The organism is Saccharopolyspora endophytica (assembly GCF_018070075.1).
GTDB classification, from domain to species: domain Bacteria; phylum Actinomycetota; class Actinomycetes; order Mycobacteriales; family Pseudonocardiaceae; genus Saccharopolyspora; species Saccharopolyspora endophytica.
In genome coordinates, this window is record NZ_JAGPXE010000006.1 from 57672 (window position 1) to 113706 (window position 56035).

Consider the following 56035-nt stretch of genomic DNA (forward strand, 5'->3'; position numbering starts at 1 on the left):
GATGCCGTTGGTCCCGATGGACTCCTCGGCGTAGCTGTACCCCGGGGCCAGCGAGATCCGGTCCAGCCCGGCGTGCAGCGCGCGATCCGCGCTCGACCGGCGCACGACCAGACCGTTGGCGTCGGTGAGCAGCACCGCGACCGGGTGGCCGACGAGTTCGGTGGACAGGTTCTCCAGGATCGGCGTCGCACTGCGGACCAGGAGGCTCTCCTCGTCGCGGTCGGCGACGAAGATCGGATCGGGTTCGTCGGTGGCGACGTCGTGCTCCAGCGCGCGCCGCCAGGACGCGGAGATGATCCCCCGAACCCCGGAGAACTCGGTCCGAGGACACGCCAGGAACTTCTCCCGCAAGGCGCTGAGCTGCGCATCTGATCTGTGTCCGTGCGTCGACATGAGCGTCTCCCTTGACGTCTGCGCGCTGGGCCACTGCGCTGTTCCACCCCACGCAGGCTCATCGTGGTGACTACTCACCGGAGCCTCGATCTCACATTGAGACAGATGTCGAGTGCGATCCGCAACACACTCTCCTCCGTCAGCGACGACTGCCCACGTTCGCACCACCGGCTTCGAGGAGGCTGAATTGAGCAGGCAGAGTCTCACCAAGGCGCACAACAAGATCACCGAGCTGTCGTGGGAACCGACGTTCGCCACGCCCGCGACCCGCTTCGGCACCGACTACACCTTCGACAAGGCGCCGAAGAAGGACCCGCTCAAGCAGATCATGCGGTCGTACTTCCCGATGGAGGAGGAGAAGGACAACCGCGTCTTCGGCGCGATGGACGGCGCCGTCCGGGGAAACATGTTCCGGCAGGTGCAGCAGCGCTGGTTGGAGTGGCAGAAGCTCTTCCTGTCCATCATCCCGTTCCCGGAGATCTCGGCCGCGCGAGCGATGCCGATGGCCATCGACGCCGTGCCGAACCCGGAGATCCACAACGGGCTCGCCGTGCAGATGATCGACGAGGTCCGGCACTCGACGATCCAGATGAACCTCAAGAAGTTGTACATGAACAACTACATCGATCCGGCCGGGTTCGACATCACCGAGAAGGCGTTCGCGAACAACTACGCGGGCACCATCGGCAGGCAGTTCGGCGAGGGGTTCATCACCGGTGACGCGATCACCGCGGCCAACATCTACCTGACGGTCGTGGCCGAAACCGCCTTCACCAACACGCTGTTCGTCGCGATGCCCGACGAGGCCGCCGCCAACGGCGACTACCTGCTGCCCACCGTCTTCCACTCGGTGCAGTCCGACGAGTCGCGGCACATCAGCAACGGCTACTCCATCCTGCTGATGGCCCTGGCCGACGAGCGCAACCGCCCGCTGCTGGAGCGCGACCTGCGCTACGCGTGGTGGAACAACCACTGCGTGGTCGACGCCGCCATCGGCACCTTCGTCGAGTACGGCACCAAGGACCGCCGCAAGGACCGCGAGTCCTACGCCGAGATGTGGCGCCGCTGGATCTACGACGACTACTACCGCAGCTACCTGCTGCCGCTGGAGAAGTACGGCCTGACCATCCCGCACGACCTGGTCGAGCAGGCGTGGAACCGCATCACCAACCAGTTCTACGTGCACCGGGTGGCGCAGTTCTTCGCCACCGGCTGGCCGGTGAACTACTGGCGCATCGACCCGATGACCGACACCGACTTCGAATGGTTCGAGCACAAGTACCCGGGTTGGTACAACCAGTTCGGCAAGTGGTGGGAGGCCTACAACCGGCTCCGCTACCCGGGCCGCAACAAGCCGATCGCCTTCGAGGACGTCGGCTACGAGTACCCGCACCGCTGCTGGACCTGCATGGTCCCCTGCCTGATCCGCGAGGACATGGTGGTCGACAAGGTCGACGGCCAGTGGCGGACCTACTGTTCGGAGCCTTGCGCCTGGACCGACACGGTCGCCTTCCGCGGCGAGTACGAGGGCCGGGAGACCCCGAACATGGGTCGTCTCACCGGGCACCGCGAGTGGGAGACGCTGCACCACGACCGGGACTTGGCCGACATCGTCTCCGACCTCGGCTACGTCCGGGACGACGGCAAGACCCTCATCCCGCAGCCGCACCTGGACCTGGACGACCCGAAGCGGATGTGGACGCTCGACGACCTGCGAGGGATCCAGTTCTCCAGCCCGAACGTGACCCTCAACCAGATGACCGATCAGGAGCGCGAGGAGTGGGCGGCGTCCTACCGCGCCAACCCCAACGTGACCTCGTCCTGACGGTCTGAGACCGCGGACGGCGGTGTTCCACCACCTCACCGCCGCCGTCCGCGGTCCCCTTCCCCTGAGCCGGGCCACCGGCGTCCACGTCGCGGACGCCGCGCTGAGAATCGAGATTCCGATGGCCGACAAGCACCGCATCTCCTTCGAACCCGTCGACATCGAGATGGAGGCGGGCGAGGACGAGAAGATCCTCGACGCCGCATTCCGCCAAGGCGTTCACCTCATGCACGGCTGCCGCGAGGGACAGTGCTCGGCGTGCAAGTCCTACGTCCTCGACGGCGAGATCCAGATGGAGCGCTACTCCACCTTCGCCTGCAACGATGCCGAGGTCGAGGAGGGCTACGTCCTGCTCTGCCGGGCGCACGCCTTCAGCGACTGCACGATCGAGCTGCTCAACTTCGACGAGGAGGAGCTGCTCAACTCGGCCCCGCTGCAGCAGGTCAGCACTGAGGTCCTGGAGATCGTCGAGCACACCCGCGACATCGTGGGCCTCAAGCTCAAACCGGTCGAACCGGCCGCGTACGAGTTCAAGGCCGGCCAGTACGCCGACCTGACCATCCCGGGCACCGACGAGCACCGGTCGTTCTCGATGGCCACGACGCCGTCGACCGCCGACCACGTCGAGTTCGTCATCAAGAAGTACCCGGGCGGCCGGTTCTCCTCGCTGCTGGAGGAGGGCATCGCGGTCGGCGACACGATCGAGCTGGCCGGGCCCTACGGCAACTTCACCCTGAAGAACGGGCACGTGCTGCCGCTGGTGCTGATGGCCGGTGGCGCGGGCATGGCGCCCGTGCTCGGGCTGCTGCGGCACCTCAGTGAAACCGGCGACACCCGCCGGATCCGCTTCTACTACGGCGCCCGCACGGCCGCCGACCTGTTCTACCTCGACGAGATCCGCGCGCTGGGTGAACAGCTGGCGGACTTCGGGTTCGTCGTCGCGCTGTCGGAATCCACCGACGGCGCAGGCGATCTCGACGTCGCGATAGAGACCGGCGTGGTCACCGACGTCGTCGAGGCGGCCGAGCCCGAGCTGCACAAGGCCGAGGTCTACCTGTGCGGGCCCCCGCCGATGGTGGACGCGGCGCTGGCGCTGGCCGAGCGCCGGGGAGTGCCCGAGGACCAGGTCTTCTACGACAAGTTCACCACCGCGGTCCAGCCCGACGAGTGATCCGGCCAGGCGGGGGAGCGGTCAACGCCCCCGATACCCAGGTGTCGCAGCGGAGATGTCAAAGGAGAGATCAGATGGCGAGCAGTTCCACGCCCGCGCCCAAGGAGCGCAGCTTCCCGAAGATCGAGTTCACCGATTCCGAGGCCGGCGCGCTGGAGTTCCCCAGTTCGAAGAGCCGGAGCTACAACTACTTCAAGCCCGCCAAGCTGCGGGCCACGGTGTACGAGGACGTCACCGTCGACGTGCAGCCCGACCCGGAGCGCCACCTCAGCCAGGGCTGGATCTACGGCTTCGGCGACGGACCCGGCGGATACCCGCAGGAGTGGACGGCGGCGAAGTCGTCCGACTGGCACGCGTTCCTGGACCCCAACGAGGAGTGGGAGCAGACGATCTACCGCAACAACGCGGCGGTGGTGCGTCAGGTCTCCCTGGGGCTGGAGAACGCCAAGCGCGCCGACGCCTACGGCGGCTGGAACACCGCCTGGCAGAAGTTCATCGCTCGCAACCTGGGTGCCTGGATGCACGCCGAGAACGGCATGGCGCTGCACGTGTTCACCTCCATCCAGCGCTCCGGGCCGACCAACATGATCAACACGGCGGTGGCGGTCAACGCGGCGCACAAGATGCGCTTCGCCCAGGACCTCGCCCTGTTCAACCTGGACGTCTCGGAGTCCCTGGAGTCCTTCGAAGGCACCGTGCACCACGAGGTCTGGCACTCGGCGCAGGAGTGGCAACCCACCCGCAAGGTCGTCGAGGAGCTCACCGCCGTCGGCGACTGGGCGGAGCTGCTGTTCGGCACGAACGTCATCTTCGAGCAGCTCGTGGGCCAGCTCGTCCGCTCTGAACTGGTCATGCAGATCTCGGCCAAGAACGGCGACTACATCACGCCGACCATCGTCGGAACCGGTGAGCACGACTACAACCGCGACCTCGGCTACACCCGCGCGCTGTTCCGGCTGCTCACCCGCGACGAGGAGCACGGCGCCGCCAACCGGGAGCTGTTCGGCCGGTGGCTGGCCAAGTGGGTCCCGCCGTGCCTGGCCGCCGCGCACGCGCTGCAGCCCATCTGGTCCCAGCCGGCGGAGAAGACGCGCACCTTCGACGACTCGTTGAGCGCGACCAAGGAGAAGTTCAGCCAGCTGCTCGAGGAAATCGGGCTCGACGTGCCGAAGGAGTTGGACCAGTGAGCAGCAGCATGCAGTTCGGTTCGCAGGCGGGGTCGTCGAACATGTGCGGCGTCACCCTGATGAACACCCCGATCGGGCGCGTGGTCGCCGAGGTGATGGCGGGCAAGGAGGGCATCGAGCTCGTGGAGTACCCGTCCATGATCCGCGTGGACGGCACCAAGCTCCTGGAGTTCGACTACGACGAGCTGACCGAGGCGCTCGGTGAGCCCTTCGACGGGTCGATCTTCGAGGAGATCAGCTCCACCCACTACGGCCGCATGGTGCACCTCGACGACCGCACCATCCTGTTCGCCAACCCCGAGGACGCGGCCGAGTACATCGGCTTCGACCTGCTCGCGCGGGACTGACCGATCCGAGCCCGCGGTGGCGGGGTGCTGCGCTCCAAGCCCCGCCACCGCGATTCCACAGCACGAAGGGTGGGACAGCTGCGATGTACGAGAAGGACGGCGAGAGATATTTCGTGGTCGACGGGCACGTCCACATCTGGGACGCCCGCGAGTCGAACCGCAAGAACATCCACGGCAAGCAGTTCATCGACTGCTTCTACGACTACCACCGCAACCTCAGCCCCGAGGAGCACGTGTGGGACTACGACACCTACACCTACTACGGCTCCGAGCGGTTCATGAAGGACGTCTTCGACGACGGCCACGTGGATCACGCCATCTTCCAGGCGACCTTGCTCAACGACTTCTACGAGACGGGCTTCGGTCAGACGGAGGAGGCGTTCGGTCTCACCCAGCGGCATCCGGACAAGCTGACCTACAACCACGCCTACGATCCCCGAAACGGTGAGGCCGGCCTGGAGCAGCTGCGCCGGGACGCCGAGCGGATGAACCTCCAGGGAGTCAAGCTCTACACCGCCGAGTGGAACGGCGACTCGCGCGGGTACCGGCTCGACGACCGGTGGTCGCGTCGCTACCTCGAAGAATGCCTCGAACTCGGCATCAAGAACATCCACGTCCACAAGGGACCCACGATCCGGCCGCTGGACCGGGACGCCTTCGACGTCGCCGACGTCGACAAGGTCGCCACCGACTACACCGACCTCAACTTCGTCGTCGAGCACGTCGGGCTGCCGCGGCTGGAGGACTTCTGCTGGATCGCCACGCAGGAGCCCAACGTCTACGGCGGGCTCGCGGTCGCGATGCCGTTCATCCACTCCCGTCCCCGGTACTTCGCGCAGATCATCGGCGAGCTCCTCTACTGGATCGGCGAGGACCGGATCCTCTTCGGCAGCGACTACGCCCTGTGGACACCGGGGTGGCTGGTGGAGAAGTTCGTCGACTTCCAGATCCCGGCGGACCTGACGGAGTACGCGCCGATCACGGCGGAGCAGAAGAGGAAGGTCCTCGGGCTCAACGCCGCCGCTCTGTACGACATCGACGTTCCCGGCGAGCTCCAGATCGCCGCGGTGGCGGGGGCGGAGGCGCGATGACCACCACCCTCCGCTCCGTGGAGACCGACGTCCTGGCGGCATTGGCGACGGTGACCGACCCCGAGCTGGACGAGCCCGTGACGGAGCTGGGGTTCGTGCGCTCGGTGGTCGTCGACGACGAAGGGGTCGAGGTGCACCTGCGCCTGCCGACCTCGTTCTGCGCCCCCAACTTCGCCTACCTGATGGTGGCCGACGCCCACGACGCGCTCGCCGAAGTGCCCGGGGTGGGACGTGTTCGGGTGCTGCTGGACGACCACCACGACTCCGCGAAGATCAACAACGGTATCGCCGCCGGACTCGGGTACGCCGGAACCTTCGGTTCCGAGGCCGAGGAGGGGCTCGACGAGCTGCGCCGCACCTTCCAGCGCAAGGCCCACCTGGCGGCGGTGGAGCGCTGCTGCCGGTCGGTGCTCGGCGGTGGTGCGTGGTCGCTCGACGAGCTGCCGCTGCTGGAGCTGTTCGACCTGCCCGAGGGGCGTCTCAAGGCCGCCCTGGTGCGGCGGCGGGAGGCGATCGGACTGCCCGGTCATGCGCATGCGCGCGTGCTCGTCGACCACGAGGGCGCACCGATCCCGAGCACCGATACCGCGCTGTGGCTGCGCTTCGCCGCCGCCACGAGGGTCTCGATCGAGGGCAACGCCCACTTCTGCCGGGGCCTGCTCGCGACCCGCTACGCCGAGAACGACGTCGTCATCACGAATTCGAGAACCACCTGAGCTGGGCCCGTGTCCGGGTGTTGGTAGATCTGCTGCGCAGAGAGGGAAGTGGGAATCATGGCCAAGGAGCTGCGGTTCAGCGTCGACGCACGACGCCAGTTGGAGCTGGGCGTCAACGCGCTGGCCGACGCGGTGAAGGTGACGCTGGGGCCCAAGGGGCGCAACGCGGTGCTGGAGAAGCTGACCGGCCCGCCGACCATCACCAACGACGGCGTGACGATCGCCAGGGAAGTGCAGCTGCGGGAGCCCTTCGCGAACATGGGTGCCCAGCTGGTCAAGGAAGTCGCGATGAAGACCAACGGTGCCGTGGGCGACGGCACCACCACCGCGACCGTGCTCGCCCAGGCCATGGTGCGCGAGGGGCTCGCGGCCCTGAGCGAGGGGGCGAACCCGATGCGGGTGCGTCGCGGCATCGAGGAGACCGTGGACGCCGTGGTCGAGTGGCTGCGGAAGTCCTCCACCCAGGTCTCCGGTGAGACCGAGCTGGAGCGGATCTCCACCCTGGCGGCAGGCGACGACGAGCGGATCGGCCGGGTGATCGCGCAGGCCCTGGCCGCGGTGGGCGGCGACGGAGTCGTCGAGGTGGAGGAGTCCGAGGGCACCGGCCTGAGCGTCGAGCTGGTCGACGGCATCGAGTTCGACCACGGCTACACCTCGCCCTACATGGTCACCGACCGGGAGCGCATGGAGGTCGGCTACGACGACCCGGTGATCCTGCTGACCAACAAGAAGATCAGCCAGGTCCAGGAGCTGATGCCCACGGTGGAGGCGGCTCGCAGGCTGGACCGCCCGCTGGTGGTCGTCGCGGAGAACGTCGACGGTGCCGCGCTGCAGATGATCCTCAGCGGCAACGTGCACGGCACGTGCCCCTCGGTCGTGGTGCGCGCTCCCGGCTTCGGCCACCGCAGGGTCGCGGAGCTGGAGGACCTGGCCTCGGCACTCGGCGGGCGCGTGGTCAGCGATGACTCGGGCATCGCGCTGGCCGATGTCACCGAGCGGGACCTCGGCAGCTGCGAGCACATCACGATCACCGAGGACACCACGACGATCATCGGTGGTGCGGGCGAGGAATCGGCCGTTCGGGGCCGGATCGGCCAGCTGGAGAACCTGCTGCAGCGGGCCAGGATCGAGCACGACCAGGACAGCCTGCGGCTGCGCATCGCGCGGCTGTCGGGCCGCATCGCCGTTGTCAGCGTCGGCGCGGCGACCAGCGTGGAGCTCAAGGAGCGGATGCTGCGGGTCGAGGATTCGCTGGCGGCGGCTCGGGCGGCCCTGGAGGAGGGCGTGGTGGCCGGTGGCGGCGCGTCGCTGGCCCAGGCGGGCCGGTGCGTCGACCTCGTCGGACTCGACGGTGATGCGGCCCAGGGGCGCGAGATCGTGCGCCGCGCGCTCGGCGAACCGCTGCGGTGGATCGCCGGGAACGCCGGCTACGACGGGGGAGAGGTCGTCACCCGCGTGGCCGCCATGGACGTGGGCAACGGGTTCGACGCGCTCACCGGCGAGTACGGCGACCTGTTCGCCGCCGGCGTCGTGGACCCGTTGAAGGTGACCCGTTCGGCGCTGGAGAGCGCGGCGTCCATCGCGGCGCTGCTGATCACCACGGAAACCGCCGTAGTCGAGGAGATCGTGGGGAATCCGGGGGCGATCATGGCCCCCGGCACCGGCGACCTGGCAGAAGGAATGGTGCGCCCCTCGAACATCTACTAGAGGGGCCAGGAGGTGCGCCCACGGTCGTCGTGGTGGGCGCACCTCGCCAGGTTCACCGGCGCGCGAACTCGCGGCCGGTGAACGCTTGGACCTGGCGCAACGCGAGCGAGAGGAGTTCCGCTGTGGTGCAGCGGAAGTCGACCAATCCGAGCGCGAGCGCCTCCGAAGTCCGATGTGGACCGAATTCGGGCGCGGGCTGCACGGTCCCGGTGGACATGATGCGGACGTCCGCGGCGGCGGCCAACGCGTAGCCCGCCCCGACGGCATCGCCGTTGAGGGCCGCGACGACCGGAAGCGGGTGAGCCCGAAGAGCACTCAGCGCCTCCGGCAGCGCGAGGCGGGCGTCGTCCCGCGCAGGCCCCTCGACCGGATCGAGATCGGGGGCGAACACCCCGCGCGCTCCCGTGAGGACGACGGCCCGGTCCGGCCCGATGTAGGCGAGGGCCTCGGTCAGGCTGTCGAGCAGCCCAGCGGTCAGAACGCGGCGATCCGCGGGGCGGATGCGCACCACCACCGCCACGCCCCGGTGTTCGAGGTCGAGCATCAGCGCCTCCAGCGATCGCGGAATCACCACCCACCACGGGAGACCCTAGGTTCAGCGGAAACCGCGCCATGTCTCACTTTGAGACCGCGCCGAGCCCGTCGGAGCGGTAGTCCTGTCCTGACCCGATCGGGGAGGTAGCGCAGTGCCGAACACGACGCACGACACACCGGAAACCCCGCACGCCCAGCACCGGGAGAGGCACCGGGACTGCCTCGCCAGGGCCCTGCCCGAGCTGATCGCCCAGGGCTGGCGGCTCGACCACATCAGCGAGACGACCGAGCCCGAGGACGACTGCTGAGCTCACCAGGTGATCGGGCCTGCTTCGATGAGTTGGGCCAGGTCGGGGCCGGGGACGGCCTTGGAGAACAGCCAGCCCTGGTAGGCGTCGACGTCCATGGACCGCAGGACCTCGAACTGCTCGGGGGTTTCGACGCCTTCGGCGACCGTGACGCAGTCCAGCGCGCCCGCGAGGTCGGTGACCGTGCTGACCAGCATCCGGTCGACGCGGCTGGTGGTGATGTCCTGGACGAACGTCCGGTCGATCTTGATGGACTGCGCCGGGAAGTCCCGGATGCGCGTCAGCGAGGAGTACCCGGTGCCGAAGTCGTCCACGGAGAACCGCACGCCGAGGGCCCGGAGGTCGTTCATGCTGTCGTGCATCCGGGACGGCACGTCGACGATCGCGGTCTCGACCAGCTCGATGACGATGCGGTCCCACGCGATGCCGGTCTCGGAGACGAGCCGTTCCAGCAGGTCGTTGAAGGTCGGGTAGCCGGGCATCAGCTCGGCGACGTTCACCGCCACCGACACCGGCTTCCCGCCCGGCGGGACCGGCCAGTCCGCCGCGTCGCGCAGCGCCCTGCCCAGCACCCACGCGTCGAGGTCGGCCAGCATCCCCGCCCGCTCGGCGACCGGCAGGATCGTTCCCGGCGACAGCATCCCGCGCTCGGGGTGCTCCCAGCGCAGCAGCGACTCGCAGGTGCGGATCGTGCCGTCCGCCCCGACCACCGGCTGGTAGTGCAGCGTCAGCTCGTCGTTGTCGATCGCGTCGCGGAGCTCGGTCTCCAGCTCCAGCTGGTCGTCGATCGAGTCGATCAGCTTGCGCTCGGCGAACGCGAGGTTGGTCATCCCGGCCTTCTTCGCCTCCTGCAAGGACGAGAACGCCCACCGGACGAGGTCTTCGGCGCTCGTGCCGCCGCATTCGGAACCGACAGCGGCGCCGATCATGGCCGAGACCTGAACGCGCTGCTCCCGCACCGGGATCGTCGCGTGCATCAGGTCGGCGACCGTCGTCACGATCTCGGCGATACCGCCCTCCGCCTCGACGTCCGGGCACACGAGGGCGAACTCGTCGGCCGCCGTGCGGGCCACCGACCACCCGGTGGGCAGCTTGTCCTGCAAGCGCTGCCCCACGGCGATCAGCACCTCGTCGCCCGCCTCGTAGCCGAGCGCTTCGTTGATGCGGTTGAAGTTCTTGATGTCGCAGTACAGGACCGCGGCCCGCGACACATCGGTGTCGGCGACCAGCTGAGGGATCGCCGCGCGGTTCCACAGGCCGGTCAGCTCGTCGTGGTAGGCCCAGTAGCGCAGCGACTCGGCCTCGCGCTGCCGGTCGGTGATGTCCTCGAAGACCACCAGCCAGAACGGATCACCGCACGACTGCTGGGATTTCGCGATGCGCAGCTCGCAGTGGACGGGCCGGCCGTCGGACCGGGCCAACGTCCGCTCGTAGACCGCCTGGTCGTCCGGGGGCGCGCCGTGCGCGAACGACGCGGCGATGTTCTCCAGCCCGGGGGTGTCCGGATCCAGCAGCGCCGTCGCGTGCATGCCCTGCAGCTCGTCCGGCGAGTAGTTCAGCAGCTCGCACAGCGCCGTGTTGGAGTCGATGACGTGGCCGAAGCGGTCGAAGAGACCGATCGCGACCGGGGCGAGCTCGTAGAGATCGCGGAACTGCCGCAGCGAGGTCTCCAGCTGCTGGTGAACCGCGGTGTCGTCGCGGGTCAGCTTGGCGTAGCCGAGCAGGTCGCCGTCCGGCGACCACAGCGCGGTGATCACCACGTTCGCCCAGAACCAGCTTCCGTCCTTGCGCACGCGCCAGTCCTCGTAGACGTGCGAGCCGTGCTCGCGCGCCTGTTCGAGCGACTTCCCGGGATGACCGTTGGCGAGCTGCTCGGGGGTGTAGAACGGCTCCGTGCTGCTGCCGATCGCCTCGGACGCGGTCGCGCCCATGATCCGTTCCGCCCCGTGGTTCCAGCTGGTGACGGTTCCCGTCGCGTCGAGCGTGTAAACGGCGTAGTTGTCCAGCGACCGTCCGAATGGGCCGACGAATGCGCTCACGTCGGCCACGCGGTGACCCTCGGTCATGTGCATGCATCTCCACTCGGCAACCGGGGGCGGGGTTGCACGCCCCTCATGGGTTCGACTCGGTGGCGGTGTTCCCGCCCTGAGCGTTCGGTGGTGCGATGCCCTGCTGCGCCGCAGCGTCACGGGCCTGTGCCCGGGCTCTCAGATCATCAGCGATTCGTGGGGGAGAGCGATCTTCGAGACGCACGACGCCTCGAACACCTGGTCCTCACCGCTCGGACGAGTTGAACCGCGGTGCCTCCTTGCCGAGGAAGGCGCGCACGCCTTCGGCCGCGTCGGATGAGGCGAACGCCTGCTCGGACAGCGGCAACGTCGACCGGATCGCGTCCCGGTCGCCGTCCCGGCCGTTGTGCACCGCCCGCTTGACCAGCGCGAGCGCCGTGGCGGGGAGCTCGGTCAGGCGCGAGGCCAGCTCGCGGGCGGTGGTGAGCGCGTCGCCTCGGGGGACGACGCGGTTGACCAGACCCCAGGTCAGCGCGGTCTCCACGGGGACCGGGTCGCCGAAGAACATCATCTCCACGGCGCGCGCCTCGCCCACCCGGCGCGTGACGCGAACCGGTCCGCCGGACGCCGGGATCACGCCGAGCTTGATCTCGGGCAGCGCGACCTCGGTCCCGGCTTCGGCGATGACCAGGTCGCAGCACACCGCCAGCTCCAGCCCACCGCCGTAGGCGAGCCCGTTGAGCGCGGCGATCGTGGGCTTGGGGAACTCGTCGACGAGGCCGAACGTCTCGTTCTCGAACGTCAGTTTCCGGTCCACCACGTCGCCGCCGGCGATCAGCGACGGGAACTCCTTGATGTCCGACCCCGCGCAGAAGGCCCGGTCGCCCGCCCCGGTCAGCACCAGCACGCGCGTCTCCGGGTCGTCGGCGAGCCGGCGCAGCACGGCGTTGAGCTGCCGGGTGAGATCGAGGGTGGTGACGTTCATCGGCGGGTCGTTCAACGTCACCACGGCGACGTGGTCCTCGACGGTGCAGGTCACGAGGTCGGTGCTCATCGGAGCGGAGTCCTTCCCACGGGAGGTGGCGGAGCGGGCCCGCCCACTCTAGGGAAGCGAACGCCCCGGATCGCGCCACCGAGGTGCCCAGGAGCGGCGTGCAGGTCCCCGGTGGTCATCGTGCATCCTGGTGTTCGAAAGAGCAGGCGCGGAAGTGGCGCCTGGATACCGCAGGAGGACCGTGTGAGCACCGACAACGAGCGCCCGGAGATCGACCTCTCGCGCGACCCCAACCCCGGCGTCCCCGACCACGCCGCGCCCGAGGGCGCGGGTCTCGACCCGCTCATCGACCTCTCTCGCGACCCGAACCCGGGCAAGGCGGACCACGCCAAGCCCGACGACGAGTGACCGTCCTCTGAGGACGCGGTTCCGGGAGGCCTCGGAGCCTCCCGGAACCGTCCGCTTCAGAGGTGAGCGGGCTGCTTCAGCCGCCCGTCGTGGACCTCGGCGATCTGGTCCACCGCGGTGAGGTGGGTGCGGTCGTGGGTGACCAGCACCGTCGCCGTGGCCTGCCGGTGGGTGAGCTCGGTGATCAGGTCGATGACGGCCGCACCGCGATCGTGATCGAGAGCGCTGGTCGGCTCGTCCACCAGCAGCACCGTCGGGTCGTGCATCAGCGCGCGGGCGATGTTGACGCGCTGGCGCTGACCGCCCGAGAGCTGGTGCGGACGCCTGCTGGACAGCTCCGCCATCCCCACGGCGTCGAGCAGCTCCATCGCCCGGCCCCGGGCCGCGCGCGGCTTGCGGCCGTCGATCTGAGCCATCACCTGCAGCTGCTCGGCGGCGGTCAGCGACGCCAGCAGGTTGGGCTGCTGGAAGACGATGCCGATCTTGGTGCGGCGCAGCTCGGCGAGCTCGCCGCGGGACAGGCCGGTGGTGGAGGCCCCGTCGATGGCCACCGCACCCGAATCCGGCGTGATCAGCGTCGCTGCGACGGCCAGCAGGCTGGACTTGCCGGACCCGGACGGGCCGACCACCGCGGTCAGGCTTCCGGCCGGGACCTGGAGGCTGACGCGGTCGAGCGCGGTCAGCTTGGAATCCCCGTCGGGGTAGGTGAGGGTGATGTCGTTCAGTTCGAGGCTCATCGGGCGCTCCCCAGGGCGGTCAGCGGGTCGACGGACGTGATGCGGCGGATGGACAGGGCGGCGCCGAGCGCGCCGAGCGCGATCATCACCGCGGCGGGCACCAGGACGGTGGCGGGCGTGAGGGTGAAGGGCACCGCCGAGCCGGCGACCAGCGCACCGAGTCCCGCCGCGATGCCGGTGCCGATCAGGGTTCCGCCGGTGAGCAGCACGACGGCCTGCCCGAGCGCGTCCTTGAGCAGCGAGCCGGTCGAGGCGCCCAGCGCCTTGAGGACGGCGACGTCGCCGCTGCGCTGGATGGTCCACACGGTGAAGAACGCGCCGATGACCAGGGCCGAGATCGCGAAGAGGAATCCGCGCATGAGCTGCAGGGAGCCGTTCTCCGAGGAGTAGGAACCGATCGCGGTCAGCGAGTCGGCCTTCGTCACCGTCGCGGTTCCCGCGGCCTCGTCGAGGGAGGCCAGATCGGTGCCGGGTGCGGCGGTCAAGGCGACCACGGTGGCGGTCGGGCCGGCGCCGCGGTCGGTGGGCGGGGCGGTCTTCTGCCAGGTGTTCAGGCTGGTCCAGATCACCGGGGTGTGGCTGAACGAGTCGTCACCGCTGACCGAGGCGGCCACCAGCTCCTGCCCGGCGAGGGTGAACTTCTGGCCCGCGGTCACGCCGAGCTCTTCGGCGGCGGTGGTCGACAGGACCGCGGCCCCGTCGCCGATCTTGCTGCTCTCGGGGGCGAGCGCCGAGCCGGGCTCGACGCCGAACGCCGACACCCCGGTGCTCTTGACCCCGGCGGTGGCCTTGGTGGTGGTGATGCCCAGCGGCTCGGCGCCGGTCACACCGGGGGCCTCGGCCAGCCGCCGCCACTGCTGCTCGGTGACGGTGGAGTTGGCGTAGGACAGGTCCTCGCCGCTGCTGGGCGCGTTGAAGGCGATCCGCTCCGCCGGCAGCGACGTGATCGCGGAGATGTTCTGCTGCCCCAGACCGGCGGTCAAACCGGACAGCAGGCCGACGAGCAGGGTGATCAGGATGATGACGACGCCCATGAGGGCGAACCGTCCTTTGGCGAACTTCAGGTCTCTCCAGGCGACGAACACGGTTTCCGCCTGTCCTTTCGTTGGGTCTGCGAGGTACACGTCGACTCTCGCCGTCGACCCCGTGCGCGGGCATCTGGCGCAGGACAGCACTCGCCGCATCGAAGGTCGCCACGCCGCTTGTAACTTTCGACAGAGGTCCCGCGTTCTGCCGGGCCCTAGACTTGACGGACTGTGACCACGATCGTTCCGGCCCGCGCTCCCGCTCTCCGGGCGCTGACCCTGTGCCTGCACCTGCTGGTGCTCGGCCTGCTCGTCCTGGCCGTCGGCCGGGCGCTGGCCGCCGATCGGCCGCACACCGGGCTCGTCATCGCCGCCGCGATCACCTGCGGCCTGGTCTACGCGGCCGGACCCGTGGTGCCGCGGGTGCGCCGGTCGCGCAAGGCCGCGGCGCTGTGGCTGGTGCTGGTGGGAGCCGCCTGGCTGGTGCTGCTGGCGCTGTCCGCCGACGGGGTGTGGCTGGCGTTCCCGCTGTACTTCCTGCAACTCCACCTGCTGCCGCGCCGCGCCGGACTGGTCGCCGTGGTGATCACGGCGGTGGTGGCGATCGCGGGGTACGGCGCGCACCAGGGGCAGTTCGGCCCCGCGATGGCCATCGGGCCCGCACTCGGCGCGGCGGTCGCGGTCGCCGTCGTGCGGGGCTACCAGACGCTGTACCGGGAGAGCGAGCAGCGCAGGCGTCTCATCCAGGAGCTCACCGAGACCCGCGCCGATCTCGCCGCGGCCCAGCACACCGCCGGGATGCTGGCCGAGCGCGAACGCCTGGCCCGCGAGATCCACGACACCGTCGCCCAGGGGCTGTCCAGCATCCAGCTGCTGCTGCGCGCCGCCGGGCGCGCGCTTCCCACCGCGCCCGACAACGCCGCCCGCTACGTCGACCAGGCGCGGCAGGCCGCGGCCGACGACCTCGCGGAGGTGCGCCGCATCGTCGCCGCGCTCACCCCGCCGACGCTGGAAGGCGCGACCCTGGCGGGTGCGCTGGAACGGCTGTGCGCCACCACCAGCACCCGGCACCACATCGCCGCGCGGTTCCACCTGGCCGGTGATCCCGTGCCGCTGCCGCCCTCGCACGAGGTCGCGCTGCTGCGCATCGTCCAGTCGGCGCTGGCCAACAGCGTCCACCACGGCAAGGCCACTTCCGCCGAGGTGACCTTGAGCTACCTCGGTGACGAGATCGCCGTGGACGTCGTCGACGACGGGAACGGCTTCGACCCCGACCGGCTGCCCGCACCCGACCCCGAATCCGGCGGGTTCGGGCTGGCCGCCATGCGCGCTCGGGTGCGCGCGCTGGGCGGGACCTTCACCGTCGAATCGACTCCCGGCCACGGCTCCGCCCTGGCCGCGCACCTGCCCTTCGACACCGTTGCCGAGGCCCGTCCGTGACCGATCCCGAGATCCGCCTGCTGCTGGCCGATGACCACCCCGTCGTGCGAGCCGGACTGCGCGCCGTGCTCGAGACCGAGGACGGCATGACCGTCGTGGGCGAAGCCGCCACGGCCGAAGAAGCCATCAGGATCGCCGCTGACGGCGGCATCGACGTGGTTCTGATGGATCTGCAGTTCCGCGACGGGATGAACGGCGCCGAGGCGACCGCCGCCATCACCGGCAAGCCCGGCGCGCCCCGCGTCCTGATCGTCACCACCTACGACACCGACGCCGACACGCTGCCCGCCATCGAGGCCGGCGCCACCGGCTACCTCCTCAAGGACGCCCCGCCCGACGAGCTCGCGGCTGCAGTGCGCACCGCCGCCGCCGGGCGCACCACCCTCGCCCCGGCGGTCGCGGACCGGCTGATGAACCGGCTCCGAGTTCCCGGAACGACGCTGACCAAGCGCGAAACCGAGGTCCTCACGCTGGTCGCCGACGGCTTGTCCAACCAGGCGATCGGCCGCCGCCTCTACCTCACCGAGGGCACCATCAAATCCCACCTGGCCCGCATCTACACCAAGCTCGGAGTCGACTCCCGCACCGCCGCGATCGCCTCCGCGACCCAGCTCGGTTTGATCCGCCGCTGACGCGAAGGGTTTTCCGACGTCGTTGCGGCCTGAAGCGATGACCGTGACACGGCCGTGTGAATTGCCCGCCGTACGAGCACGGACGGGTGATCTCCGGTGGCTGTGCGCGACAGGGGTGGTTAGAACGTTCGGCAGCCGATCATTTCACTCTTCAGGAGACCTAGGAGTGTTTCGTGCCGAAGTCAAGACACCGGGCGCCCACCGCCTGCTTGCGCCAATGGATCGTCTGGGGAGTGGCAGCGCTGCTGGTCGCCGCCGCGTTCGCCTTCATCTCACCGCTCGGCGGCGGAACTCTGCCCCTCGTGTGGACCTTCCTGCTCGTCCTGCTGTGCTTCGCGACGGGTTCGCTGGCCAACGCGATGTTCCTGTCCCGGCCGCTGCGGCAGGGAGGGCACATGGTCTTCCCCGCGATCCGCGAACCCGAGGCGATCGAGCAGGCCCCGGCCGAGCCCATGAAGTCCCTGCCCGCCTCGGCCGGCCCCCGCACCGCGCGGTCCGAGGACGACGCTCCCGCTTTCACGTCCTTCAGCGAGTCTGACGGCACCCTTGAGGTCACGGTGCTGATCTCCGGCAACGACGGGTCGGATCAGGCGGGCGGCGAACTCGCCGGCGCCGGCCTCGCCGACCTCAGCGAGGAGTACGTCGTCGAAGGCATCCCGGTCCAGAAGACCGGCGAGGACATCGCCGAGACGGAAATCCCTGCGGAGGAGGAAAGTTCGGACCCGTACCCGGGTGCGGTGAAGGCGAAGCCGAACGGCCAGTCCCCGCGCAGCGGCTACCGGATCAAGGGCAACACCCGGTCCAAGCGCTACCACACGATGCAGTCCCCCTACTACGAGCGCACCAAGGCCAGCGTCTGGTTCCGCTCCGCAGCGGACGCGGAACGAGCCGGCTTCTCAGCCTGGAACGCCAGGACCAAGAACTCCCTCTGAAACCCCGGAATCAATGGTCGTCTTCGGTGGCTCCGGCAGGGTAGCCGCTGCTCTCCTTCCAGAGCTTGGGCCGCTTGCTGCCGGCGAACTCGTGGACGTACCCGCACCGGGCGCAGATCAGTCCCGTGGAGGACTCGTTCGCCCACGCGAGGTTCACCAGCTCGGTTGCGGTGGAGTTCGTGAGGTGTGCGTCGACCAAAACGCAGAGATCGGCTGAAGCGGCGACGATACGGTTGGGGCGGGCTTGACCAGCGGCTGTTCGAGGTCGTTTCCGGTCGACCCGCTGGAGAGTTGCAACTCCACCAGGTCGCTGTGATGTCGCGTCGGCCTGATCTGGGGGACGTGCTTCAGCTCTGGTGCGACGTCGATGGGTGCCGCAGCGGGGCTCCGACGGCGTGCAGGTGTTGCAGCACCAGGGCGTAGGAGCGGAACAGGCCGCACTGGCTGTACGTGACTCCGCGGCTGGTGCAGAAGTGGTTCACCAGCTGCTGGGCGTGGCGCAGATTCGGCCGCGGCATGCTGGGGAAGAGGTGGTGCTCGATCTGGTAGTTCAGGCCACCGAGCAGGAAGTCCACGAACCGTCCGCCGCGAACGTTGCGCGAGGTGAGGACCTGCTTGCGCAGGTAGTCCAGCTTCTGTCCCGCCGACAGCGTGGGCATGCCCTTGTGGTTGGGCGCGAAAGCGCAGCCCATGTACACGCCCCACAACCCCTGGTGCACCGCGATGAACACCAGCGCCTTGACCGGTGAGAGCACCAGGAACACCACGGCCAGGTAGGCCACCACGTGCGCGGCGAGCAGAACGGCTTCCACCCTGTGCGCCTTCACCTCCCGCTTCACCACGGCCCTGATGCTGTGGACGTGCAGGAGGAATCCCTCCAGCAGCAGGAGGGGGAAGAACAAGAACGCCTGGTACTTGGCCATCCACCGGAAGACGCCGCGTTTGGTGCGGGACTGCTCGGCGGAGAACGCCAGCGCCGGGATCTCGAGGTCGGGGTCGGCGTCCTCGTGGTTCGGGTTGTTGTGGTGAAGCCGGTGCTTGCCGACCCACCACCCGTAACTGATCCCCGTCATGCAACCGTGGATGAGCCCCACCAGGTCGTTGGCCCGCCGGGAGTGGAAGATCTGGCGATGTCCGGCGTCGTGGCCGACGAACGCCAGCTGGGTGAACACTCCCGCGAGCACCGCCGCTGTGAAGATCTGCCACCAGGAATCACCCAGCAAGACGAACATCACCGCGCCGACCGCCAGCATCACGCCGTTGCCCGCCATCTTCGCCGCGTAGTACGTGCGCCGAAGATCCAGCAAACCACGTTGTTTGACCAATCGGACGAGCTCGGAGAAGTCGCTGCCGCGCCCCGAGCCCGGACCGGCCGGTTCCCCCGCGGTCTGCAAGACGTTCCCCGAGCCGCGCCGCCGGGGCCGCCGCGGTCCACCGGCAGCGGGCACTGCATCGGAATTCATGATCGCCCCCCACCACTCCTCAGGCGCGTGCTGCCGAAGCAACCTCAGTGGTGTGCTCCGAGACTAACGCCGGTGAGAGGTCCCCGCAGGCACCTGCTCCTTCGAGGAACACGCCGAGAACCGCGAGCACACCGCCACCTCTGCCCACGCCCACCACAGAAGCGTCACCGGTGACCCACGAGCGCGGCCCCCATCCGCCGCAGGCGTCTCACCGCGTGGAGGAAGCTGCGTTGCCGGACTGGAATCGGTTCAGCGGACGCATCATCCGTCAGCAGGTATGGCATCCAGCCATCAAGAGCGCACCTGCGATGAAGGGGAGTGCGGGATGAAGCACCCCGAGGAGTACGCGCAATCGGCCGAGCAATGCCTGCAGCAGGCCAAGGAGCACTCGACCGATGAGATCCGGCAGGCCCGCCTGACCGAGGCCGCGATATGGGCACAACTCGCTCAGGCAGCCGCAACGGTCTACGCCACCAACCGCCGCGAAGGCGGCGAACCGGCCTGACCGGGCCGTTCCCACGAACGTCCCGACGCTTCATTCGGCGTCGGGCCTGCGGTCCGGCATCACACCCGGAGGGCTAATCGACGCGCGTCGGTGCCGCCGATCGCTGATCGTCTTCGCCGGGCAGGTGAACGTCGTTGACGGCGATGTTGACCTCGACCACGTCCAGGCCGGTCATGCGCTGCACCGCGGTGATGACGTTGGTTCGGATCGCCCGCGCGAGATCCATCAGCGCAGCGCCGTGCTCCACCACGATCTCCAGGTCGATGGCCGCCTGCGTTTCGCCGACTTCCACGACCACTCCGGAGGTTCGCGAGGCGCTCGCACCTGGAATCCGTTCCCGGATCGCGCCGAACGCGCGCTCCATGCCACCGCCCACGGCGTAAACGCCGAAGACCTCCTCGGTGGTGATGCGTGCGATCTGCTGCACCACCGTCGGGGCGATCGTCGTTTGCCCCCTTCGGTCTTGTCTCGCCGGTGCGGACTCACGGCGATGGACGGTCGCCGCCCCGCCGGCAGCAGTGGTCGACCAACCGGACTCGTCGCTGTCGATTTCCGTGCTTCGCGTTTCCCCAGGCCGCTCGACCACCGCTACCACGTCCCGTCCTCTACCGAGGTTCGATGCCACACCCCATTAGAGGCGCGAGCTGCACTGCGCGCATCGACCCGACACTCGGACGAGCGACATGCGGAGCATCAGCGTTCCTGCGCGATCCTCGCGATCAAGCGCTGCGATGTGCGGTGGCGGCGTCGTGGAGCCGGTAGAGGTGCTGTGCTGGTAGCGGCCGTTCTCGTTGAGGTCGCGCGGGGCGAGCGTGAATTCGTCGTGCCTTCGGATGGCAGGCTCACCGAAGGTGGGCTGATACTGCGGTGGAGGGGAGTACTTCCCAAGCGCCTGCCTGGTCAGGACGGACATTCGCTGGTGTCCCCGGGAGGCGGCCCCGCGCGGGCGAAGGAGACCTCGGACGTGACGATGTTCGAGGAGACGCCCGTGTTCGTTCTCGCCGCTTCGTCGGATTCGATCGGCTCGCCCTTGTTGTGGGGCGCCAGCATCGCCGGACTGATCGTCCTGGTGGTCGCCGACTTCATGGTCACCCGTCGCCCGCACTCGGTCTCGATGGGTGAGGCCGTGGGCTGGTCGGTCTTCTACCTCGCGCTGCCGCTGGTGTTCACCCTGGCGCTGTGGGCCGCCTTCGGCGGTGTCCAGGCGGTGGAGTTCATCACCGGCTTCGTGGTGGAGAAGTCCTTGTCCGTGGACAACCTGTTCGTGTTCATGCTGTTGCTGGCCGGCTTCGCCGTACCGGCGGATGTGCAGCAGCGCGTGCTGCTCTTCGGGATCGTCGGCGCGCTGGTGCTGCGCGGTGTCTTCATCGCCGCGGGTGCCGCCCTGCTGCAGGCCGGTACCTGGGCGTTTCTGGTGTTCGGCGGAATTCTCTTCGTCACCGCCGTCAAGATCATGCACGAAGCGCTCACCGGGGCCGAGTACGCACGCGACGTGTCGCAGATGCGCTCGGTACGACTTCTGCGGTGGGCGATGCCGGTCACCGATGATTACCGCGGCACCCGGTTGACGGTCCGCGAGGGTGGACGGCGAGCCCTGACCCCGTTCACGATCGTGGTCGTCGCGGTGTTCGCCACCGATGTGGTCTTCGCCGTCGATTCCGTTCCCGCGGTCTACGGGGTCACCGATGACCCGTACCTGGTGTTCGCGACCAACGCGTTCGCCCTGCTGGGTCTTCGCGCCCTGTACTTCGTGCTCCACGCCGCCCTGGCCAAGTTGACCTACCTCAACCACGGCCTCGCGATCATCCTCGCGTTCATCGGCGCAAAACTGGTGCTGCACTGGGCCCACGGAATCTGGCCCGCAGTACCCGAGATCCCGACTCCGATCTCCCTCGGCGTCATCGTGCTGATCTTGGCGACCGTCACGCTGACGAGCCTGCGCGTTCGCGGCGACGCCGAGAAACCCGCACCCGGGAGCTGACCATGCTCACCGAAACCCTCGTCGAACTCGGCACGACCGCACTCATCCTGGCGGCGCTGGTGATCACCTGCGCCGTCCTCCTGGACGCCCGCCCGCCAAGGGGGCCCCACAGGTGACACGCACACCTCTTCCACAGCTCGATCTTGGCGAGGAGGCGGACGCGAAGGGCGGGGACATCCGTTGCGGGGTGTCTCCGCCCTCCTCGTGGGGTCACATGTACAGGGCGCGGCTCAGGCGGACGCCCCACTCGGGGCCGGGGTTGGTCTTGGGGTCGCCGACCCGTTCCATGATCACGGCGACGGCGAGGTCGCGCCGCTTCGGCGCCCGCTCCGCGTCGGCCGTGGCCAGGGCGTCGGGCATCTCGTCGCTGGTGAGGTCGGTGCAGTAGCAGGGCGTGCCCGGCTGCTGCCGCCAGGAGTCCGCGAGTGAACCCGCGTCGAAACCGTCGAAACCGGTGTCGTCGACCAGCTTCATCCCGATCTCGCGGTCCCGCTGCTCGTCGGCGGCGACCGGGATCGCGATGCGCCCGGGAGTGCCGGCCGGTGTTCCGTGGTGGACCAGGGACCCGGAACCGATCGCGTTCCACGCCTTGACGAGGGGACGTCCCAATCGCTCTGCGACCCACAGGCTTTCCACCTGGCCGGCCTCGATCGCCTCGTTCTTCTCGTCGCGGGACGGGTAGTAGTTCGAGGTGTCGATGAGGACCGCGTCCGACGGGGCCTCGGCGATGACCGGCGCCAGCTGCGGGATGCGGTTGAGCGGGATCGAGAGGATGACGGCCTCGGCGTCGGCCACGGCCTCCGCTGCGGTGACCGCTCGTGCTCCGGTGGAGAGCACGTCGGCCTCGATCGTCTCCGGCCCGCGCGAGTTGGCCACCTTCACGTCATGTCCGGCCGCGCTCAACTTCTGAGCCAGGGTCTTGCCGATGTGGCCAACGCCGATGATGCCGATCTTCATCGTGAATCTTCTTCCTAGGATTGATACCGGGCCGGATCAGCTAGTGATCTGACTCGCGGTAACCGTTTTCGATGAGGTCGCGGAGGCGTTCCAGGGATTCCTGGTCAGGCGAGGCGGTGCTCATGGTCCACGCGACCGACACCGCTGCGAGGAACAGGTCGTAGCCGGTCACCGAGTCCCGGACGTGCCCGGCCCGCTGCGCGGAGCGGACGTAGTCGTCGGTGGCGCCGATGAGGATGTGGCACGGGACGGTGAGCGGGTTGTCGGCGTCCTGCGCCCTGGCCGCCGCCATGAGCGGTTCGGGCAGACCGCTGAAGGAGCTGAAGTAGTCCTCCATCGCCCGCAGCCACTGCCGCAGCGCATCGGCGGGATCGTCGAGCCTGTCGATGTCGCTCCGGCGCTGTTCGAGCTCCTCCGAGCGGGTCTGCAGCACTGCCGCCAGCAGTGCCTCCCGGGTGGGGAAGTGGCGGTAGAGCGTCCCGGGGCCGACGCCGGCGTCCTTGGCCACCGCTTCGAGGGAGGTGCCGACGCCGTGCTCCAGGAAGTGCCGCTGCGCGGCTTCCAGCAACGCGGCCCGATTGCGCTGGACGTCGGACCGCGGCTTGCGCTCCTGCTTGCCCACCGGGCCCATGGTTTCCTCCCACATCACGCGGCACCCCTGAACCGGATGCTGCCTCCGCATCACTTCCACACTAAAGCGGAGGCTGCATCCGGTCAAGGTGGCGTTGCTGGACGGGCAGTGGGTTGTCGGGATTCAGGCTCGGTTCTGCCCGTTCACGCCGCCAGGAGGCCGAGTCCCAGGGTGACCACGCCCGCGCCGAGCGAGAGCGAGCCCAGCCAGACCAGCCAGATCAACTTGTTCGGTTGCGTCACCTCACCGCGACCCATCGACGAGAAGAAGAACCCGGCTGAGATGAGCGCGGCCGACGCCGGCACTCCGATCCGGGCGATCCACCCCCACAGGCCCTGCAGGCCGGCCAGGTCGGTGAGGATCAGCGTCACCAGGCTCAACGTGACGAGCGCGCCGGCGTGCGCGTGACCGGCCCGCGCGAAGTTCTTCTGGAACGTGGTCATCGGTACCTTGCCGCGGACGATCCGGGTCATGAACCACCCGCCGAACTCGATCCCCACGACTGTCAGCAGCACGGATCCGGCGATGTATCTGGACGCGTCGGTGAGTTCCAGGCCTTGCACGGCCGCTCCTCTGGGTTGGTGACAGCGCTGCGCGGCTGGGGGCCACCTCGCGCCGTCGTGGCAGCGTTGTGTAACAGCTTTATGTAACAACGTTTCGATTGATTGGTCAACACGTGCAGCGTCTTTGGGGCGCGCAGAGGTGGAGCGCAGGCAGCGTTGCGAAACGGCGTTGGGATACAGTCCTGCTGATGGGACGGAAGAAGGTGTACGACGAGACGCTCCGCCTGCGGCTGCTCGATCGCGCGGGCGAGCTCCTGACCGAGGGCGGCAGCGACGCCCTCAGCCTGCGCGATCTCGCCAAGTCCGCCGGTACCTCGACCAGCGCGGTGTACTCGCTGTTCGGCGGCAAGCCCGATCTGCTGCGCGCGCTCTACATCGAGGGATTCCGCCGCTTGAGCCGGCGACTTCGATCAGTGGATCCGGACCCCGACCCGGTCGAGGAGCTCGTGCAGCTGGCCCACGCGTACCGCTCCAGCGCGCTGGCCGACCCGAACTACTACCGGGCCATCTTCGGACGTGGTCACGACGACCAGGACCAGGAGCTCGCCACCGCGGCCGCCGGCGCCTTCGGGCCGCTGCTGGAGGCCGTGCAGCGCGGGATCAGCGCGGGCGAGCTCGTCGACGAGGACCCCATGGCGATCGCCTCGGCGTTGTGGGCGCTGGTGCACGGTCTGGTCACCCTGGAGCTGAGCGATCTGCTCCGGCACGACGCGGAGGGCTTCGATTACGCCGCACGAGCGGCACTGCGCGGATGGCGGACGGAAAACGTCCCGCGATGAGCCGCGAGCGGGTTGCCCGTCGCGCGGTGGGACGCCGGTAACACGGCCGACTCCGGACGAGCCGTCGGTGATTGTTGGTGTCGCAGTTGGGGTTCAGTCGTGGTCTGCGGTGCCGGTGATGTGGTGGTCGGCGGCTTCGACGGCTTCGGCCAGCAGGCGGCGGACGTGCCCGCCCCTCGCTGCGTAGACGGCTCGACGGCCGTCCCGTCTCAGGGTGACGAGGCCTGCCAAGCGCAGCTTCGCCAGGTGCTGCGAGACGGCGGGGCGAGCGGCGCCGATCTTGTTGGCCAGGCTGGTCACGTCGTGCTCGGATCCGCACAGCAGCCACAGCACTCGCACGCGGGTCGGGTCGGACAACATCCTGAACGCGGTCGCGGCCGCCTCGACGTGGTCCGGGTCGGGAAGGTCCCGCCACCTCTCCGCAGCGGATTCCTCGCGTGCATGCATGAGCACGCATGCTGCCGCACGTGGGATGGGCGGGGCAATCCGGGCGCTGGTCCCCTAGCCCAGGGCGGCTGAGGTTCGGTGGTGGCGGAGGACGTCGTGCTCGGAGTCGCCGTGCTGTCCGTGCGGGTGGGCGTGGAGGAGCGCCCGGGACAGTCGGGGCAGCGCGTGGAGCAGTCGGTGCTCGGCGTCGTGGGCGATGGCGTGGGCCTGGGACAGCGTGAGGTCGTGGTCGACGTCGAGCTCGGCTTCCGCGGTGAGGGAGTGGCCGACCCAGCGCATGCGGACCCCGGTGACCGCCCGGACGCCGTCGGTGGCGGCGAGGGTCGACTCGGCCTGGTCGATGAGCTGCGGATCGATCGCGTCGAGCAGCCGGGCGAAGACCTCCTTGGCCGCGCCCCACAGGACCGACGCGATCGCCACCGTGATCGCCAGGCCGACGACCGGATCGGCCCACTGCCAGCCCATCCACGCGCCACCGGCGGACAGGAGGACGGCCAGGCTCGTGAACCCGTCGGTGCGCGCGTGCAGCCCGTCGGCGACGAGAGCGGCGGAGCCGATCCTGCGACCGACGGTGATCCGGTAGCGCGCCACGATCTCGTTGCCGGCGAATCCGACCACCCCCGCCGCGGCCACCCAGCCGATGTCGCTCATCTCCCGGGGCTCGATCAAGCGGTGCAGCGCCTCCCAACCGGCGTACGCGGCCGATGCCGCCATGATCACCAGGATGATGAGGCCGGCGATGTCCTCGGCGCGGCCGAGCCCGTAGGTGAACCGTCGAGTCGCCGCCCGGCGTCCCAGCACGAACGCGACCGCGAGGGGGACCGCGGTCAGCGCATCCGCGAAGTTGTGCAGGGTGTCGCCCAGCAGCGCGACCGAACCGGTGAAGCTCACGATGACCACCTGGAAGACGGCGGTGATCATCAGGCCCGCGAAGGAGATCCACAGCGCGCGCATGCCCTGCCTGCTGGCTTCGAGGGTGCTGTCGACGATCTCGGTGCTGTCGTGGCTGTGCGGCGTGACGGCGTGCTTGAGCTGCGCCCACAGCCGCGACAGCCGCGTTCCCCCGTGCCCATGCCCGTGCCCGTGGTCGTGCGTGGGGGAAGGCTGGCTCATCGCGACTCCTACCTCGTGGCGGGTTGCCCCCACGATATGTGCTCACGTGCGCACGCGACAACGTCGCAGCTGCGCATCCGAGGCAACTGACAAGGAGGGGCGCTCGCCAGGAGGTGGCCGAATACCGGTTCCACTGCTGCTGATTCCGGGTCTCGCTGGCGAGGGACGAGCACCTGCTCCACGCGGGTGCTCGATGCGAGTCTCGTGATGGGGTCAGGCGCGTGTGAAGAACTCGACCAGCGACATCGCGATGTGCTTGCCCTCGGTGAGCCCGGTGGCCGACCGGATCACGATGCGGACCCGCGTGACGTCGCTGGCTCCGATGTCGATCTGCGGCGGGGCCGGCTGGTCGGCGAGGGGGACGTGCACCGTCCGGGTCCGGCCGTTGGCGTGGGTGACGATGATGTCCAGCCGCGTGGGCCGGGCCTGCGTGGCGAACGCGTCCGGCTTCGTCGACGGGCCGATGTGCACGAGCATGCCCACCAACCGGAAGGGCTTGTCGAACTGGAAGTCGGCCCACGCTTCGGGACCCGGCGCGCCCCAGTAGACGTCGGTGCGCACGTCGGCGAGGTTCGCGGCGGGATGGCCGGGCACCGCCGAGCTGCCCGTGACGCTCGCCGGTCGGACGGGGGCCGCATCGGAGACCTTGTCCAGCACGTCCTGGACGGCGGCCTTGCCGAGCGGGTAGAGCAGCAGCGCGCCGACCACCAGCAGGATCAGGGCTCCGAGGATCACCAGGCGTCGCCAGAGCTTGTGCCGGTCGGTGTTCCATAGGCCCCGGCGGCGCCGTCGTCGCGCGGTCGGCTGGGCGGCCTCGACCAGCGGTCTGGCGCAGCGTCGGCAGAACCGGCGACCGGGTGGGTTGGGGGTCGAGCACGAAGGGCACGGCGGACCGTCCGGGACGTTCTCCTCGACGGGCGCGGCCGATTCCGGGCGCGGTGACACGGGTTTGGCGGGTTGCACGGCCTCGGGCTGCTCCGGCTCCGAGATCCGGATCCGCCGCGTGGGTGCTTCCGATGCGGGCGGAGCCGCGTCCCGGGCATCGGATTCCCAACCCAAGTAGGTGCCGCAGGTTCCGCAGAAGTCGTCGTCGCGGGAGACCTGCGAACCGCACGTCGCGCAGGAGCGCATCGTGCTACCTCCTCTGCTGCTGTGGTGGACCGGCCAGTACCTCGACGCTGCAGGTGACGTGCACCGGTCGCACCGAGTCGACCAGCGCGGTGACGCGTTGCCGGTCGACAGCCGACCGGCCCGGCCAGACCTGGACCACGACCTGACCACCCGCGGTGCCGGGGAGGGCGGTGCCGGGCCGGGTGGACCACGCCGCGCCCGCGCCGTCGAGCACGCGGGCGTGCACGCCCGCGCACAGCCGCAGCAGGTCGACCAGGCCACGGGCGGTGCCCCTCCGCCGGTGCAGCTCGACCGCGCGCAGCAGCACCGCTCGCCGCAGACCCAGCGGCCAGGCCGGGTCGAGTTCGACCGCAACCCACTGCGCCAGCTCGGACGCGAAGTCCTCCGGCGTCACGCGGGGGTCGAAGTAGTGCGCCAGGTTGTCCAGAGTGGACAGGATCGGAGCCAGGACGGTGTCCAGGCCCGCCGTGAACCGCTGGGCGAGGTCGTCGTCCGCGTACATCGCGGGGAGCAGGTCGCCGATCGGGTAGCGGCTGGGCAGACCGGGAATGGCGTGCCGGCTCATCGCGGTGCCGCGCTGGTGCCGGTGGAGCGGACCACGACCTGGTGCTGGTGGGAGAAGGCCAGCGCGTGCTCGGCCAGCTCGACCCGCTCCACCGGTGATCCGCGCTGACCGGTGATCGGATCGGCCGGGAACAGCCGGACCTCGTCGATCAGCTCGGCTCCGTCGACCTGCTGCAGCACCGCGAACACCTCCCCGAGCTGCACCGGTCGCCCGAACGGCCAGCCGGTGCCGTCGGCGCCGCCGCGCAGCGGGTTGAGGTAGCGGTGCAGGGCGGCCAGGGCGTCCCGCTGGACCCGGTTGAGGTCCGCCTCCGCCGTGCTCATCCGGGCCACGACCGTGATCCCTTGGAAGAAGGGCGGTTCCACGATCAACCGGGTGCCCAGGAGGCGGCGTTCGTCCAGCCGCGCGGCGATGGTGGACAGCAGCTGCTCGGACGGGATGAGCTGCTCGAACCGCAGCTGATCGCCGGTGTCGGCGACCGCGTCCGGCACGACCAGCACCCGCGCCGCACCCGGTTCGTCGGCAGCCGGCAGGCACCGGATCCGGGCGGCCGCCGGTGCCGCCTGCCGCGCGATCTGCTCGTAGTCGCCGGCCGTCACCGCGCGCTCCTGCACGCGGAGCTGGTGCGGTGCGCGCACTTTCGCCTCCGACACCGTTTCCCCGTCGACCCCGCCGGTCGCCGCCTCGCGGTTCTCGACGCTGGAGACGTAGGGCACGGAACTGCGCAGCACCGAGATCGTCCCCCGGGCGACGTTGCCCGCGCGGCCACCACCCGTCCGGTACTTCGGGACCCGGAGCTGGGCGCCCTTCGGAGGCACCGCGCCGTGGAAGTGCAGGGTGCCGTCCGGTGCGCGCACCGCGGGCGGGAAGCCGAACTCGCCGTTGGTCGCGTCGAGCGTGACGTGCCGGTCGGCGGGGCCGGACTCGCCGAAGTGCTCCACGACCTGCCAGTCCTGCCACCCCTCACCGGCGGAGACCTGCACGACGGGCGGTTCGCCGTCGGTCAGCACGGGCGCCCGGTCCAGCCGGAATCGTTGCCCCGCAACACCGGCCGACTCACCCAGCGGTACGTCGGTGAGGGTTTCGGCGTGCTCGACCGCGGTGATGCCACCGACCGTGAACGCCTCGGCCACCCGCACCGTCGGCGACTCCGAGTAGAAGGGCTGGCCCTCGGCCGGTGCGATCACCCGGCAGCGCAACCAACCGGCCTGCACCCCGGCGACCGCCGAGGCGGCGTGCCCGGCCGGGACGTGCACCAGCACCTCGCCGGGGCGGTTGAGCCCGCCCGTGGAATCGTCGAACACCGCGCACTCGGTCCAGCGCATCCCGTCCCACAACTCCCACATCAGCGGAGGCTGCCGCGGATCGACGCCGATGCCTTCGACCCGGCTGTCCAGCCGCAGCGCGATCACGCAGCGCGGGACGGCGTTGGTCAGGCCGAACAGCATGGCATCGCCGACGGCGGGTTCCGCCTGGAAGCACGGCACGTCCTTGCCCAGGTCCAGGTCCTTGGTGCGGTTCGCCTGCTCGCCCGCAGCGGAGATCGTCACCAGCGCCTTCAGCTCGCAGGGCACGATGGGCAGGTCCTCGGTGGTGCCGAAGACGACGGCGTCGCCGGTCTCCGAACGCGCCGTGGCGACCTCGGTCCCGCTCGGCAGCAGCACCGTTTCCGGCTGCGCGGCCGACAGCCAGAACGTCACGTCGGCGCGAGCCGCCGCGGGCGGGAACAGCGCAACGCCCAGCAGGTCGAGGAAGGCCAGGTAGTTCTTCTCCGGCACCCGGTTGAGCCGGTAGATGAGCTGGTCCACCATGTGCGCGAAGGTCTCGATGAGGGTGACGCCGGGGTCGGAGACGTTGTGGTCGGTCCACTCCGGCGCGCGCTGCTGCACGTAGCGCTTGGCCTCGTCGACGAGCTGCTGGAACCGTCGATCGTCCAGGTTCGGCGTGGGCAGTGCCATCAGTCGGCGTCTCCGGGTTCATCGCTGTGCGGGATCGTGTAGAAGGGGAAGACGAGGTTCCGGCGGTCGTTGGTGGCGCGCAGCGCGTAGTGCACGTCGATGTAGAGCACCCCGTCGTCGACGGTGTCGAAGGCGATCACCACGTCCTCCACCTCGATCCGGGGCTCCCAGCGCAGCAACGCCGCCCGGACCTCGTAGGCGATCAGGCCCGCTGTGGCGCCGTCGTTCGGCGCGAAGACGTGGTCGTGGATGCCGCAACCGAACTCCGGGCGCATCGGGCGCTCACCCGGTGCGGTGCCCAGCACCAGCCGGATCGCCTCCTCGATCTCCTGCTCCCGCTCGACCATCCCGATGCCGCCGGTGGCGTCCACGCGCAGCGGGAACCCCCACCCGCGCCCGATGAACCGGTCGCTCACAGCGGGCCCCCGATCAGCACGTTCGGCGCGCCCATCACGACGGTGGCGCCGCAACTGGTCTTGTCGCCGACCCGGGCCGCGGGCAGACCGCCGATGAGCACCACGCCGGAGGTCGGCGGACCGGGCAGCAGCACGTTGCCCGAGCTCAGCACCGCGTGCACCGGGACGGGGCACAGGTGCTGACTTCCCGTCACCGCAGCGGGTTTCCCGCCGATGAGCACGGAGGCCACGGCAACGGCGTTGGCCCGGGGAGGGCCGACGGTCCCGCCGTGGGCGGTCGGGTCGCCGAGTCGGGCGGCAGGTGGCATCGGGCAACTCCTCGTTCTAGTTGATGCGGACCAGGCGGCCCTGCAGCGTCGCCGTCGCGCCGCCGTCGATCCCCACGCTGGTGCGCCCCTTGACCGACACCGACGTCGTGGCGTCGATCGACACGGACCTGCCGGAGAGGGTGAGGTCGCCGTTGCCCGCGTCCAGGGTGATCCCGCGGTCGGTGAGCGACACCGAGCTCAGCACCCGCGTTCCTCCCGGGGCGCGCACGCTGATGTCGATGGTCTTCTTCTGCTCGTCGATCCGGATGTCCAGCCGCTCGTCCCCGCTGGCGAGGTGGACGCCCGGTGAGCGGGTCGCGGAATCGATCAGCTCCAGCCGGTGGCCCTTGCGGGAGACCAACGAGCGCCGGTTGACCTTGCCGCTTGTCCGGTCGACCAGCGGAACGGCGTGCCGGGACGGCTTGTCGGTGCCGTTGTAGAGGCCGCCGAGCACGTAGGGGTGGTCGAGGCTGCCCTGCTCGAAACCGACCAGGACCTCGTCGTTGACGTCCGGGCTGAACACCCCGCCGCCCTGGCCGCCCAGCTGCACGGTGCGGACCCAGTCGGTCACGTAGTCGTCGGAGAGCCACGGGAACTTGAGCTTGACCCAACCGCGCTCGGACTTCCCGGGCTCCTTGATGTCGGTGACGATCCCGGTGGCCAGACCCGGGATCCGAGGCCCTCGGTCCGGCGCGTTGGCGCCGGTGGCAAGCCCGGTCAGCGACCGGTCGGGGGAGGCGCTGACCAGCACCGTCGTGCGGTAGCCCTGGCCCGGCTCCAGGACGTGGTGCACCGCCGTGGCCGTGTACTTGCCGGAGAAGTCCTTGCCGACGTTGCCCAGCGCGATCGGCACGCCCGCGCGCAGTTCGGGATTGCCCTCGGCGACCGCCTCGATCTCCCCGAAACCGGCCCGCATCGATGCCGCCAGCGAGCGCGCCGTCTCCTTCGCCTCGGCCTGCGTCCCGTAGGGCACGTCGGTGACCAGCAGCCGGGACTTCTTGCCGAACTTCTTCGTCGCCTTCGACGGCGTGAGCCCCGGTCGCACGACGTCGCTGGTGGTGGGGGATTCCTCGGCCACGAGGGGTGTGCGGGTGTTGACGTCCCAACCCCGCACCTCGACGGTGTCGACCTGGTCCGCGGCGGTCAGCGCGGCCCGCAGCGCCATCAGGTTGCGGCCGTACTCCAGCACGAACGGGCTCCTGGTCGCCGAGGTCGTCGGCGAGGGCGCGCCGGAGGCGGGCTTGAGCTCGGTGAAGTTCAGGCGTCCCTTGCCGTCCACGCGCACCGCGGCGCCGTGCTCCTGGGCGAGGTTCTGCAGGAACTCCCAGTCCGACACGTTGGCCTGGGACAGCTGCTTGTAGGTGATCGGCTTGGCCTTGATCCGCCCGGGCCGCAACCCGGCCCCGGTGGCGACCTTCCGCACGATCGCGGCCGCGCTCATGTTCCGGAACGCCACGACCTTGCGGCCCCGCATCAGCCGGTGAGCCTTGCTCATCGCCCGGACCACGGTGAACGAACCCGTCCCGTCGGAGTCCAGCTCCAGCGCCGTGACCTCGCCGGCGAAGATCTCCTTCTGGGCCGTGCTGCCGGTCGTCATGACCGACACCGTCAGCTCGGAACCGATGCTGACCCCGGTCGCGGACAGCAGCTCGTGGTTCGGGTCGCGGAAGACCAGCGTGGCCGCGTCGGGCAGCCCGACGTTCTCGTCCACCACGCAGCTGGTCAGCTGCTGCTGCCAGGCCGCGGGAAGCGGGCCCGGGATCGCCACGATGGGATCGGCCGCGACCGACCGCCCCGAGCTGTCGTTGCCCATCAGGAACCGTCCTGTCCGTCGTCGAGGGCGGGCACCAGCAGCTCGATGCCGGGCGCCAGGATCATGGGGTCGTCGATGTCGTTAGCCTCGGCGATCACGCGCCAACCGGTGGCGTCGCCGTACTCCTGCCACGCGATCTGGGGGAGGCTGTCGCCGACGACCACCCGGTGCGTGCGGCGGGCGTTGTCGGAGCCCGACGTCGGGTTCTGCCCGGGCGTCTCGGTTCCGGCCTCCTCGATGCCCAGCGAGCACGTCGCGCGCAGCGGCTTGCCGTCGACGTCGAACAGCGAGTACTCCACCGAGAAGCTGGACAGCACGCCGTTGAACGAGGTCGTCTTCGCGGTGCCCCACTCGAAGCGGACCCACGGGCTGGCCGGCTTCTTGGCGCGCAGGCTCTTCGGGGTGGGCACGCAGGCGACCATGAGGTCCTCGACCTTCTTCTCCACCGAGCTGTCGTGCTTGTCGGTGGCGTCGAGGAACACCTCCAGGGTCAGCGAACGCGGTCCGCTGCCGACGAATTCGGGCGTCCCGGACTCGCTGGCCATCCGGGTGGGGTTGCGCCGCCACTCGGTGCTCTTGGTGAGGCTGAGCCGGTTCGGGTTGAACTGGAACCGGACCTCCTTGATCTTCGCGCCCGGCTTCGCGCCGACCTTCGCGGGCGGTTCCATGATCAGCAGCCGGGCGCGGGCGAGGTTTCGACCTGGTGCGGCCATCGGAGCCTCCTCACACCGCTCGCAGGCCCTCGTGGGCGATTTCCAGGGTTTCCACCGCGGCCTGCGCGGTGGCCGGGTCGAACGACGGCCCCTGCCAGCTGACCGGGATGATGCCCAGGACCTGCCACCGGGCGAGCGGCGTGCGGTCCGGCTTGAGCGCGACGATCTCGCCGTTCTTGCGCTCGACGCGCCGGATGATCTCGGTCAGCCAGCGCGAGATCTTGGTGGTGTCGCTGGTGACCGGTCGCGTCAGCGTGATGTTGGACCAGGTGATGCGGGTGGGCAGCTGCCAGGTGAAGCCGTTGTTGCCGCCCTCGCTGAACTGCTCCACCTCGACCTGGGCGCCGAGCCCCGAGCATGTGTGGAAGGCGCCCAGGTCGTCTCCCCCGATGGCCAGGCGGAAGAACACGCTGGAGGCGAAGATCTCCTGCGACATCGACATCACTCCTTCCCGGAGGTGCTAGCGGCGGCGGTCGTGCAGGCGTCCGATCCGTTCCCGGCCTTGGCGGAACTCGGCGCGCAGCAACCGGCTCACCGGCTCGACGAGCTTGCGCGCGAGTTCGTCGGTATCGGGCTGACCAGCGGACTTCTCCTCGCCCTGGCTGCTCTCCTGCTTCGCCTCGGCCGGCTGCGCCTCGCGCTGGACGACCGTGACCGGGACTCCCGCAGGAACACCGGGGATCGAGTTCGACACCGACGGCGAAGCCCTCGCGGATCGCGGTCGCGCACCCGCCCGCTGCACGGCAGGCCCTGCCGACGTGCGGCTCTCGCCCCCACCCGGACCGGCAACGCCCGCGGCGGCTGCGACGGCCGCTCCGGGTGCTGCGGCGACGAGATCACCGGTGCCCGTCGGCGGAGCGACGGATGCAGCCGAGACGCGGACGGCTGGACCCTGATTGCTGCCGTGTTCCGCGGGTACCCGGAATACCGCCGTATTCGGGTCCCGGAATACCGCAGTATTCGGGTGTCTGATTACGGCCGTATTCGGGGACCGAACGGTGGTGCTTCGCTGTACGTGCGGTGTGCTGGTGGTGGGGGGAGTGGGTTGTTTCCAGTGCATCTGGGCCACTGGGGGTGAGGTCGGGTGTTGTGGGGTGCGGGTGGTTGCTGAGTCCGGGTGGTCGCTGGTGCGGACTGGGAGTGGGCTCATCGGGAGGAGTGGGCGGACGCGTTGCACGGGTGTGTCGGGGGTGGGTTGCGACAGCGGTTCCGGCCCGATGTGGAGTGGTGTGGGGGTGTGGGGTGATGTCTGCCGTTGGACTGTGGAGGGTGTGACCGGACTCGATTCCGGGAACCGCGCCGGGTCCCGCCTCTGCGCGGTGTGGGGTTTCACCGGATCGTGGATCTCGGTCGGGTTCTGCGGTGTGGTGTGAGGTGCGGCTGTGATGACGGGGAGTGGGTCAGTGGGGGTGCCTTCCCCTGTGGTTGGTGCGTTGTCACCGGGCTCGGTGGTGTTCGTGATCGCCATCCGTTGTACTGCGGAGGAGCTTTGGATCAGCGGCGCGACCGGGGGAGTGGGATTCGGCGTCGGGGCGGTGAACTCCAGCGGCGTCGTACCCGGGGTGTCGGTGGCGTGGGTTGCACGAGGAGCGGCGCCACTGTTCGGTGCCAGGCCTGCATCCGGGTGATTCCGCTGGTGTGAGCTGTTGGGTTCGCTCGCCTGGTGCAGCACCGGGGTGGGATCGGGGTGTTGCGGAGGTGCGGGGGTGAGCCTGCCGTCAGCCGGGGTGGGGACGACGGCATGCGGGCTCGGGCTGTTCCCGGCGGTCGGAACGCGGTTCACGGCCTCCGGCCGGACGAGCCGCTGCACCACATCTCCGGGTGGTGAAGTGGGCTCGACTGTCTGATGGGGACGGCCCGAGACAGGTGCGTCCTGTTGCGCAGCAGGGGAATTCGTTCCGGGGCGCGCGATCGCCGAGGGGTGCTCGCGCTGCACGACGGGTCGTTCCCCCGACGGCGGCGAAGCTCCAGCGGTGATCGGCCGGCCGGACTCGTCGCTCGAAGCAGGGGCGGCGGACTCCGGTAGCTGTGAGATCGGCGCTCCGATCCCCAGCCGAGGCCGCGTGGCGCGCGGAGTACCACCGGAATCCGGGGCGACCGAACGCTGAACCACGGGAGAACGGGCGTGGCCGGTCTCCCGGTCCTGCGACGGCATGGCATCCGACCTCGTCTCGGGCCGGGCGACCTCACCGTGGTCGCGGGACGCGCGGTTGACCACGGTCGGACGGTCGTGGTCGGTGTCCCGGCCTCCCGGCGGTGCTGCGCTGGCTCGCCCGTCCTCTCGCCGATCGACCACGGGAGGCGTGACGTCATGATCGCCGGTGGGGACGACGACGGCGCTGGGCGGGAGGTTCCGCGGCGGAGCAGCTGCGGCCGATCGGCCGGCGATTCTGCGCTGCACGACGGTCCCCGCACCCACCTCCGACGACGTGGAGGAAGGACTGTCCGGGCTCGGGGACTGCGCCGGAACAGGTTCGGAGGAGGTCTGCGGGCGGATCGCGCGCACCGCTCGCGGCGCGATCGGTCGTGGCAGACGAGCGACGGTCAACGGCGGCGATGTCCGCCGAGGCCGCACCCGAGGAACAACCGGATTCACCACACCCGAGGATGATTCGTCCGAACGCGAAAGCGTTTCGTCGCTCTGCGCCGTGGACCGCACCGGCAACTCCGCGCCCACCGAACGCTGCACCGGGACTCCCACGGTCGAGCCGAGCAACCCGTGCACCACACCGGACGGCGCCCCCGGGTCGAGGAGGTGGCCCAGATCCGTCATGACGCCGTGGTCGCGGTACGAGGCGACCGCGTCGCGGAACTGCCGGCCACCGGTCACGTCGCAGGCATCGCGCTGCAGCACCCCGATGTCCTGCGCGGCCCGCCGCCAACCACCGTCCCAGCCGGGAGCGGTGACCGGGGGAGCGGGGTTGTCGTCGCGGCTGCTCGCACGTCGGCGGAAGAGATCCAGCAGGCCCACCGGCTCATCCCCCCTCGTTCATCCTGGTGTTGATGTGCGCGATCTCGCGCACCCAGCGTCGGCGTTCGTGGTGGTCGAGATCGAGGATCTCGTCCCGCGTCCAGTGGAAGTGGTAGGCGACGTACGCGACCTCCGCGTGCAGCCGTTCCGGTGCGTACGTCACGATTCCCCCAGGCGACCACCTGCCAGGTCGATCTCGAAGGCGGTGTCGCAGGACGGGCAGGTGACCCCGGCCCGGGTGTGCCCCTCGCTGTTGATCCGCCGGTAGAAGTCCTGGAGGAAGGCGACGTCGGTGGCGTACATGTTCTCCACCACGCCCGCGTGCACGTCGGTGATGTCGCCGAGCCTGGTGATCACCTGCCCGAGCAGCACCACGCTGAGGTACGCCGGGTTCTCCTTGACCCGCACGTCGATCTGCGGGCGCAGCTCGTCCTTCGCGGTGGCCAGCCGCATCCGGCCGTGCCGATTGACCGTTCCGTCGCTGTGCACGTAGCCACGGGGCAGTTCGAACTCGAACTCGTCGTGCTGAGGTGCGGGCGCGTCCGGTGCTTCGGAAACCCGGTTCTTGCCCGCGACGTCATCGAGCTCGCCCAGCGAGGTGATGCGACGCCTCATTCGACTTCGATCCGCTCGAAGACGATGGTCACCTGCTCGGTGGCCGCGCTGGACTCACCGGCGCTGAAACCCGGGCCCTCCCACTTGCTGACCCACGCGTCGTAGAGCTGCATGCGCCGGACGGACTCGCCCTTGGTGTCCTGGATCTCGATGGTGAGGTTCTCCCGCGCGCTCTCGACGTCGCCGTCCAGCAGCGTCTTCTGGATCCACTTGGTGAATTCGGTGCTCTTGTCCAGGCCGCGGGTGATGGTCACTTCGCCGCCCTTCTGACCGCCGGGCTGCTTCTTGGTGAACAGCTCGCCGGTCGGAGTGACCTGCTGGGTCTCGACCACGTCCTGCTCGACGGTGAGACCGCTGACCTCTTTGACCGATTCCACGGTGACTCCACCGAGTTGCACGCCGAACCGGTGGGTGGAGAGAGTGTCGCCCTGCGCCATGTCCCGTTGCCTTCCGTGCGGTGGGAATTACTCGTTGACCAGGCTGGTGCTGTCGGAGAACTGCGAGAGCCGGAAGATCACGAACTCGGCGGGTTTGACCGGGGCGACCCCGATCTCGCACACCACCTGTCCGAGGTCGATCGATTCCTGCGGGTTGTTCTCCCGGTCGCACTTGACGAAGAACGCCTCTTCGGCGGTGCGGCCGAACAGCGCGCCGTCCCGCCAGGACTGGTGAAGGAAGGCGCTGATGTTGCGCCGGATGCTCGACCACAGCCGGTCGTCGTTCGGCTCGAAGACCACCCACTGGGTGCCGATCAGGATCGACTCCTCCAGGTAGTTGAACAGGCGGCGGACGTTGAGGTAGCGCCACGCCGGGTCCGACGACAGCGTTCGCGCGCCCCAGATCCGGATCCCGCGCCCGGCGAACGCGCGTACGCAGTTCACGCCGATGGGGTTGAGCAGGTCCTGCTCGCCCTTGCTCAGATTGGTCTCCAGGTCCACCGCACCGCGGATGACCTCGTTGGCGGGAGCCTTGTGCACACCGCGTTCGGTGTCGCTGCGCGCCCACACCCCGGCGACGTGACCGCTCGGCGGCACCATGGTGTTGCGCCCGCTGGTGGGGTCGAACACCTTGATCCACGGGTAGTACAGCGTCGCGTACTTCGAGTCGTAGCCGGCCTGGTCCATCCGCCAGTCCCGCACCTGCAACGCGTTGAGCCCGGGCGGCGGGTCGAGGACCGCGACCCGGTCGCCCATCTGCTCGCAGTGCGAGATCGCCGCCAGCTGAACCGTTCTCACGCCCTCGGCGTCGATCAACCCGCGCTGGTGAGCGCTCATCAGGTCGGGGACGCAGACCATGGTGATCTCGTCGATGGTCTCCAGCCCGCCGAACCCGGTGCGCGCGGCGAGATCCCCGACGTACTCCTGGGCGTCGAGCTTGGCCGGAGCGGGCGCGCTCGGCGGCGCGGCAACCGACACCGACTGGTTGTCGGGCCTGCTCAGGGCTCCCGAGGGTTCGGTGATCCCGATGAGCTTGGACCGCTCGCGCACTTGTGCGACGACGTAGCTCTTGACGTTCTTCTTGGTCGAGACGTCGAAGCTCTCCGCGACCTTGCCGTCCTGCTTGACCAGCAACCGGAACCGGTCCTCCGGCGGGTTCTCACCCTCGGCATCGACGACTTCCACGGTGATGCCCGATCCGGCACCAAGCAGCGCCGACACCCGCAGATCACCGAGCTGCGTCGGCTGAGGCGCCGCGACGGGCGCGGCCTCGGCGGAAGGACCGCCGATCCGCACGATGTAGGCGGAACCGCCGCCGTTGGCGAAGTAACCGTAGACCGAGTGCGCGAGGTACCCGTCGCCGAACCCGCCGAAGGTCTGCGCGAACTGGCTCCAGTTCGTCACCAGCGTCGGCTCGTGCAACGGCCCCTGCGACGCGAACCCGACGAAGGCGGCAACCGCGGTCCCGACACCTTCGATGGGCCGGGCCCCGTTCTGGACCTCCTCGACGTAAACGCCAGGGGACAGGTACGACGGCATGTTCGCTCCTTCAGCTCAAGGCGTGGCGTACCCCGAGCCTCGCGCTTCGCCACACCCGCGAACATGTCCACCAGCCCCCACCGGAGGGCAACAGCTCTGCCTCCTGGGGCAAGCGGGTCCTGCCTCCACGGCCTGTCGAGCTGCAATTGCCCACGACTCTGCCCTTCCGCCCCTTCTGCCGCCGCGCGATGCGCGATGCAGTGGTCGAGCAGGCATGTCGTGAGGAGACCCGATGCGCGAGCAACCCGCCCACGATGAACAGGAAACGACGAAGCAGACGTCGACTTCCAGGTCGCCGGAAACCGCTGTCACGCAGCAGGGGTCCGCGGCGCACATCCTGCGCCTGCAGCGGACCCTGGGAAACGCTGCCATCGCGCGGATGATCGGCGACGAGCAGGAGGACGTGCAGCGCTCGTCCGTGCACGGAGTCCTGCGCTCGCCGGGGCGTCCCCTGGACGAGCCCGTCCGCGCCGACATGGAAGCCCGCCTCGGCGCGGACTTCTCCGACGTCCGCCTGCACACCGGCAGCACCGCCGCACGCTCAGCGGCCGAGATCGGCGCCCGCGCCTACACCTCCGGCAACCACATCGTCCTCGGCGAAGGCGGAGCCGACAACCACACGCTGGCCCACGAGCTGACGCACGTCATCCAACAACGCTCGGGCCCCGTCGCAGGCACCGACAACGGCGATGGACTGAAGGTGTCAGACCCGTCGGACCGCTTCGAGCGGGAAGCGGAAGCCAACGCGCACCGGGTGATGGGTTCGTCGGTCAGTGCGGATCTTGCGAACGATGACGCTGCAGATACCGCTGTTTAGCGGGAGTGCGAGGTTTGTTGAGTGGTGGGGATGCTGTTCCGAGGATCACGCGGGATACCGTCCGTTGACGAGGTAGTCGTCGGTTTGGCTGAGCGTTTCGTTCGAAAACCCCTTGGGGCGTGATTTTCCGTCTATCCTCTTATCGGCATGCCGGGTGTCCTTGTCGTTTCGCCATTCCGCGTGCTTCTGGCTCTTTTTCCTGTCCTCGGTAGGGAAGTCGACCTGCCTTCGGCCTGAACGTGTCGGAGGATTCTGGGTGATCAGGCGTTCGTAGCCGGGAGCGTTGCCGCCGGCAGCGGTCTTGGTCTTGTCATTGGGTTTGGCATGCCAGCTGGCCATCCGTTCGCCCCCGATGCTGTCCGGCTCCTCCATGTACAGGACCGTGAAGCCCAAGAGTGCCATGGCTTCGAGGTTACCGCTGCGATATCCGAGGTGCCTGGCTGCGAAGCAGTGGCGGTTGAGGTAGTCGAACAGCAGGAACTGGCCCATTCGCTTGCCGCCGGTCCACTTCTTGATGGCCTCCATTTCCTTCGACTTCTCCTCGTCGTTCTCGGTCTTCGGAGCCCAGAACTCGGTCAGGTTGACAACCTTGGCGTTGAAACCACGCCAGTGGTCCTCGGACGTACCCGCATTCCTGAGCGCGTCGTTGGCCTCGCCCTGTTTGTTGTAGTGCTCGGCGAGGCTGTCGTACTTGGCGTTTCGAGTCTTCTCGTCCTTGTCCTTGGGTGCGCTGTCTCCGACGATCAGTACGTAGTCGAGATTCCCGAGGCCGGCGATGAGCTGGCCCATGCCGAAGTAGCTGGTGTCGTGCTCGACGTGCACCTCGCCGTTCTTTCCGCTGAACCGCGACCAGAGGATCGCGACCGCTTTGCCCTCCACGTCGCTCACTCCCTTGGTTTGGAGCCATTTCTGAACGTCCTCATCGCGGGGGTGCTCGTCCTTTTCTGGCGAATCCAAACCCCAGCCCCTGCGCGTGTTCGCGCGAAAGTCGTCGTCGAACGTCTCCGCCACGCGTTTCGTGGCATCACCCACGCCGATCTCGAATTTCGACGGGTTCTTTTTATGCTGACTTCCGGTGTAGGTCTCTCCGTGATATTCCTTGAGTTCTTTTTTGAATTCGTGCTGCGGAATAATGTGTATCCGCTCTGTCTGGACGCCCGAATGTTCGTAGAACTCGCGGATCTTCGCGGCTGGATTGAATCCGTCATCATCTTTGTAGGTGATGAACACGTGCCGGTCGGGCTCGTTCATCAGGATGGCTGCTATCGCGAACTGATCACCGCTGGCATAGCCGGGCTGCTTGATCACGGGAGGAGTCTCGCTGGATTGCTCGTCCGCGCTTTGTGTTCGCTGGGCGGTCATGCGTTGAGCAACCGCGCGGTTTCCGATGGTGCGCTGCAGCGCCAAGAGCGCGGCAGGAACCGGTCGTGCGGTCGCCTCGACTGATGCGGTGGCGGGGCTCTGGGGCGCGCGAGATTGAGGCCGCCGACGCGGTGAGGGTGTTTCCGGTGTCCGGCTCTGTCCGTGCACGACTCCTCCGTAATCCACCGGCTTCGGTAGGTTAGTGAGACTTGGGGAGCGCGGAATCGAACTCCGACTCCAAGATCAGTCGGCCGAGTTTTGTGTATTCCTGGCGGATGGCTGTGATGAGTTCGGGCATGCCGACGGGCGTTCCCCCTTCTGCGGCCAGGTAGGCGGCTGTGATGGTGCAGGCCCTGATTGAGCCGCCCGAGAGTTCGAAGCGTTGGGCGCAGAAGTCGAGGTCGAGGTCTTCGGATCGGGGGAGTTGCGGGCCGAGGCAGCGGTCCCATAGTGCGCGGCGTTGAGGTGTGTCGGGCATGGGGAAGCCGGCGATCACGTCGAGGCGGCGGGTGAACGCCTCGTCCAGATTTGCCCTCAGGTTCGTGGTGAGGATGGCGATGCCGTTGAAGGTCTCCATGCGTTGTAGGAGGTAGGCCGACTCGACGTTGGCGTAGCGGTCGTGGGCGTCTTGGACGGCTGAGCGCTTGCCGAAGATGGCGTCGGCTTCGTCGAAGAGGAGGACTCCGTTGACGCTTGCGGCTTCGGTGAAGATGCGCTCCAGGTTCTTCTCCGTCTCGCCGACGTACTTGTCGACCACTGTGGACAGATCCACGACGTAGAGGTCCATGCCGAGGTCGGCTGCGACGACTTCGGCTGACATCGTCTTGCCCGTTCCCGACTCGCCCGCGAAGAGCGCGAGGACGCCGCGTCCGCGTCCGCCGCCGGGGCGCATTCGCCAGTCGCCGAGGACTCGGTCGCGGTGGCGGGCTCGCATCGACAGTTCGGTCAGCTGTCTGTGCGTCGGCTCGGGAAGTACAAGGTCGTTCCAGGTCACGGCTGGGGTGATGTGGCGGGCCAGGCGATCCAGGCCGGCGCCGTTCTGGGCTCGCGCGCCCGCTCGCAGGTCGTCGGCGTTGACCGGGCGGGAGTCGAACGCGGCGAGCTGCGCGGCGACCGACGCCGCGCGGCCGACCGCCTCGGTGTCGAGCTGGTAGCTCCCCACGGCCTCGGACAGCGCGTCCTCGGGCATCTCGGCCGAGACGGCGGTCAGGGCTCGCCGCCACTCCTGCGTCCGTTCCTCTGCGTTCGGGGGTGCGACGCGGATCGACACCGGTGCCCGCTGGGACCACGCCGGGTCCCAGCTGCCGGAGCCGTGCAGCAGCAGCGGGACGCGCTCCGCTGCGCGGACGAGGTCCCGCAGCAGGCGGGCTCGTTCCGGACGAGCGGGTTCGAGCTTCTCCAGCGGTCCCAGCGTGATTCCGGCGCGGAGCAGGGCTGCTTCCCGGACGAGCACCGGCACGGAGTCCGGTTCGAGGTCCGCGATGTCGATGACGAGCGCTGCCCGGCCGCTGACCGAAAGGGCATCCAGCGCGACCCGCGAGGCACCCTCCGCGCCGTGGAGGTGGACCAGCCGCACGCCGGAGTCCAGAGCCGCCCCGATCCGCTTGGCCAGCGCTCCCGGTGAGCCGGGATCGCCGCGCACCAGGCGACCGGCGGCGGGTTCGTCGTGACCGAGCAGGTGCGCCACCACCCGGTCCGGAACCCGGAGCGCGCGCGAGAGCGCCGGACGTTCGGGCTCCTGCACTTCCAGCAGTCCCCCGGCGACCAGCGGAGCGGTTGCGCTGAACCGGAACCGGGCGTCGCCGGCTGAGGGCATCCCGCACAGCTCCAGAGCCAGACCGGTGGTCGCGCGACGGCGGGTCACGTCGTCGTTGAGGTAGCCGTAGAGCGGTTCGAACCGGACGTCGACGTCCGGAGCCAGCGCCACCAGCAACAGCTCGACGTCCAGCTCGGTGAGGCCGAAGTCCTCGGCCAGGCGCTGCAGCCTGGGACCGGGATCGGCCGAGGGGAGGCCGTCGCCGGACCAGGACTTCGCGGGCGTGGCCAGGATGCGCTCGACGTGCTCCGGAGTGAGGTAGAGACCGCGGTGCGGGTCGTCCGGCTGCGGGTCCGTGGCCCGCCGGGCGGCGACCACCGACCGGACGCGCTGCTCGACCTGGCCCAGCCGCGCCCACAGGTGGTGCATGTCCTCGGCCGTCACGAGACGGGTCCTCGGCGACGCCGCTTCGGCTCCGGGCGAGGCCGGGCCGGGGCGAAGGCCTCGCCCTCCGCGCCGGACTCGTCGTAGCGCAATCGCCGCGCCGCATCCTCCGCAGCGCGCAGCACCACGCCCTCGGTGACCGGTGGCCCGGCCGGGGTCAGATCCCCGGACAACGGGGCCGTGACCTGCAGGTTGATCGACGGTTTGAGCTGGCCGCCCAGCGCCGACCACACATCGGCGGCCGAGCGGCCTTCGGCCATCGGCCCGCCCGCCTCGAACGCCACCGTCAGCCCGAGCTCCGCGAGCGTGCCGGTGAGCCACCGCTCCGCCAGGGCGTCGTGGTGCACGACGCAGCGCAGCACCTCCGACAGCAGCCGGTGCTCGTCCTGCGGCCGGTTCGTCCACACCGTCACCAGGTAGGCGAGGTGGAACCAGTGCGGTGGCGACCGCCAGCCGGTCACCGCGCCGGTGTCGTCGCGCTGCTCGAACCGGCCGCCCTGCCGCAGTCCCGGTTCCTCGCGGATGTCGTAGAGGAACACGCTGATGGTGGGGGCGTTGCGCTTCGCCGCCCAGTCCGTCGTGGGCGCTTCGAAACCGAGCTCCACCCCGGCGCCGGGCAGGTCGTGCTCCGCCAGCAGCAGCCGCAGAGCCTCGTCGACCTCGTGGATCATCGCGGCCCCACCATCCCGGGCGGCGTGATGGCGGGGCGGACGACGAGGAACCGCGCGGTGACCGGGCTGAACCCGGCTCCGGACGCGGTGATGGTGCGCGGCCCGGTCTCGTCCTTGGGCAGGATCAGCAGCTGCGCCGCGAACCGCCCGTCCGGTCCGGGCAGCGTCGGCGCGGCGGAGGCGGTGATGCCGGGCGACCACGCCAGCCGCACGGGCGTCCCCGGCGGGAAGTCGATGCCGCGCACGGAGGTCACGAACCCGGGCTCTCCCACCTCGGGCACCGCGACGATCCGGGGCTGCAGCACGCGGTAGGGGCGGGTGGCGCGGTTGTCGGCGGGGTCGGAGTCGGACCCGCGAGTCCGCACCGTCGCCGCGATCTCCGACACCAGAGCAGCGCGGGGAGCCAGCACGACTCGCCGGTCGACCACACCACCGGGCGGCAGGTCGGGCAGCGCGCATCGTCCACCGCCGCAGTCCGGCGGCAGGCTCTCCACCGGAACACCCGGAGGCAGCGCGATGTCCAGCTCCAACCCGCTCGCCGGGGCCTGGCCACCGTTGCGGACCGCGAACACCACCTCGGTGCGACCGCCCACATAGGACGGATCGGGCGTGGAGGTCACCGCGACACCGGGGTTGGCCTGCAGCGGCGGCGGTTCCGGGCGCACCGGCACGACCGTCCGGGAGCTGTTGTCGCTCGGTCGGCTGTCCCGCACCGAACCGGTGGCGGTCCACACCACCGGGTGATCACCGGCCGCCGTGCCGTCGAATTCCGCCGTGAGAGCGACGGAATTCCCCGGTTCCAGCACGCCCAGGTCGCACCGCGCGCCCTCGCAGTTGCCCTGGCCGGAGCGCAGCCGGGTCAGCTCCAGGCCCGTCGGCACGTCGAGGTTCACCACCGTGCTCGGCGAGGTCGCCGGACCGTTGTTGCGCACCCTCGCCGTGATGCTCGCGGACTTGTCCACCTGGACCTGGTCCACCGACGGTGGCGCGGTCATCGTCAGGTCGACCGCGGCCTGCCAGCTGGGTTCCTTCTGGCGTCCCGGCAGCCGGTCGCTGAGCGAGGTCAGCTCGCCCGTCGCCGGATCCAGGATCGACAGGTGCTCGGGAACGTTGTTGTTGCTGTTCGAGCGACGGGACAGCACCAGCCGCTTCCCGTCCGGCGACCAGGTGGCATCCCTCGGCTGGTAGGTCCCCGAACCCTCCGGCCGGTCCGGGATGTCGACGCAACTGCTCTGCCCTCGGGGCAGCAGCACCTCGCACCGGTTGCCGTCGAGGTGGATCCGGTAGAGGCCGTCGTTCTCCCGGTTGAACACGATGCTGCGCCCGTCCGGGGCGAACACCGGGCTGTCGTCGACGACCTCGCACTGGCAGATCGTCTCGCTCAGGTCCTGCTGCCCGCCGAGGTCGTCGGCGCGGGCCAGCCAGATGTGGTTGCGGCGCTGGTCGTCCGGCACGTCGGCGACCCGGCCGCGGCTGAACGAGAAGCGCCGGCCGTCCGGCGACCACGCGGGCTGGGTGTCGTCCAGATTTGGATCCGGGTTCGCCAGCCGCTTGGTCACCCGGCCGGTGTCGACGTCCACGACGACGATCCGGCTCCGGCCGCGCTCGGCCGCCGGGTCCATCGCGCCCGGCGATCTCCGCGCCACCGCGACCTCCTCGCCGTCCGGCGACCACGCGACGTCGGACTCCCAATCGCCGGACTGCCGGTCGGCGATCGGCAGCCGCCGGGGGTTGGAACCATCGGAGCCCACCAGCCAGATCCGCTGCACGCGCTGCCCGCCGACGTCCTCGAACCGGCTGATCGCGATCTGCGTGCCGTCGGGGGAGTACGCCTGCCGCTCCGTCCAGGGGTCGTATCCCGGCGACGGTGTGAACACCAGGCGCGAGTCCCGGAACGCGTTGGGGTCCTCGGTGAGCGCGTCGACGCCCAGATCCCGCGGATCGACCCCGTCCGGTCGGATGTCCTGCAGCCGTGCGGTGTTCCGCAGCGACGCGGTGGTGCGGGCGACCACGAGGCGCCCGATCCCGCCGCCGGTGAACCAGGTGGGGGAATCGACGTGGCGGTCCTCGGAGAGCATCCGCGTCGCGGGCAGCGACACCGGCGCCGTCGTGGCGTCGACCTGGAACACCTGATCCCACCCGTCCTGCCCGGGGGACGGGTCGGGATGGGAAGGGCTGAGGAACAGCAGCCGCCTGCCGTCCGGGAACCACCGGGGCTCCCGGGTCCGCCACCCGGGATCGTCCGCGAACAGCGGGGTCCCGACCCCGGTGCCGTCGAGGACGCGCACGCTGCGCTCCGCGTTGTCGTCAGGGGTGCCGGAGGCGTAGAGGGTGTAGGCGATCCGGCCCTGGTCCACGGGGTTCCACGACGGTTCGACCGCGGCGCCGGTCGGTTCGTCGGTCAGCCTCCGCAGAGCTCCTCCGGAGATGGGCTGGTCGTAGATCTGCCACTGCCCGTTCGCGTCGCACGCGTAGGCGAGGCGCGTCCCGTCCGGTGAGAACGTCGGATGCGTCTCGTTGCTCGCGGTGTCGGAGAGCCGGTGGGCCCGGCTGCCGTCGGTGCGCACGAGCCAGATGGCTCGCTGCCCGTTCGCCTCCGCCGAGTCGAACGCCACCCACCGCAGGTCGGGCGAGAGCTCCGGGTTCGCGGCGTCGAGCCCCCGGGTGAGCCGCCGCACCTCGCCGTCGGCCTGACGCAGGTAGACCTGCGGGGTCCGCTCGTCCCGCAGGCTGGTGAACACCATCAGCCCCTCGCGTGCGGACACGTCCTGGTCGAAGTGCTGCTGAGGCTCGTCGAACAACGCCTGAGTCGTGCCCTGACCGGGCAGCCCGGTCGCGGTGATCCCCAGGCTGCGGTGCTCGGTACCGGCGAAGGCGATGCGGCTCGGCGGCTGCGCGGCCGCCGGTGGAGGCGCGGTCTGCGCAGCGGTCGTCGGGAGGCTGATCACCCCGCACAGCAGGAGGAAGACGCCGAGCAGGACGATTCCGAAGCGGGTCGAGCCGCGCCGGACCCCCGGCACACTGCCGATCACGATTGACCTCCACCCCAGGCGATCGATACCTCCCGCAGCCTCGTCCGGTTCTGCTCGCGTGCCCAGGAATCGACAGGCACGAGAACGGGAAGAGCCGCCGCCCTTTCGGGCACCGAGTCAGATCAGTCCCTGCCGCATGGCGTAGCCGACGGCGTGCGCCCGGTTGCGCAGTTGCAGGCGCGTGGTCACCTCTTGGAGGATGTTCTTCACGGTGCGTTCGGAGTAGGACATCTTGGTGGCGATCTCCTTGGTGTCGAAGCCGTCGGAGATCAGCCGCAGCACTTCGCCTTCCCGCGAGGTCAAGGTGGAGAGCGTGGCGCCGGCGGTGTCCGAAACTCCGCGCTGCAGGCGGCTGACGTGGTCGAGCAGCCTGCCGAGCATGTCGCCGGGCAGCACGCCCTCGCCGCGGACCAGCGCCGTGATCAGCCCGACCAGCCGGTCCTGAGTCGCGTCGCGGCGGCGCAGCACGGCCGCGACACCGCACTCGATGGCGGTCTGCAGAGCGTCCTGCCCGAACTCGCCGACGATGAGCCCGGTGCGGACCGACGACGTGCGCTGCAACCTGCGCAGCACCTGCTCGGACTCCTCGTCCAACCGGTCGACCACGACCAGCGAGACCTCGGCCCGCTCCTCCTCTTCGGTTCTGAGCACCTCCACCTCGGGTCGCGGGCGAAGCTGGTGCGTGACGCCGCTCTCCAGGATCGGATCGGCCGCGCATATCGCGACCGCAACTCTCGTCATCGGTTCTCCTCCCCAGGACCCCCTCTTTCAAGTGATACGCGAAATCGGGGCGCTCGGGCACGGCCATTCGGGCATGAAGAATTCGACGCGCGCCCGAGATGACCGCTTTCGGCGCACATCTGAGCGGAGAACGCTCTCGTGCAAGGAATTTGGAGAACCAGAACGCGAGGGCAGGGGCGATGCCGCTGCGGGCACGCGCGTTGCCTCGGCGCTGCCCTCGACGCCCTGCCTCGGAAGGGAGCGGGGCGCCTAGATTCTGGCCGTGTGACGACATATGCCGAATTCGACGGCGAGCGAGTGGAGGTAAGCCCGGGTGGTGAGGTAGCGGCGACTTTCACCGTGGGCAACAACACCGACATCGTCGAGGCCTACGAGTTCGAAGTCGTGGGGGAGTGCGCCGCCTGGACGACGGTGCAACCCGACCGGCTGCCCGTCTACCCGGGTGAGCGGGGAACCGTCACCCTCGTCCTCCGCCCACCGCTGTCGTCCGAGGTGCGGGCGGGGGAGGTTCCGCTCGCCGTCCGGGTCGTTCCGGTCGAGCAGCCCGGCCTGGTCGCGGTGCCGGAGACGACCGTGGTCGTCGCGCCCTTCCACCGGTTGCGAGCCGCGCTCACGCCGCAACGCCGCCGCGCGTGGCGCAGCGGGCGGTTCGAGGTCTCGGTGCACAACCAGGGCAACACGCCCCTCGCGGTTCCGCTGGAAGCGACCGACCCGGCGGAGGAGCTGAAGTTCTCGCTCGACACGGCGCAGGTCGCGCTGGAACCCGGCGAACGCGCGGACGTCCGGATGCGTGCTCGTGCGGGCGGACTCATCTGGTTCGGCACACCGGCCGCCCACCCGTTCCTGGTCAGGGCTTCCCCGGACGTGGAGACGACGATCGGGGAACCTCCGCTGGAGGAGCTGGACGGCGAACTGGTCCAGCTTCCCCTGCTGCCGAGGTGGTTGCTCGCGCTGCTGGCGCTGCTGCTCGCGTTGCTGCTGTTCTGGTACACCCTGGCGCTCCCGGAGCTGAAGTCCGCCGCGCAGGAGGCGGCGCAGGAACGCGCGGAGCAGCTGGCGGCGGAGGGGAAGCTGGCACCGCCACCACCCGCGGAAGAACCGAAGCCCGGCGGCCCGGGGGAGGGGCAGCCACCCCCGCCACCGCCGAACCCCTTGGAGACCGGACAGCAGCACTCGGCCACGATCGAGGTGACCACGAGGCCCGGAGGCTCCGGGGACGAGTCCTACACCGTCCCGGAAGGCCAGGAGTTCTACATCACCGACCTCGTGCTGGCGAACTACCAGGGCGACGAAGGCGTGCTCACCATCGAGTTCGACGACCGCGTCATCACCACCATCGCGCTGGAGACCTTCCGCAACCAGGACTACCACTGGGTGACCCCGATCAAGGTTCCGAGCGAGGCGGAGGTCGTGGCGACGGTGCGCTGCGCGCGGCCGGGAACCCCGCCGTACGGCCCACCGGCTCCGCGCTGCGTCCAGCAGCTCAACGTCAGCGGCGCACTGGCGGCCGAACCCCGCTGACCCGAGTGTCCACTCAGGACGTCAAGAACGCTGGAACCATCGCCCGAGAAGGGAAGTTCGAACAGAGGAGATGTGCCCGCGTCGTTGCCCTTCCGCACCTTCTGCGCCAGAACCACCGGTGTGAAACTCAGTCTCGATGGGCAACGCGCGGAGCAAGGAACCGGAACGGGGCCAGGTCAGGTCCACCGATGCCGGCGCGCGCCCACCGGTGGCTCTTGGCCTGCGGCGAGCGCCGGGCGAGCTCTCCCCGGCCGACGTCCTCTCGCTGCAACGACGAGCGGGCAACCGCGCCGCGACAGCGGCGGTGCAGCGGATGGCCAGGGGCGGGCAGCGGCCGGTGGCGGCGCCGACCGGCAGAGGGCGGTTCGGCGAATGGATGAACGCCCGCAAGGTGAAGTCCGACCTGCTGAAGCGGCTGAAGAGAGGTCCGCTCTTCGACGACGGTGAGGTGCAGCAGATCCAGCAGCAGGGCGCGAAGTGGCTGGAATCCACCGGAATCGGGACCTACGAGGACGCCCTGGCGTACGCGGAGAAGGGCAACTACAAGGACTGGCTGAGGCTCCCGCCCGGGCGGCGGCTGCTCATCGCCACGCTGGAGTACCGCGGCGCCGTTCGCGACGGGCAGCAGGACAGCCCGGCCTACACGCTCGGCCGCACGTTGACCGCGAACACACTGCCTGCGGAGGGACGCGCCCCGCTGGATGCCGAACGAGACGAGCAGATCCGCACCACCTTCGTGGACACGCTGCACCCGAGGGAGCCGTCCGGGGAGGGCGCCACGGCCGAGCAGAAGAAGCAGGCCAACGCGCAGCAGCTGCTCACGCGCGTGTTCCTGATCCTGCAGAACGGCCTCAAGATCCGGCCGGGGCCGGGCGAGGAGCACATCGACTACCGCGACGGCGACGTGGCGCGGGCGCTGGCGCACGGCGGCAGGGTGAACATCCGCATCCCCGAGCTGTCCCGGGGAGGTGCCGGGCGCTTCGAACTGACGGAATGGCTGGGGATGACCGATGCGCAGGGCAACCTCACCGACCAGGTCTACGAGCGCAAGTACGCCACCCACCACATGTCGATCAGCGACGACCCCTTCGGTGGTGAGGGCGCGTTCAAGGAGCGAGGCGGGGCGCTCGCGGCGATCCGCAACAAGAGGCCGTTCGCCTCGAACGACAAGAAGGCGCGGCGGACGGGCAAGGACGTGGCCATGGGCGGCATGGGCAAGCTCGACTGCAACGGTGATGTGATCATGCCCAACGGCGCGCACGGCCACCTTCTGCTGATCTACACCCCACCGCGGCTGGGCAGGGCGGGCGCGCTGCAAGTCGGGCTGGAGACGCTCGCGCCCGAGAACGAGAACAGCCCGGTCGGGTACGTGCACAACTGGCAGTCGACGGAAGCCACCAGCAACCCGGAGTCCAGCGCGCACGGCCACAAGCGCGACAAGATCGGCGCGGGCAAGCTGCGCGACAACCAGCGCTACGTCAACCTCGCCGAGTTCCCCCAGTCGTGGGCGAAGTTCGTGCGTGATCTGGAGCGCGATTACGACGCGCTGATGAGCGCGGCGCGAAACCAGGACGAGGAACGAGAGCTGGTCGCACGCCTCGTCGGCCCCCGCGGCGAAGGCAGGTTCCCACCCGAACCGGAGTTGCCCTAGCCCGGGTCAGTGCGCGGTTTGGCCTCCGTCGATCGGGTAGACCGCTCCGTTGATGAACGGCGACAGGTCGGAGGCGAGGAAGAGCACCAGACCGGCGATCTCCTCGGGTTCGGAGACGCGCTGCTGCGGCGAGTAGCCCATCACCGTGGCGCGCATCTCCGGGTCGTTCATCCAGCCCTCGATCATCCCGGTGCGCACGAGTCCCGGGGCGATGGCGTTGACGCGGATGCCCTGCGTCGCGTAGTCGAGCGCCGCGGCCTTGGTGAGCCCGACGACGCCGTGCTTGGCGGCCACGTAGGGCGACATGCCCGGGTCCGCGATGAGACCGGCCACCGACGAGGTGTTGATGATCGAACCGCCACCGCCGGCGAGCATGGCGCGGATCTCGTGCCGCATCGAGTAGAAGACGCCGGAGAGGTCCACGGCGATCGTGCGCTCCCAGTCCTCGTCGGTCTGGTCGGCGAGCGCGCCGGTGGGCGGCAAGGTCCCGGCGTTGTTGACAGCGGCGTCGAGCCTGCCGAACCGGGACACGGTCTCCTCGACGAGGTGTGCGACCTCCTCGTCCTTCGACACGTCCGTGCGCAGGTGGAACGCGCTGCCGCCGGCCTGCTCGATCTCCCGCGCGAGCTCCTGGCCCGCCTCCTCGTCCCGGCTGCCGATCGCGACCGAGGCGCCCGCCTTCCCGAAGGCGAGAGCCGTCGCGCGGCCGATCCCGGTGGATCCTCCCGTGATCAGAACCGCCCGGCCGGTGAAGTCGAACCGTCCCTGCGTCACCTCGCCACCTCCTCAGCTCCTCCCGCGCGAGTCCGCGCGGTCGTCCCGATGCCAGAACGTTCGATGCGCATGCAAGCAAACCGCGAGGAACGGTAGTTTATTCCGGCGCTCGTGGCCAGGAGCTGCTGGAACCGCTGACGATCAGAAGCGCCGTGGTGCGGGCCGACCAGGCGTCAGGAGTCCTTCGCCGCCTTCTCCAGGCGGGAGAAGATGTCGTACAGCGTGTCGAGCTCGCCCTTGGTCAGGTGGTCGGCGAACGCGCGCTTGGCCGCTGCCGCGTTGGTGCGCGCGGCCTTGCGGCGGAGGTTCTTGCCCTCCGCGGTCAGCTCGACCTCCACGCCGCGCAGGTCGTTCACCGAGCTGGAGCGCTGGACCAGGCCGCGCTGCTCCAGGCGCGTGACGAGGCGGCTCAGGGCGCTCTGGCTCAGGATGACCTGATCCCTGAGGTCGTTGAACCGGATGCCCTGTGCGGGGATGTTGATCAGCGTGTCGAACTCGGTGCTCGACAGGGCGTGCGCGCTCGCGAGGTCCTGCTCGATCTCCTGGAGCACCGACTGGTGGACCTCCATCAACGAGCGCCACACGGCCACCTTGTAGCGCGTGGATGCTTCCTGCTCGGGCGCCTCGCTCATCGCCCCAGGGTACTCGATGCAACTGCATGCATCCAGACGCTGTGGCCTGCGACGTGCGGGCGACAGCAGTCGTCGCCGGGTCGCTCCCGCCGCCTTGACCTGGGCCTCCTGCGGCGCCGTGGTCTCTCGGGGTCGCTCGAAGACCAACTTTCGAAAGTCTGTTGACGGTTCGAATGTGGCCGGGTACACAGTTGAGGAGAACGATGCACGTGCAACGAGAACGAGGAGGTCGGCCATGCGGCTGGCTAACGTGGATGGACGATTGAACCTGGTCACGGGCGCTGACACCCTGGTGGACGTGCACACGGCCAGCGCCGGTCGATTCGGCCCTGACGTGGCTGAGGCCTTCCAGCGCTGGGACGAGCTGGTCGAGTGGGCCGGTTCGCTCGACCTCGCGGCGCTGCCGGGTGAGTCGGTGGAGCCGGCACGGCTCGGGAACCCCGCGCCGCAGCCGCGCCAGGTGTTCGCGATCGGCCTGAACTACGTCGAGCACGCCGCCGAGTCGAAGCTCGACGTGCCCGACAGCCCCACGGTGTTCACCAAGTTCGCCTCGTCGCTGACCGGCCCGAACGGCGACGTCGTCCTGCCCGAGGGAGACGTCGACTGGGAGGTGGAGCTCGTCGCCGTCATCGGCCGGTACGCGGAGAACGTCGCCGAGGACCAAGCGTGGTCGCACGTCGCGGGCCTGACCATCGGTCAGGACCTCTCCGAGCGACGCCTGCAGCTGTCCGGTCCCGCTCCGCAGTTCAGCCTGGGCAAGTCGCACCGCGGGTTCGGGCCCATCGGTCCGGTGCTGGTGACCCCCGACGAGTTCCCCGACAAGGACGACCTCGAACTGGGGTGCTCGATCAACGGTGAGCAGGTGCAGAAGGGCCGCACCTCCGCCATGGTCTTCCCCGTTCCCGCCCTGATCGCGCGCTTGTCGGCGGTGACACCGCTGCTGCCCGGCGACGTGATCTTCACCGGCACGCCCTCGGGCGTGGGCCTCGGGCGGAGCCCGCAGCGATTCCTGTCCGCAGGCGACGAGCTGGTCAGCTACATCACCGGAATCGGTGAGATGCGGCAGCGGATGGTCCCCAACCCGGCGAAGGCCGGGGTGTAGCCGAGAGGAGCGTGGCAACGATGCCACTGCACAGGCTGAACTCACTCACGGTCGGCGTGCCCAACGTCGCCCAAACCCGTTCCTACTACGACGATTTCGGGCTGACCCGGGGCGCGGAGGGCTGGTTCCACACCCGTGACGGCGGAGCGCAGCTGAAGATCGTCGAAGCTCCCACGCGCCGCTTGCTCGAGCTGAGCATCGGGGTGGACGACCACGACGACCTGGACCGGATCGCCAGGGGAGTCGAGAGGCTCGGAATCGCGGTGCTGCGGGGCGAAAGCTCCGTCACCGCGCGCGAACCCGTCGCGGGGTTCGAGATCACCGCGCGCATCGCAGCCCGGCTGGCCCAGGACGAGCTGCCGCCCACCCCGTACAACGGGCCGGGGCGCATCGAACGCTCCGGACGCGCGCCGGGCGTGCTGCGCGAAGGTGGCGTCGCACCGCGCAAGCTCGGTCACGTGGTCGTGGGCACCACCGACCACGAAGCGACCATGCGGCTGTTCGTCGAGGGCCTCGGGTTCAAGGTCAGCGACTACATCAAGGATCACGGCGCTTTCCTGCGGTGTTCGACCGACCACCACAACGTGCTCGTGATGGCGGCACCGGTGAACTTCCTGCACCACACGTCCTGGCAGGTCGACGACGTGGACGAGGTCGGCCGCGGGGCGCAGGCGATGCTGGAGGACGACCCGGATCGGCACGTGTGGGGTCTGGGCCGCCACCACGCCGGCTCGAACTTCTTCTGGTACCTCAAGGACCCGGCCGGCAACTTCTCCGAGTACTACTCGGACATGGACTGCATCGTCGACGATCAGTTGTGGACCCCGGAGACGCTGGAAGGCGCCAGGGGACTGTTCAACTGGGGGCCTCCGCCTCCGCCGTCCTTCCTCCACCCGGAGGACCTGGCAGCACTGATGACCGGTGCTCACCAAGCCGGCTGACGAGCCGTCGCCACCCCGCCACACGCTTCCGCCGAAGCACCTCCGGAGGTCTGTCCCATGTCCCCGATGAACACCGCGGAATTCGACGCCGACGTGCTCGTCATCGGCGCCGGCCCGGCCGGTCTCACGGCCTCGGCACTCCTGGCCGAGCACGGGACCAACGCCATCACCATCACCAAGCACGCCGGCACGGCGCACTCGCCGCGCGCCCACATCACCAACCAGCGCACCATGGAGGTCTTCCGGGACCTCGGGATCGAAGACCGGGTCAAGGAACTCGCCGTCCCGAACGAACTCATGGGCAACAACGTCTGGGCGACCAGCTTCGCCGGGCGCGAGCTCGCGCGCCTGATGACGTGGGGCAGCGGGGTCGACCGCAAAGCCGATTACGACCGCGCGAGCCCCTGTTCGATGTGCAACATCCCGCAGCACGTCCTGGAACCGGTGATCCTCGAAGCCGCTCGGGAGCGCGACGCCGCGATCCGGTTCGACACCGAGCTGATCGAGATCTCCCAGGACGAGAACGGCGTGACCGGCCTCGTTCGCCGGCGGAGCACCGGAACCGAGTACGCGATCAGAGCCCGGTACGCCATCGCGGCCGATGGCGGTCGCGGCACGACGGCCAAGCAGCTCGGATTCGAGTTCGACGGCGAGGAAGGGCTCGGGTGCGCGGTCAACGTGTGGCTGGAAGCCGACCTGAGCCGCTACACCCGGCATCGTCCGGGAACGCTGTACTGGATCTGCCAGCCGGGCAACGACTACTGGGTCGGATCGGGCACGTTCATCTGCGTCAAGCCCTGGACCGAGTGGGTCATGCTCTACATGTACGACCCGGCCGACGGTGAACCCGACCTGTCCGAGGAGGCCGTGACCGAGCGCGCCCACGCCATCATCGGCGACCGGGACGTCGCGGTGCGCGTCAAGCAGGTCAGCCAGTGGCAGATCAACCACCTGATCAGCAGGGAGTACCGGAAGGGCAGGGTCTTCCTCGCCGGTGACGCCGCGCACCGCCACCCGCCGGCCAACGGGCTGGGGACCAACACGTCCGTGCAGGACTCCTACAACCTCGTCTGGAAGATCGCCGCCGTGCTGCGCGGCGAGGCGGGGGAGGAGCTGCTGGACACCTACCACGCCGAGCGGTACCCGGTGGGTCGCCAGGTCGTCGACCGGGCGATGAAGAGCGTCCAGGACATGCGTCCCCTCTCCCAGGCGTTCGGATTCGCCCCCGGGCAGAGCGCGGAGGACGGCTGGCGGAGCCTCGACGAACTGCAGTCGGACACGCCGGCCGGACGGCAGCGCCGCGAGGCGCTCGCCGAGGCGGTCGCGCTGCAGAACTACCAGTTCAACGCGCACGGGGTCGAGCTCGGCCAGCACTACACCTCGACCGCGATCGTCGACGACGGCACGTCTCTCCCGCCGAGCCGAAAGGACCCCGAGCTCTACCACCGGCCCAGCACTCATCCCGGCTCACCCATCCCGCACGCGTGGTTGCAGCGCGGGAACCGGAGCGTTTCCACTGTGGACATCGCCGGTGGCGGCAGGTTCGCGCTCCTCGCCGGAATCGGTGGTGCGCCGTGGATCGACGCCGCCAAGGCCGTTGCGGAGGAGATGTCGATCGGGCTGGTAGGCCACAGCATCGGGCAGGGTTGCGAGTACGACGACCTCTTCGGTGACTGGACCCGCCTGCGCGAGGCGGGGGACCGCGGATGCGTCCTGGTGCGCCCGGACCGGCACATCGCCTGGCGCAGCCACGATCTCGTGGCCGACCCCGTCAGCGCCCTCAGGAGCGTCGTGCGCCAACTCCTGTCCCTGCCAACGGAAGTCGGTGCCGGCAGTCCCGAACCCGTCGCCGCGCTCACGGCGCTCACCCGCTGACCGCAGAGCTCCGATGCCCCGGCGGGTCGGTGAGGCCCGCCGGGGAGCGGTGGTGCGGCCAGACGCGCGTTCCGGTCCGCAGCGCAGGCCGCTGGACCGGTGCGAAGAGCAGTTGACCACTCGAATTCCCCAACGCTGCGAGGTGCACCATGACCCAGCACAGTGACTCGTCAGGTGATCGCACTGCGGTCGCCGAGGCCTACTTCAAGAGGATGGACGCCGGGCAGGACTTCCTGCCGCTGTTCGCCGAGGACGCTTACGTCTACTTCCCCAAGCACGCTCCGGCGCGGGGGATCGACGAGGTCCGGGCGCTGTTCGCGGACGTCTTCGAGCTGTTCGGCTCGATCGTCCACGA

Annotated in this window: 55 protein-coding genes (2 of these 55 only partly in view); 22 read left to right on the top strand and 33 right to left on the bottom strand. The window is 69.4% G+C overall.

Annotated features, from left to right (window positions below; all coding sequences use genetic code 11):
- Positions 1–393, bottom strand: the start of a protein-coding gene (locus KBO27_RS15740) for a sigma-54-dependent Fis family transcriptional regulator (protein WP_210970746.1). It extends 1395 nt beyond the left edge of the window; only the first 393 of its 1788 coding nucleotides appear in the window; its start codon is at positions 391–393; the stop codon falls past the left edge of the window.
- 187 nt (positions 394–580) lie between these two features.
- Between KBO27_RS15740 and KBO27_RS15745 the strand changes: the two genes are divergently transcribed.
- The 7 genes from KBO27_RS15745 to groL all read left to right on the top strand — a co-directional run bounded on the left by KBO27_RS15745 (position 581) and on the right by groL (position 8437).
- Complete coding sequence (locus KBO27_RS15745) at positions 581–2218, top strand: ferritin family protein (RefSeq protein WP_210970747.1); 1638 nt, start codon at positions 581–583, stop codon at positions 2216–2218.
- A gap of 121 nt (positions 2219–2339) precedes the next feature.
- The gene (locus KBO27_RS15750) at positions 2340–3389 is read left to right on the top strand and encodes a 2Fe-2S iron-sulfur cluster-binding protein (RefSeq protein ID WP_210970748.1); all 1050 of its coding nucleotides are present in this window, start codon (positions 2340–2342) and stop codon (positions 3387–3389) included.
- A 74-nt stretch (positions 3390–3463) separates the two neighbouring features.
- Positions 3464–4576, top strand: coding sequence for an aromatic/alkene monooxygenase hydroxylase subunit beta (locus KBO27_RS15755; RefSeq protein ID WP_210970749.1), 1113 nt, complete (start codon positions 3464–3466; stop codon positions 4574–4576).
- Positions 4573–4923 carry a propane 2-monooxygenase effector subunit MimD gene (gene mimD / locus KBO27_RS15760; RefSeq protein ID WP_372448852.1) on the top strand — a complete coding sequence of 117 codons (351 nt, stop codon included), beginning with the start codon at positions 4573–4575 and terminating at the stop codon, positions 4921–4923. The genes KBO27_RS15755 and mimD overlap by 4 nt, the downstream gene beginning before the upstream one ends.
- Before the next feature lie 83 nt (positions 4924–5006).
- Positions 5007–6014: an amidohydrolase family protein gene (locus tag KBO27_RS15765; RefSeq protein WP_210970750.1), complete on the top strand. Its 1008-nt coding sequence runs from the start codon at positions 5007–5009 to the stop codon at positions 6012–6014.
- Entirely contained in the window at positions 6011–6730 is a 720-nt protein-coding gene (locus KBO27_RS15770; RefSeq protein ID WP_210970751.1) for an iron-sulfur cluster assembly protein, read from the top strand. Before KBO27_RS15765 ends, KBO27_RS15770 begins: the two co-directional genes overlap by 4 nt.
- Before the next feature lie 57 nt (positions 6731–6787).
- The gene (gene groL / locus KBO27_RS15775) at positions 6788–8437 is read left to right on the top strand and encodes a chaperonin GroEL (RefSeq protein ID WP_210970752.1); all 1650 of its coding nucleotides are present in this window, start codon (positions 6788–6790) and stop codon (positions 8435–8437) included.
- 52 nt (positions 8438–8489) lie between these two features.
- Here the strand turns inward: groL and KBO27_RS15780 are convergent, their stop codons facing one another.
- Positions 8490–9011, bottom strand: a complete 522-nt coding sequence (locus KBO27_RS15780) for an enoyl-CoA hydratase-related protein (RefSeq protein ID WP_307870434.1) — start codon at positions 9009–9011, stop codon at positions 8490–8492.
- Between the two features lie 112 nt (positions 9012–9123).
- Here KBO27_RS15780 and KBO27_RS15785 point away from each other — a divergent pair, with 112 nt between their 5' ends.
- Complete coding sequence (locus KBO27_RS15785) at positions 9124–9279, top strand: hypothetical protein (RefSeq protein ID WP_210970753.1); 156 nt, start codon at positions 9124–9126, stop codon at positions 9277–9279.
- A gap of 2 nt (positions 9280–9281) precedes the next feature.
- Here KBO27_RS15785 and KBO27_RS15790 read toward each other — a convergent pair whose 3' ends face one another.
- Together KBO27_RS15790 and KBO27_RS15795 are read right to left on the bottom strand one after the other, a co-directional pair.
- Complete coding sequence (locus KBO27_RS15790; protein WP_210970754.1) at positions 9282–11345, bottom strand: sensor domain-containing protein; 2064 nt, start codon at positions 11343–11345, stop codon at positions 9282–9284.
- Between the two features lie 208 nt (positions 11346–11553).
- A complete protein-coding gene (locus tag KBO27_RS15795; RefSeq protein WP_210970755.1) occupies positions 11554–12342 on the bottom strand; it encodes an enoyl-CoA hydratase/isomerase family protein in 789 nt (262 codons plus the stop codon).
- Between the two features lie 183 nt (positions 12343–12525).
- Between KBO27_RS15795 and KBO27_RS15800 the strand changes: the two genes are divergently transcribed.
- The gene (locus KBO27_RS15800) at positions 12526–12690 is read left to right on the top strand and encodes a hypothetical protein (RefSeq protein WP_210971002.1); all 165 of its coding nucleotides are present in this window, start codon (positions 12526–12528) and stop codon (positions 12688–12690) included.
- A gap of 56 nt (positions 12691–12746) precedes the next feature.
- Here the strand turns inward: KBO27_RS15800 and KBO27_RS15805 are convergent, their stop codons facing one another.
- Positions 12747–13427: an ABC transporter ATP-binding protein gene (locus KBO27_RS15805; protein WP_210970756.1), complete on the bottom strand. Its 681-nt coding sequence runs from the start codon at positions 13425–13427 to the stop codon at positions 12747–12749.
- Positions 13424–14512, bottom strand: coding sequence for an ABC transporter permease (locus KBO27_RS15810; RefSeq protein ID WP_210970757.1), 1089 nt, complete (start codon positions 14510–14512; stop codon positions 13424–13426). Before KBO27_RS15810 ends, KBO27_RS15805 begins: the two co-directional genes overlap by 4 nt.
- A 171-nt stretch (positions 14513–14683) precedes the next feature.
- Here KBO27_RS15810 and KBO27_RS15815 point away from each other — a divergent pair, with 171 nt between their 5' ends.
- The 3 genes from KBO27_RS15815 (at position 14684) to KBO27_RS15825 (ending at position 17456) form a co-directional block, all read left to right on the top strand.
- Positions 14684–15892: a sensor histidine kinase gene (locus KBO27_RS15815; RefSeq protein ID WP_210970758.1), complete on the top strand. Its 1209-nt coding sequence runs from the start codon at positions 14684–14686 to the stop codon at positions 15890–15892.
- Positions 15889–16524 (top strand): response regulator, encoded by a 636-nt coding sequence (locus KBO27_RS15820; protein WP_210970759.1) that lies wholly within the window; start codon positions 15889–15891, stop codon positions 16522–16524. The genes KBO27_RS15815 and KBO27_RS15820 overlap by 4 nt, the downstream gene beginning before the upstream one ends.
- 173 nt (positions 16525–16697) lie before the next feature.
- The gene (locus tag KBO27_RS15825) at positions 16698–17456 is read left to right on the top strand and encodes a sunset domain-containing protein (RefSeq protein WP_210970760.1); all 759 of its coding nucleotides are present in this window, start codon (positions 16698–16700) and stop codon (positions 17454–17456) included.
- Between the two features lie 347 nt (positions 17457–17803).
- Here the strand turns inward: KBO27_RS15825 and KBO27_RS15830 are convergent, their stop codons facing one another.
- Positions 17804–18919 carry a fatty acid desaturase family protein gene (locus tag KBO27_RS15830; protein ID WP_210970761.1) on the bottom strand — a complete coding sequence of 372 codons (1116 nt, stop codon included), beginning with the start codon at positions 18917–18919 and terminating at the stop codon, positions 17804–17806.
- A 325-nt stretch (positions 18920–19244) separates the two neighbouring features.
- On the opposite strand from KBO27_RS15830, the gene KBO27_RS15835 reads away from it, so the two are divergent.
- Complete coding sequence (locus KBO27_RS15835) at positions 19245–19424, top strand: hypothetical protein (protein ID WP_210970762.1); 180 nt, start codon at positions 19245–19247, stop codon at positions 19422–19424.
- Between the two features lie 73 nt (positions 19425–19497).
- Here the strand turns inward: KBO27_RS15835 and KBO27_RS15840 are convergent, their stop codons facing one another.
- Complete coding sequence (locus tag KBO27_RS15840; protein WP_307870435.1) at positions 19498–20049, bottom strand: Asp23/Gls24 family envelope stress response protein; 552 nt, start codon at positions 20047–20049, stop codon at positions 19498–19500.
- 345 nt (positions 20050–20394) lie between these two features.
- Here KBO27_RS15840 and KBO27_RS15845 point away from each other — a divergent pair, with 345 nt between their 5' ends.
- Positions 20395–21405 carry a TerC/Alx family metal homeostasis membrane protein gene (locus KBO27_RS15845; RefSeq protein WP_210970987.1) on the top strand — a complete coding sequence of 337 codons (1011 nt, stop codon included), beginning with the start codon at positions 20395–20397 and terminating at the stop codon, positions 21403–21405.
- A gap of 210 nt (positions 21406–21615) precedes the next feature.
- On the opposite strand, the gene KBO27_RS15850 is transcribed toward KBO27_RS15845, so the two are convergent.
- The 3 genes from KBO27_RS15850 to KBO27_RS15860 form a co-directional block, all read right to left on the bottom strand.
- Complete coding sequence (locus KBO27_RS15850; protein WP_210970763.1) at positions 21616–22362, bottom strand: NADPH-dependent F420 reductase; 747 nt, start codon at positions 22360–22362, stop codon at positions 21616–21618.
- A gap of 40 nt (positions 22363–22402) precedes the next feature.
- Positions 22403–23008 (bottom strand): TetR/AcrR family transcriptional regulator, encoded by a 606-nt coding sequence (locus KBO27_RS15855; RefSeq protein WP_210970764.1) that lies wholly within the window; start codon positions 23006–23008, stop codon positions 22403–22405.
- Between the two features lie 128 nt (positions 23009–23136).
- Positions 23137–23556 (bottom strand): hypothetical protein, encoded by a 420-nt coding sequence (locus tag KBO27_RS15860; protein ID WP_210970765.1) that lies wholly within the window; start codon positions 23554–23556, stop codon positions 23137–23139.
- Positions 23557–23744: 188 nt separating this feature from the next.
- Between KBO27_RS15860 and KBO27_RS15865 the strand changes: the two genes are divergently transcribed.
- Positions 23745–24335 (top strand): TetR/AcrR family transcriptional regulator, encoded by a 591-nt coding sequence (locus KBO27_RS15865; protein WP_210970766.1) that lies wholly within the window; start codon positions 23745–23747, stop codon positions 24333–24335.
- A gap of 93 nt (positions 24336–24428) precedes the next feature.
- On the opposite strand, the gene KBO27_RS15870 is transcribed toward KBO27_RS15865, so the two are convergent.
- The 15 genes from KBO27_RS15870 to KBO27_RS15940 form a co-directional block, all read right to left on the bottom strand.
- Entirely contained in the window at positions 24429–24782 is a 354-nt protein-coding gene (locus KBO27_RS15870) for an ArsR/SmtB family transcription factor (protein ID WP_210970767.1), read from the bottom strand.
- Positions 24783–24836: 54 nt separating this feature from the next.
- A complete protein-coding gene (locus tag KBO27_RS15875) occupies positions 24837–25895 on the bottom strand; it encodes a cation diffusion facilitator family transporter (RefSeq protein ID WP_210970768.1) in 1059 nt (352 codons plus the stop codon).
- 213 nt (positions 25896–26108) lie between these two features.
- On the bottom strand, positions 26109–27026 hold the full coding sequence (locus KBO27_RS15880) for a zinc ribbon domain-containing protein (protein ID WP_210970769.1): 918 nt from the start codon (positions 27024–27026) through the stop codon (positions 26109–26111).
- Between the two features lie 4 nt (positions 27027–27030).
- A complete protein-coding gene (locus KBO27_RS15885) occupies positions 27031–27591 on the bottom strand; it encodes a phage tail protein (RefSeq protein ID WP_210970770.1) in 561 nt (186 codons plus the stop codon).
- Positions 27588–29549, bottom strand: a complete 1962-nt coding sequence (locus KBO27_RS15890; RefSeq protein ID WP_210970771.1) for a putative baseplate assembly protein — start codon at positions 29547–29549, stop codon at positions 27588–27590. Before KBO27_RS15890 ends, KBO27_RS15885 begins: the two co-directional genes overlap by 4 nt.
- Complete coding sequence (locus KBO27_RS15895; protein WP_132625702.1) at positions 29549–29965, bottom strand: GPW/gp25 family protein; 417 nt, start codon at positions 29963–29965, stop codon at positions 29549–29551. The genes KBO27_RS15890 and KBO27_RS15895 overlap by 1 nt, the downstream gene beginning before the upstream one ends.
- Positions 29962–30273 carry a PAAR domain-containing protein gene (locus KBO27_RS15900; protein WP_210970772.1) on the bottom strand — a complete coding sequence of 104 codons (312 nt, stop codon included), beginning with the start codon at positions 30271–30273 and terminating at the stop codon, positions 29962–29964. Before KBO27_RS15900 ends, KBO27_RS15895 begins: the two co-directional genes overlap by 4 nt.
- Before the next feature lie 16 nt (positions 30274–30289).
- Positions 30290–32086 carry a VgrG-related protein gene (locus KBO27_RS15905; RefSeq protein ID WP_132625706.1) on the bottom strand — a complete coding sequence of 599 codons (1797 nt, stop codon included), beginning with the start codon at positions 32084–32086 and terminating at the stop codon, positions 30290–30292.
- Entirely contained in the window at positions 32086–32799 is a 714-nt protein-coding gene (locus tag KBO27_RS15910; RefSeq protein WP_132625708.1) for a CIS tube protein, read from the bottom strand. Before KBO27_RS15910 ends, KBO27_RS15905 begins: the two co-directional genes overlap by 1 nt.
- A gap of 10 nt (positions 32800–32809) precedes the next feature.
- A complete protein-coding gene (locus KBO27_RS15915) occupies positions 32810–33235 on the bottom strand; it encodes a phage tail protein (protein ID WP_210970773.1) in 426 nt (141 codons plus the stop codon).
- A 24-nt stretch (positions 33236–33259) separates the two neighbouring features.
- The gene (locus KBO27_RS15920) at positions 33260–33493 is read right to left on the bottom strand and encodes a hypothetical protein (protein ID WP_210970774.1); all 234 of its coding nucleotides are present in this window, start codon (positions 33491–33493) and stop codon (positions 33260–33262) included.
- A gap of 2281 nt (positions 33494–35774) precedes the next feature.
- Positions 35775–35933, bottom strand: a complete 159-nt coding sequence (locus KBO27_RS15925) for a DUF6760 family protein (RefSeq protein WP_165939690.1) — start codon at positions 35931–35933, stop codon at positions 35775–35777.
- The gene (locus tag KBO27_RS15930; RefSeq protein ID WP_132620048.1) at positions 35930–36385 is read right to left on the bottom strand and encodes a hypothetical protein; all 456 of its coding nucleotides are present in this window, start codon (positions 36383–36385) and stop codon (positions 35930–35932) included. The genes KBO27_RS15925 and KBO27_RS15930 overlap by 4 nt, the downstream gene beginning before the upstream one ends.
- Positions 36382–36822 carry a phage tail protein gene (locus KBO27_RS15935; RefSeq protein WP_132620046.1) on the bottom strand — a complete coding sequence of 147 codons (441 nt, stop codon included), beginning with the start codon at positions 36820–36822 and terminating at the stop codon, positions 36382–36384. Before KBO27_RS15935 ends, KBO27_RS15930 begins: the two co-directional genes overlap by 4 nt.
- A 27-nt stretch (positions 36823–36849) precedes the next feature.
- Entirely contained in the window at positions 36850–38361 is a 1512-nt protein-coding gene (locus KBO27_RS15940) for a phage tail sheath family protein (RefSeq protein WP_210970775.1), read from the bottom strand.
- Between the two features lie 232 nt (positions 38362–38593).
- Between KBO27_RS15940 and KBO27_RS15945 the strand changes: the two genes are divergently transcribed.
- Positions 38594–39178 carry an eCIS core domain-containing protein gene (locus tag KBO27_RS15945; protein ID WP_210970776.1) on the top strand — a complete coding sequence of 195 codons (585 nt, stop codon included), beginning with the start codon at positions 38594–38596 and terminating at the stop codon, positions 39176–39178.
- 45 nt (positions 39179–39223) lie between these two features.
- On the opposite strand, the gene KBO27_RS15950 is transcribed toward KBO27_RS15945, so the two are convergent.
- The 5 genes from KBO27_RS15950 to KBO27_RS15970 form a co-directional block, all read right to left on the bottom strand.
- On the bottom strand, positions 39224–40708 hold the full coding sequence (locus tag KBO27_RS15950; protein ID WP_210970777.1) for a hypothetical protein: 1485 nt from the start codon (positions 40706–40708) through the stop codon (positions 39224–39226).
- 31 nt (positions 40709–40739) lie between these two features.
- Positions 40740–42725: an ATP-binding protein gene (locus KBO27_RS15955; protein ID WP_210970988.1), complete on the bottom strand. Its 1986-nt coding sequence runs from the start codon at positions 42723–42725 to the stop codon at positions 40740–40742.
- A gap of 11 nt (positions 42726–42736) precedes the next feature.
- On the bottom strand, positions 42737–43411 hold the full coding sequence (locus KBO27_RS15960; protein ID WP_210970778.1) for a Pvc16 family protein: 675 nt from the start codon (positions 43409–43411) through the stop codon (positions 42737–42739).
- Positions 43408–46443: a hypothetical protein gene (locus KBO27_RS15965; RefSeq protein WP_307870436.1), complete on the bottom strand. Its 3036-nt coding sequence runs from the start codon at positions 46441–46443 to the stop codon at positions 43408–43410. Before KBO27_RS15965 ends, KBO27_RS15960 begins: the two co-directional genes overlap by 4 nt.
- Positions 46444–46560: 117 nt before the next feature.
- Positions 46561–47184 carry a helix-turn-helix transcriptional regulator gene (locus KBO27_RS15970; protein WP_210970779.1) on the bottom strand — a complete coding sequence of 208 codons (624 nt, stop codon included), beginning with the start codon at positions 47182–47184 and terminating at the stop codon, positions 46561–46563.
- Between the two features lie 264 nt (positions 47185–47448).
- On the opposite strand from KBO27_RS15970, the gene KBO27_RS15975 reads away from it, so the two are divergent.
- A complete protein-coding gene (locus KBO27_RS15975; protein ID WP_210970780.1) occupies positions 47449–48705 on the top strand; it encodes a COG1470 family protein in 1257 nt (418 codons plus the stop codon).
- A 136-nt stretch (positions 48706–48841) separates the two neighbouring features.
- Positions 48842–50356 (top strand): hypothetical protein, encoded by a 1515-nt coding sequence (locus tag KBO27_RS15980; RefSeq protein ID WP_210970781.1) that lies wholly within the window; start codon positions 48842–48844, stop codon positions 50354–50356.
- 6 nt (positions 50357–50362) lie between these two features.
- On the opposite strand, the gene KBO27_RS15985 is transcribed toward KBO27_RS15980, so the two are convergent.
- Both KBO27_RS15985 and KBO27_RS15990 read right to left on the bottom strand, forming a co-directional pair.
- Positions 50363–51130: an SDR family NAD(P)-dependent oxidoreductase gene (locus KBO27_RS15985; protein WP_210970782.1), complete on the bottom strand. Its 768-nt coding sequence runs from the start codon at positions 51128–51130 to the stop codon at positions 50363–50365.
- A gap of 173 nt (positions 51131–51303) precedes the next feature.
- Positions 51304–51762, bottom strand: a complete 459-nt coding sequence (locus KBO27_RS15990; protein ID WP_210970783.1) for a MarR family winged helix-turn-helix transcriptional regulator — start codon at positions 51760–51762, stop codon at positions 51304–51306.
- A gap of 235 nt (positions 51763–51997) precedes the next feature.
- Here KBO27_RS15990 and KBO27_RS15995 point away from each other — a divergent pair, with 235 nt between their 5' ends.
- The 4 genes from KBO27_RS15995 to KBO27_RS16010 form a co-directional block, all read left to right on the top strand.
- Positions 51998–52864, top strand: coding sequence for a fumarylacetoacetate hydrolase family protein (locus tag KBO27_RS15995; RefSeq protein WP_210970784.1), 867 nt, complete (start codon positions 51998–52000; stop codon positions 52862–52864).
- Positions 52865–52884: 20 nt separating this feature from the next.
- Positions 52885–53805, top strand: a complete 921-nt coding sequence (locus KBO27_RS16000; RefSeq protein WP_210970785.1) for a VOC family protein — start codon at positions 52885–52887, stop codon at positions 53803–53805.
- Positions 53806–53871: 66 nt separating this feature from the next.
- On the top strand, positions 53872–55680 hold the full coding sequence (locus KBO27_RS16005) for an FAD-dependent monooxygenase (RefSeq protein ID WP_210970786.1): 1809 nt from the start codon (positions 53872–53874) through the stop codon (positions 55678–55680).
- A gap of 149 nt (positions 55681–55829) precedes the next feature.
- Positions 55830–56035: the beginning of a nuclear transport factor 2 family protein gene (locus KBO27_RS16010; RefSeq protein ID WP_210970787.1), read on the top strand. The gene runs 232 nt beyond the window's last position; the window shows 206 of its 438 coding nt (coding positions 1–206); its start codon is at positions 55830–55832; the stop codon falls past the right edge of the window.

Coding starts and splice junctions, on each gene's coding strand:
- KBO27_RS15750 (WP_210970748.1), top strand. CDS start 2,340: ATGGCCGACAAGCACCGCATCTCCTTCGAACCCGTCGACATCGAGATG.
- KBO27_RS15755 (WP_210970749.1), top strand. CDS start 3,464: ATGGCGAGCAGTTCCACGCCCGCGCCCAAGGAGCGCAGCTTCCCGAAG.
- KBO27_RS15765 (WP_210970750.1), top strand. CDS start 5,007: ATGTACGAGAAGGACGGCGAGAGATATTTCGTGGTCGACGGGCACGTC.
- KBO27_RS15770 (WP_210970751.1), top strand. CDS start 6,011: ATGACCACCACCCTCCGCTCCGTGGAGACCGACGTCCTGGCGGCATTG.
- groL (WP_210970752.1), top strand. CDS start 6,788: ATGGCCAAGGAGCTGCGGTTCAGCGTCGACGCACGACGCCAGTTGGAG.
- KBO27_RS15790 (WP_210970754.1), bottom strand. CDS start 11,345: ATGACCGAGGGTCACCGCGTGGCCGACGTGAGCGCATTCGTCGGCCCA.
- KBO27_RS15795 (WP_210970755.1), bottom strand. CDS start 12,342: ATGAGCACCGACCTCGTGACCTGCACCGTCGAGGACCACGTCGCCGTG.
- KBO27_RS15805 (WP_210970756.1), bottom strand. CDS start 13,427: ATGAGCCTCGAACTGAACGACATCACCCTCACCTACCCCGACGGGGAT.
- KBO27_RS15830 (WP_210970761.1), bottom strand. CDS start 18,919: ATGAATTCCGATGCAGTGCCCGCTGCCGGTGGACCGCGGCGGCCCCGG.
- KBO27_RS15835 (WP_210970762.1), top strand. CDS start 19,245: ATGAAGCACCCCGAGGAGTACGCGCAATCGGCCGAGCAATGCCTGCAG.
- KBO27_RS15845 (WP_210970987.1), top strand. CDS start 20,395: ATGTTCGAGGAGACGCCCGTGTTCGTTCTCGCCGCTTCGTCGGATTCG.
- KBO27_RS15850 (WP_210970763.1), bottom strand. CDS start 22,362: ATGAAGATCGGCATCATCGGCGTTGGCCACATCGGCAAGACCCTGGCT.
- KBO27_RS15855 (WP_210970764.1), bottom strand. CDS start 23,008: ATGTGGGAGGAAACCATGGGCCCGGTGGGCAAGCAGGAGCGCAAGCCG.
- KBO27_RS15865 (WP_210970766.1), top strand. CDS start 23,745: ATGGGACGGAAGAAGGTGTACGACGAGACGCTCCGCCTGCGGCTGCTC.
- KBO27_RS15870 (WP_210970767.1), bottom strand. CDS start 24,782: ATGCATGCACGCGAGGAATCCGCTGCGGAGAGGTGGCGGGACCTTCCC.
- KBO27_RS15875 (WP_210970768.1), bottom strand. CDS start 25,895: ATGAGCCAGCCTTCCCCCACGCACGACCACGGGCACGGGCATGGGCAC.
- KBO27_RS15880 (WP_210970769.1), bottom strand. CDS start 27,026: ATGCGCTCCTGCGCGACGTGCGGTTCGCAGGTCTCCCGCGACGACGAC.
- KBO27_RS15885 (WP_210970770.1), bottom strand. CDS start 27,591: ATGAGCCGGCACGCCATTCCCGGTCTGCCCAGCCGCTACCCGATCGGC.
- KBO27_RS15890 (WP_210970771.1), bottom strand. CDS start 29,549: ATGGCACTGCCCACGCCGAACCTGGACGATCGACGGTTCCAGCAGCTC.
- KBO27_RS15900 (WP_210970772.1), bottom strand. CDS start 30,273: ATGCCACCTGCCGCCCGACTCGGCGACCCGACCGCCCACGGCGGGACC.
- KBO27_RS15905 (WP_132625706.1), bottom strand. CDS start 32,086: ATGGGCAACGACAGCTCGGGGCGGTCGGTCGCGGCCGATCCCATCGTG.
- KBO27_RS15910 (WP_132625708.1), bottom strand. CDS start 32,799: ATGGCCGCACCAGGTCGAAACCTCGCCCGCGCCCGGCTGCTGATCATG.
- KBO27_RS15915 (WP_210970773.1), bottom strand. CDS start 33,235: ATGTCGCAGGAGATCTTCGCCTCCAGCGTGTTCTTCCGCCTGGCCATC.
- KBO27_RS15930 (WP_132620048.1), bottom strand. CDS start 36,385: ATGAGGCGTCGCATCACCTCGCTGGGCGAGCTCGATGACGTCGCGGGC.
- KBO27_RS15935 (WP_132620046.1), bottom strand. CDS start 36,822: ATGGCGCAGGGCGACACTCTCTCCACCCACCGGTTCGGCGTGCAACTC.
- KBO27_RS15940 (WP_210970775.1), bottom strand. CDS start 38,361: ATGCCGTCGTACCTGTCCCCTGGCGTTTACGTCGAGGAGGTCCAGAAC.
- KBO27_RS15945 (WP_210970776.1), top strand. CDS start 38,594: ATGCGCGAGCAACCCGCCCACGATGAACAGGAAACGACGAAGCAGACG.
- KBO27_RS15955 (WP_210970988.1), bottom strand. CDS start 42,725: ATGCACCACCTGTGGGCGCGGCTGGGCCAGGTCGAGCAGCGCGTCCGG.
- KBO27_RS15960 (WP_210970778.1), bottom strand. CDS start 43,411: ATGATCCACGAGGTCGACGAGGCTCTGCGGCTGCTGCTGGCGGAGCAC.
- KBO27_RS15970 (WP_210970779.1), bottom strand. CDS start 47,184: ATGACGAGAGTTGCGGTCGCGATATGCGCGGCCGATCCGATCCTGGAG.
- KBO27_RS15980 (WP_210970781.1), top strand. CDS start 48,842: ATGGGCAACGCGCGGAGCAAGGAACCGGAACGGGGCCAGGTCAGGTCC.
- KBO27_RS15990 (WP_210970783.1), bottom strand. CDS start 51,762: ATGAGCGAGGCGCCCGAGCAGGAAGCATCCACGCGCTACAAGGTGGCC.
- KBO27_RS15995 (WP_210970784.1), top strand. CDS start 51,998: ATGCGGCTGGCTAACGTGGATGGACGATTGAACCTGGTCACGGGCGCT.
- KBO27_RS16000 (WP_210970785.1), top strand. CDS start 52,885: ATGCCACTGCACAGGCTGAACTCACTCACGGTCGGCGTGCCCAACGTC.
- KBO27_RS16005 (WP_210970786.1), top strand. CDS start 53,872: ATGAACACCGCGGAATTCGACGCCGACGTGCTCGTCATCGGCGCCGGC.